Here is a 56,954-nt window from a genome sequence, read left to right on the forward strand (position 1 = left end):
GGCCTGAAGGACGGCAAGGGCGACATCCAGGCACTCAACAAGATCGTCAAGACCGTCGGCGATCGCCTGGTCTACGTGGGTGGCGTACCCACCGCGGAAATCTTCGCCGAGGCGTACCTGTCCATCGGCGTGAACACCTACTCCTCGGCGGTGTTCAACTTCGTGCCGGACATGGCAGTCAAGTTCTACAAGGCGCTGCGCCAGGGCGACTCGGCGACCGTCAAGACGATCACCAACGAGTTCTTCATCCCCTTCGTCAATCTGCGTGACAACAAGAAGGGCTATGCGGTCAGCCTGATCAAGGCCGGCGCCGAGATCATCGGCAAGCCGGCGGGCAGTGTCCGTGCACCGCTGACCATGCCTAGCGAGCAGGAAATCGCCACGCTCAAGCGGCTAGTCGAGAAGGCTGAAACGCTATAACCCCCAGGATTTGCTGACGGAGACTTTCAATGTCCAGCCATGGCACCCCCACCATCACCGATATGCAAGTCATCCCGGTTGCGGGTCGCGACAGTATGCTGCTCAACATCGGCGGGGCGCACTCGCCCTATTTTACCCGCAATCTGGTCCTGCTGACGGACAGCGCAGGCAATACGGGTGTGGGTGAAGCTCCCGGTGGCGAGACGATACAGAAGTCTCTTGAGCAGGCCCGTCAGTTTGTCGTCGGTCAGCCCATCGGCAAGTTGCGTTCGATGGTGGCCTCGCTGCATACCGCCGGCCGTGGAGCCGACTTCGAAGATTTCGGCAAAGGCTCCTGGACCTTTGAGTTGCGAGTCAACGCGGTAGCGGCGCTGGAAGCGGCGCTGCTCGACCTGCTTGGCAAGTTTTTGGATGTACCGGTAGCCGAGTTGCTGGGGGACGGCAAGCAGCGCGATAGCGTCGAGGTGCTGGGCTACCTGTTCTTTATCGGTGATGGCCATGCCACGCCGCTGGATTATCGCCGCGGTACTACCGGTTTCAGCCATGACTGGTATCGCTTGCGTGACGAGGTGGCGATGAACCCTCAGCGCATCGTTGAACTGGCCGAGGCGGCTCAAGATCGCTACGGCTTCAAGGACTTCAAGCTCAAGGGCGGTGCGCTGCCAGGCGAGCAGGAAATCGAAGCCGTCACGGCATTGCACAAAGCCTTCCCCGAGGCCCGCACCACCATCGATCCCAACGGGGCCTGGTCACTCAATGAAGCGATCCGGCTATGCAAGGATCTGCATGGCGTTATTGCTTATGCCGAGGACCCGTGCGGTGCGGAGCAGGGATTCTCCGGTCGAGAGATCCTGGCTGAGTTTCGCCATGCTACCGGTTTGCCTGTTGCTACCAACATGGTCGCAACCAACTGGCGCGAAATGGCTCACGCGCTAATGCTGCGCTCAGTCGACATCCCGCTTGCCGATCCTCACTTCTGGACACTCTCGGGAGCGGTACGGGTATCCCAGCTGTGCCAGGACCACGGCATGACTTGGGGCTCGCACTCCAATAATCACTTCGATATTTCTCTGGCAATGTTTGCCCAGGTCGGGGCGGCGGCAGTTGGTCGTATCACCGCACTGGACACGCATTGGATCTGGCAGGAGGGCGATGCCCGCCTGACCCACAACCCACCGCAGATTATCGATGGCAAGGTTGCTGTTACCGATGCTCCGGGACTGGGTGTCGAGATTGACATGGCGGAGGTCGAAAAAGCCAATGCGCTATACCGCAGCCTGCCCGCCGGTGGGCGCAACGATGCGATGGCAATGCAGCATCTGATCGATGGCTGGACCTTCGATCCGAAGCGCCCGGCACTGGTGCGCTGAACATGCCACGTTTTGGTGGCTGTCTCACTTAAAACGCCTCGCTACGAGGCCTCATTCACTGTTGAAACCACAATAGCGACAAAGGAAACCAACATGAAGATTCGCACGCTGACTCATTCCATTGCACTGGCCTCGACTGCCTTGGTCATGGCCGGTACCGCGCAGGCCCAGGAAGAACTGCGCGTACAGACGTCGTTCAACTCTGGCGATTATGCCTACCAGTACCTGCAGGAAAACTGGGTGCCCAAGGTCGAGGAAATGACGGGGGGAGACGTGACTCTCAACCTGATGCCGATCGGCAGCGTGGTGCCCTACAAGGAAACGATCGAGGCAGTGAGCATGGGCCTTCTGGATGGTGACCTGACGGCACCGGCTTATTTCGCCGGTCGTGATCCTGCCTTTGCATTGATGGGCGACCTGATCGCCGGTTACGACAAGCCTTCTCAGTTCCTCGACTTCTGTCAGAACGGTGGCGGCGAGGAAGTGCTGCAGAAGGCTATCGACAAAGTGGCGCCCAATAAGGTGCATGTCGTCGGTTGTGGTCCGTACAAGCGCGAGGCGCTGGTAGCTGCCGTGCCGATCCGCAGTGTCGAGGACCTGAAAGGGCTCAAGTTCCGTTCGCCGGAAGGCCTGGCTGCCGCAGTTTTCGAACGCGCAGGGGCGACACCGGTCAATATTCCGTTCTCGGAAGTCTACACCTCGCTGCAGCAGGGCGTGGTAGACGCCGCTGATGCTTCAGCCTACGTCAACAACGATGCCTCGGGTCTGCATGACATCGCCAAGTACCCGATCTATCCAGGCATCCATTCCATGTCATCGCAGCAGTTCACGCTCAACCAGAATACCTGGGAGTCGCTGAGCGAAGAGGATCAGAAGGCGCTGAACCAGTGGTTCTATGATGCCTTCAACGATCTGGCGGATGCAGTGCATCAGCAGGATGAGAAGCTGGTAGCGCGTGACAAGGCCAAGGGTGACATCACCGTGATCGATTGGCCCCAGGAGGAGCGCGATCAGTTCCGCGAGATTGCCCGTGGTGCCTGGGAGGATTTTGCCCAGAAAAGCCCCATCGCTCAGGAAGCGCTCAATGCACATCTCGAGTATATGAAGGCACATGGCTTGCTCAAGGGTGATGGTGCCCAATCTCAGGGCGAGGCTTCATCCACACAGGGTTAATCCCCTTCGTGGGCCGCGGCAGTCGGCTGTCGCGGCCTTTTTTTATCCGGAGAGTTACCTATGTCATTCCTCAGCCGTCTTGCGGCCGGCATGGACCGGATCAGTGCTTTCATCGGCTATGCCTGTGCCGTGCTGTTCTTCGCCTGCATCGTGCTGTCCGCCTTCGAGGTGGTCATGCGCTACGTATTCAATGCGCCCACCCAATGGACTTTCGAAACCGTAATGGCCATCTGCGCGACCGGCTGGGTACTGACCAGTGGTTACGTCACCCAGCGCAAGCGTCACATTGCCATCACCATGGTGGAGCTGCTGGTGCCAGCCCATGTCTGGAAGAAGATGGAGCTGGTCTCGCTGTTTGTCGCCATCTTTGCCGTCGGGGCTCTGATCTGGGCCGCCTGGGAGCCGGCCATGATGGCTTTTCATAGCCTGGAACGCAGTGGCAGCTCGTTCAATCCGCCACTACCCGCTTATCTCAAGCCGATACTCGTCGTAGGCGCAGGACTCTACTTGCTGCAACTGCTCGCCAATGTCGTGCACTGGTTCGAAGACCGCGCTCGCGAGCGTGATAGCGGGGCCTCGTCTACCACTCCCGCCGAGAAGGATGCCGACTGATGGGTATCGAAGTCGTAACATTATTGATCGTTCTGGCGCTATTGGCGCTGATGGCGTTCGGCATCCCGCTCGGCGTCACCACGCTTGCCGTGTCGGTATGTACTGCGCTGATTTATTACGGCACCAATGGTCTGTTCCTGGTTGCCTCCAATGTCTATCACGTGCTCGAAAAATATGAGCTCGTCGCCGTTCCTTTCTTCGTGTTCATGGCCAACGTGCTCGAGCGCTCGGGAATCGCCCATGCACTATTCGACAGCATGTCGATCCTGGGTGGCCGGGCTCGCGGCTCGGTGGCCGTGCAAACCTGTGTGGTGGCCGTCATCTTGGCTGCCATGAGTGGCATCATGGGCGGTGAGATAGTCATGCTCGGCTTGATTGCCCTGCCGCAGATGTTGCGCCTGGGCTACGATCGCAATCTGTCGATCGGGATCATTTGTGCGGCAGGCGCCTTGGCCACGCTGATTCCACCGTCCGTGGTCATGATCGTCTATGGCCTGGCCGCCCAGGTATCGATCACTAAACTGTTTGCGGCTGGTGCCGTCCCTGGCATGGTCCTGGCACTCATCTACATCACCTATATCGTCATTCGCTGCAAGCTCAATCCGGCGCTGGCCCCCATCAACGATATTCCCGAGACGGCCTTGCCTTTCCACAAGCGTCTCAAATATCTCAAGGGTGCGATCTTGCCGTTCATTCTGATCGGCTGCGTATTGGGCGCTATCTACACGGGGATTACCACGGTCACCGAAGCTGCAGCGATGGGTGCCGTCGGCGCCATGATCATTGCCGTGATCCTCAAGCAGTTTTCCTATCGCATGATTCGCGATGCCATGCGCCAGACTGCACTGACCGTCGGCTCGATCATCTGGCTGGTGCTGGGGGCGGTGAGCCTGGTCGGTATCTATAACCTGATTGGTGGGGTCAGCTTCCTGACTGGCTTCCTGAAGGGACTCGACATGCACCCTCTGGCGGTCATCGCGGTCATGATGGCCATCGTCATGGTACTGGGGACGTTTCTGGAGTGGATTGCGATCATCTTCATTACCGTGCCGATCTTTGCGCCGGTCGTGGTGGGGCTGGGCTATGACCCGGTCTGGTTCGGGGTGCTGTTCGCCATGAACATTCAGATCTACTACCTGTCTCCGCCGTTCGGCCCGGCCTGCTTCTTCCTCAAGAGCGTTGCGCCCAAGGGCATCGAACTGCAGCACATTTTCAAGGCGGTGCTACCGTTCATCGGGCTACAGGTGATCGGCATGGTACTGGTGCTGTTTTTCCCGCAGCTGGCATTGTGGCTGCCTAACCTGATGTTCAACTAAGTGAGGCGAGGAGGGAAACATGCAACCCGATGACAACCACCTGACACGCCAGGATGACGAGTTGACAGTCAGCGACTCACCGGAAGAAGTCAACGAATTCAAGTTTGGCTATTGGCCGGAGATCGCTGGACTGGCAATGACACTTGCCATCATATGGGTGATTTTCCAGTAGCTCCATGGAGGCAGGAGGATCCGACGCGGGAGCTTCTCCGATAGAAAAATTGCACAAAGCCGTTAAAGGCGACCGAGCCGATATGGAATTTCCATATCGGCTTTTGTATACAGTTAATAAAGGGAAGTGGCTTTAATTAACGCGTTTTTATTTGATGATTACGCTAAAATAATGAATTCCCCTTTTAAAATAATTGGTTGGTTAGTCCTTGGTTGCCCAAGGTTTGTTTTTTGTTGTATTCAGGAAATTTTTTACCAATTCACTAAAAGTTATCCTTCGATATGGGTTCAGTTATTGGGCTTTAGTGTTATCCACCAATGTCGATGTTGTCCATGGAAGGAGTGGGGGCTAGTTTTTACGACATATGATGTATGACAAATTTTACCTTGCGTTTACGCTTCATGGCGGCGTCTGGAACAAGCGCATACTCATTTCGCTGAATAAAAAAGGATAAACAGTGACCTTCACGAGAGCAGATGTTACCCGCGCCATTGGGGATGGCCTGTTGTCATTTCCCATCACCGACTTCGATGCCAGCGGCAACTTCGATACCGACAGCTACCGCCAGCGTCTCGAGTGGTTCATCAGTCACGACATCTCGGCCGTGTTCGTGGCCGGCGGGACCGGTGAGTTCTTCAACCTGACCCTGGACGAGTATCACCAGATCGTTGCTGTGGCCGTCGAGACGGTGGGTGGCAAGCTACCGGTCATCGCCAGCGCCGGGTTGAGCGTGGGCAGCGGCAAGGCCTTTGCCCTGGCGGCCGAAGAGGCCGGCGCCGACGGCATCCTGCTGATGCCGCCATACCTGACCGAATGCCCGCAGGACGGCTTGGTGGACTACGCGCGCCAGATCTGCGATGCCACCAACCTCAACATCATCTACTACAACCGTGGCAACGGCGTGCTCGAGGCCGAGGCTGTGCAGCAGCTTGCCGACGCCTGCCCTAACCTGATCGGCCTGAAGGACGGCAAGGGCGACATCCAGGCGCTCAACAGGATCGTCAAGACCGTCGGTGATCGCCTGGTCTACGTGGGTGGCGTGCCGACCGCGGAAATCTTCGCCGAAGCATACCTGTCCATCGGCGTGAACACCTACTCCTCGGCGGTGTTCAACTTCGTGCCGGACATGGCGGTCACGTTCTACCGGGAACTTCGCAACGGGAATAAGGAGGTCGTCAGGAAAATCACTCAGGAGTTCTTCATTCCCTTCATCGATCTTCGCGACAACTGCAAAGGTTACGCCGTGAGTTTGATCAAGGAGGGCGCCGATATCATCGGTAAACCCGCAGGAAGTGTGCGCTCACCGTTGGTCATGCCAACGCCGGAAGAGCGTCGACAACTCGAGAAGCTCATCGCTATCGCTAACCAACTATAAGCCATACGCCGACTCGTTACTGGAGATACGTCATGAAAAAAACAATGCGCCAGAACCTGACCATCGGGATGAAACTAACCGCCATAGCCAGCGCGCTCACCGTCCTTTCGCTACCAGCTCACGCCGAGCAATGGCGAGGCTGGAACATTCACCCACCGGGATACCCGAATTCCATCGCCCTGGAGAGTTTCGCCGAGGCGGTGGCGGACAAGACGGAAGGGCGCATCGAACCCAAGGTCTACCACAACGCGGTACTCGGTGATCAGCCCGATGCCATCGAACAGACACGTAACGGGGCGCTGGACTTCGCCAACTTCAACATGGGACCGATGGGGCCGATCGTGCCGGCGACCAACGTGCTGTCGCTGCCGTTCATCTTCAAGAGTGTCGATGACATGCACCAGGTCATGGACGGCGAGATCGGGCAGCGTTTCGCCGATGCCTTGGCCGAGAAGAACCTGGTGGCACTGTCCTGGTTCGATTCGGGCGCACGCAGTCTTTACAACACACAGCGTCCCGTGGAAACGCCTGCTGACGTCGAGGGCCTGAAGGTACGGGTCATGAACAATGACCTGTACGTCGAGATGATCGATGCGCTGGGCGGCAATGCCACACCGATGTCCTATGGCGAGGTTTATCAGTCACTCAAGACGGGTGTCCTCGACGGGGCGGAAAATAACTATCCCTCCTATGAATCCAGTAATCACTTCGAGATTGCTCCCTACTACTCGCTGACCGAGCACCTCATTCTCCCCGAGTGCCTGTGTATCGCCAAGTCGAGCTGGGAATCGCTGTCCGAGGAAGATCAGCAGATCGTTAGCCAGGCAGCGGAGGCTGCAGCAGAGGAACAGCGCCAGCTGTGGGCCGAGCGTTCCCAGACCAGCCGCGAGAAGGTGCTTTCCGATGGCGTGAAGATCAACGAGGTCGCGGACAAGTCGGCGTTCCAGGAAAAGATGCAGCCCATCTATGCGGAGTTCATCAAACAGAATCCGCAGTTGGAATCCCTGGTCAACGACATCCAGGCTGCGCAATAACCGCTTGAGAGAAGGGGGCGTCCATCCCCAAGGGATGGACGCTTCGAAAAGGATGCTGCCGTGAGTTCCTATTCCGATCAATTGAGTGACCAGAGCGAAGCGAAGGGCCATGCGCGAACGAAGCTGGACAGCATACTGGATGGGCTGGCCCAGCTTTGTATCGTCGTGTCGGGCGTGTTGCTGGTGTTCTTGATCATTTCCTTCGGCTGGCTCGTCTTCGGGCGTTATGTCCTGAACGATACGCCGACCTGGGTCGAGCAGACATCGTTGGTCATCGTCGTCTATATCACCTGCCTTGGTGCCGCCGCCGGGGTGCGCAACAACAGCCACCTGAGCATCGATTTCGTGCGCGAGGGCTTGCCGGCTCTGCCGCGTGACATCATGCGCTACGTCGCAGACCTGTTCGTCATCGTCTTTGGCGGGTTCATGGCCTGGCAGGGCTGGATCATCATGCTGGACAACCTCGAGCGTCCCATTCCCATGATCGGGCTCTCCGAAAGCTGGCGTGCCGCGCCCTTGGTGGTGTGCGGTGTACTGATCATCCTGTTTTCCAGCGTCAACGTCATCGAACGTGCCCTGGGAACGTCTCGAGGGAGGCCATAACGATGGGTCTGACTATCCTCTTTGGCTTGTTCTTTCTGGGCCTCGTCGTCGGCGCGCCGGTAGCCTTTGCCGTCGGCCTGGCGGCCGTGGGGGCTTTTCTTTATGAAGGGCTGCCCCTGTTCGTCGCCTTTCAGCGCATCCTCTCGGGGATCTCGGTCTTCTCGCTGCTGGCGATTCCGTTCTTCATCTTTGCCGGCGAGCTGATGCTGCATGGCGGGATTTCCGATCGCCTGGTCAAGCTGGCCTCCGCAGCGGTAGGCAAGGTCCGGGGTGGCCTCGGCCTGGTCAATGTCAGTTCGTCAATGCTCTTCGGAGGAATTTCCGGCTCGGCGGTGGCCGATACGTCGGCGCTGGGCTCGATCCTGATTCCCGTGATGAAGGAGAAGGGCTACGACGCCGATTACTCGGTCAATGTGACCGTGACCTCATCCATCGCCGGTGTGGTCATCCCACCGAGCCACAACATGATCCTGTATGCCGTGGCGGCCGGTGGCGGCATCTCGGTGACCAAGTTGTTCATTGCCGGGGTCGTACCAGGCATCCTGATGTGCCTGGCGCTGGCCGTGGCGGCCTATCTGGTGGCGGTCAAGCGCGGTTACCAGGGGGAGTCGTTTCCCGGCTGGCACGCCTTGATCGTCAGCTTTGCGGCGGCGCTGCCAGGCCTGATGACGGCGGTCATCATTGTCGGTGGGGTGCTGTCGGGCATCCTGACCGTCACCGAGTCCGGCGCCTTCGGGGCCATCTATGCCATCGTGGTCACGGCGCTGGTCTATCGCCAACTGCGCTGGGAGCCCTTCAAAAAGGCAGTCTACCAGTCGGTGCGCACCACAGCGCTGGTGATGATCCTGGTGGGCTGCGCCTCGGCGTTTTCCTACCTGCTGGCGCTGTACAGCGTGCCGGAAATGCTGACCGACGCCTTGCTTCAGATCTCCGACAATCCGATTGTCATCCTGCTGCTGCTAAACCTGCTGTTGCTGGGGCTGGGCATGGTGATGGACATGGCGGCGCTGATCCTGATTTGTACGCCGATCTTCTTGCCCATTGCCACGCAGTTCGGCATGGACCCGATCCAGTTCGGCATCATCATGATGATGAACCTGGGGCTTGGCCTGTGCACGCCGCCGGTCGGTGCCTGCCTGTTCGTCGGCAGCGTGATCGGCAAGATCAAGATCGAGCAGGCGGTGCGTACCATCTGGCCGTTCTACCTGGCCCTGTTCGTGGCCTTGATGCTGGTGACGTACGTGCCGGCCATCTCGATGACGCTTCCCAACCTGATTGACTAGGTCGCCATGAAAATCGATACCATCAAGACCCATATCCTCGATCATGCCTTGGAGACCGCCTTCGAAAGCGCCTCGATGCGCTTCGAGCGCCGTCAGCACTGCCTGGTCGAGATCACCTGCGACGATGGCACGGTGGGCTGGGGCGAATGCCTGGGGCCGGCCAGGGCCAACGCCGCCGTCGTCGAGACCTACGCCGCCGGCCTGATTGGCCGCAACCCGCTGGAAACCGAGAAGCTGTGGCTGGAACTCTACAACCGGCTGCGCGACCAGGGGCAGCGGGGCCTGACGGTCACTGCACTGAGCGGCATCGACATTGCGCTGTGGGACATCAAGGGCAAGCACTACGGCGCCTCGGTGTCCGAACTGCTGGGTGGGCGCTTTCGCGACAGCGTGCGCGCCTATGCCACCGGTTCCTTCCGCCGCGAGGGTGTCGATCGTGTCCGGGACATCGCCGAGGAGGTCGCCGGCTATGCTCGCGAGGGCTTCCATGGCGTGAAGATCAAGATCGGTTTCGATGTCGAGGAAGACCTGCGGGTGATCGCTGCCGTACGCGAGGCGATCGGCCCCGAACGGCGCCTGATGATCGATGCCAACCACGGCTATGACCTGCTCGAGGCGCTCGAGGTCGGCAAGCGCGCCCAGGCCTACGGGGTTGACTGGTTCGAGGAGCCGGTCCTGCCCGAGCAGATCGGCACCTACCGCGCCGTGCGCGAGGGCCAGCCATTGCCGGTGGCCAGCGGCGAGAACTGGCATGGGCGCTATGCCATGCTCGAGCCGCTATCGACACGTGCCGTGGATATCGCCCAGCCCGACGTGTGCGGGGTCGGTGGGCTCACCGAGATGCGGCGTGTCGTCGACATGGCGGCGATGTTCGGTATTCGCCTGGTGCCGCACGTGTGGGGGACGGCGGTGTGCATCGCGGCCAGCCTGCAGGTCATGGCGGCGCTGCCGCCCAACCCGCCGCGGCGCGAGCCCATCGAGCCGATCCTGGAGTTCGACCGGACCCATAATCCCTTCCGCCAGGCTGTGGTCACCACACCGCTCGAGCATGCTCAGGGTGTCGTCACCATTCCCGACGGCCCGGGCCTGGGCATCGAGATCAATCGCGACGCGTTGCGTCAGTATGCACTGAAGGAGGCATGAAGGTGACTGAGATCCCCGCCAACACGCGCCCACTCGATGGACCGGCACCGGCATTGAAGACTCCCCCCGGCGCTACCGATTGCCATATCCATATCTACCTGCCGGGATTCGATGCCCAACCCGGCGGACCGGCGATACCCGAGTTGGCCACGGTGGAGGATTACCGCCAGGTCCAGCGGCGCCTGGGTCTTGAGCGGGTCGTCGTCACCCAGCCCAACGCCTACCAGCTCGATAACCGGGCCCTGCTGCAGGCGCTGGATACGTTCGGTACGCAGTCGGCACGCGGCATTGCCGCCGTCACCCCGGATACCTCGCCGCGCGAGCTCGAGGACTGGCATGCGCGGGGCGTGCGTGGGGCACGCATCATGCAACTGCCAGGCGGCGCCGTGAAGATCGATCGCATGCTCGAGGTCGAGCGGGTCATCCGCCCGCTGGGCTGGCACCTGATGGTCCAGTTCAACGGGCGTCACCTCGACGAGTACGTGGACGAGCTTCGCAAGATCGAAGGCGAGTACATCATCGATCACATCGGCAAGTTCATGGATCCGGTGCCGGCCGACGATGCCCGGGTCGACGAGATCCTGCGCCTGCTCGACAAGGGCAATGCCTGGTTCAAGATCTGCGCCGGCTACGAGGCCAGTGTCACGGGCGGACCGCGTTATGAGGACATCGGGGCGATTGCCCGGCGCGTCATTGCGCATGCCCCCGAGCGCATCCTATGGGGCAGCAACTGGCCGCATGTCGGTGTGCCTCGCTCACAATACCCGGACGATGCGGGACAGCTTGATGTGCTGTTGCACTGGGCGTCGCCCGAGGTGCACCAGAAGATTCTCGTCGATAACCCGGCGCGGCTGTATGGCTTCTGATGTTCAGGTCAGTCACGGCTATCCATAACGCTTAAAAAGACGCAAGGAGACAGTCATGTTGAACCGCTTGTTGGTCACCGGCGCAGCCGGTGGCGTCGGTCAGGCCATTCGCCCGCACCTGTCACGGCTGGCCAGGACCGTGCGCCTGTCGGATATCGCCGACCTGGGCGAGGCGGCTCCCCACGAAGAGCTAGTGACATGCGATCTAGCTGATGCCAAGGCCGTGAACGACCTGATCGCTGGCTGCGATGGCATCATTCACCTGGGGGGCGTTTCGGTCGAAAGGCCTTGGAACAGCATCCTGCAGGCCAATATCATCGGCACCTATAATCTATACGAGGCTGCACGCCATCTCGGCAAGCCGCGCATCGTCTTCGCCAGCTCGAACCATACTATTGGCTTCTATGAGCGCACCCAAAGACTCGATACGCTGGTGCCGCGCCGTCCGGACTCCCTGTATGGCGTCTCCAAGTGCTTCGGCGAGGATCTGGCCAGCCTGTATCACGACAAGTTCGGTATCGAGACCCTGAACGTGCGGATCGGCTCGTGCTTTCCCAAGCCCAAGGATCGGCGCATGATGGCAACCTGGCTCAGTGTGGAGGACTTCATGAGCCTGATGCAGCGCGCGTTCGCTGCGCCCAAGCTGGGCTGTACCGTGATCTACGGTGCCTCGGACAACACCGAGAAATGGTGGGACAATGGCGCTTCGTCATTTCTGGGCTGGACTCCCCGAGACAACTCGGAACCGTGGCGTGACGAGGTCGAGGCCGAAGATACCGGGCTGCATCCCGATGACCCGGCGGTCATCTATCAAGGTGGCAAGTTCGTCACGGTTGGTCATCCGGACGACGAGGCATAGAGGGAGTGGGTCATCTTGCAGATGGTCTGCGCTGATTTTGGCATGTGGTGGTAAGGCCACCACGTGCCAGTCGATGAATGTTCTGGGTAGTGGATACGGCTATGGCAGGTAAATCGGAAAGTCCGACAGCAGTGGCACATTTGAACGTACAGAAACTCTCACGGGAGGGAAGCCTGTCATTGCACGTGGCCGATCAACTGGAAACCCTGATCACCAGTGGCGGGATCACGGTCGGCCAGAAATTGCCCACCGAAAATGGACTTTGTGAATCGTTCGGCGTGAGTCGCACGGTCATTCGCGAGGCCATCACCCACCTCAAGTCGCTCGGGTTGGTGGAAACCCGGCGTGGCGTGGGAACGACGGTGATCCGTACTTCGGCGGTCGAAGCCATGCCGGCGGAGCGGATCAGCCCTACCACGGTCGAAGACATCCTTCACGTGCTCGAACTGCGCTTGAATCTCGAGCCTGCGGCGGCCGAGCTGGCGGCCCGCCGTCATGATGAGAACGACCGTCGCATTCTTCAGGAAAAACACGACGCTTTCATCCGGGCGCGCGCCGAGAAAACCCAGGCGCGCACGGAGGATTACGAGTTTCACTACGCCATAGCGGCAGCGACCAAGAACCCGTTCTTCAAGGCGTTCTACGAGCAGTTGAGCCAGAGCGTGATCCCGCGCGCCAAGCTGATGAGTGTCGAGATCAATACCGCCGCGACGGACAAGTACCTGGCTCGGGTCGAGGAAGAGCACACGTACATTCTCGAGGCGATTCTCGCTCGTGACCCGGAAACGGCTCGCGAAATGATGTATCAACACCTCAATCGTGCCCGCAACATGTACGCCAAGTTCCAGGAAGCGTGAATTCTCATGCCGGGCGGTTACGCCCGGCCGAAGGGTTTAGATCAGCCCGCTCAGTGTGAGCAGGAAGACCCCCAGGCTCACCGTGAGCATGCAACTAAACGTGGAAACCACGATGATGTTGGCGGCCAGCTTGGTGTTGGCATTGGCGGCCTTGGCCATGACGAAGCTGACGGCAGCGGTCGGGCTGGCCAGGAACAGGAATAGTGTCCCCAGGGCCGCATCGCGATAGCCCAGCATCAGGGCGCCCGACACGCCCAGGGCCGGCAGCCAGACAGTCTTCCACAGGCTGGCATCGATCGCCAGCCGGCTTCCCGCCTTGACCGACCTGATCGACAGTGTTCCGCCAATGCAGATCAGTGCCAGTGGCAGCGACATGGAGCCAAAGTATTCGCCCGAGGTCATCAGCCAGGATGGCAGCGGCACCTGCCAATACGCGACGGGGATGGCCAGCAGAACGCATAGGATCAATGGGTTCCTGGCCAGGTTGCGCAGTATCGAGCCGATATCCGACTGGATGCTGGGGCTGTAGATGGCCAGCACGATGGCGGACAGGATGTTGTAGATCACGATGATCGCCCCGGCCATGATTCCGCCCAGCGACAGGCCGTAATTGCCATACATGCTGGCGGCAAGCGCCAGACCTACGATGCCGCAATTGCCACGAAAGGCGCCTTGGGTGAAGACGCCGCGCTCCTCGACGGGGCAGCGCCAGAGGGCCCAGCCCCAGGCAAGAAAGAAGCTCAGCGTCGAATATCCCAGGAAATAGCCGATCAGGTCGGGCTGGATCATGTCCAGGTCGGCCTTGATGATGCTCAGGAACAGCAATGTCGGCATGGTGGCCTTGAATACCAGCATCGAGGCCGTGGATATGAAATGCGCATCGATCCAACCGATGCGCTTGAGCGCGATACCCAGAAAGACCATGGCGAACACCGGCAAGGTCACGTCAAGGGTATGCAGGAAGACATCCAGCAGGGCCATGCGCAGTCGTACCTCCTAGCGGACCAGCCAGAAGCCGACGAGGATGGCGACAATCGCCGTCAGGAAGAACAGACCGTTACGCAGGCGGGTGTCGCGGGGAGGACGGGATTTAGACACGCAAGAAACCTTATATCGTCAATGGAACGGAAGATTAATACGGGCGTATGATTGGCGGAGCCGCCCAACCATGGTAAACCCGTTAGCCTGCTAGGCCTAGCGTGACGCCAGGCTGTTCACTGCCGACGAGGAATGCCGAGATGATCACCGCCACTGAAAAGACGCTGGCCGAAGGCCGCCTTGCCGCCTTGAGTTGGGGACGTGACGAAGCGCCGACTTGGCTGGCACTGCATGGCTGGCTGGACAATGCGGCGAGTTTCTCGCGGCTGGCGCCCCTGCTGGTAGAGCGGCTAGGCATTCGTGTCGTGGCCATCGACTTTGCCGGTCACGGCTTGTCGCGACGTCATCCAGACGGTATCGATTATGCTATCTGGGATTATATTCACGATGTGCTCGATGCCCTGACCTCCCTGGGGCTGGAACGTGCCACATTGCTGGGCCACTCGATGGGCGCCGGGGTGTCCTGTCTGGTAGCGGCCGCCTTGCCCGAACGTGTCGAGCAACTGGTGCTCATCGATGGCATCGGCACACTGTTCACGCCGGCCGAAGACACAGCAAGCCAGCTTCGCAAGGGCATTCTGGGTCATCGGCGTCGTGCCTCGCCCGCGCCGCGCTATCCCGATCTCGACACTGCCGTGGCCGCCCGGGTCAGCGGTGGTGTCACGCCGATTGACGCGACCACGGCGGAGCCGCTGGTCAGGCGCAATCTCGACATTGAAATGCATGGCGCATGCCGTTTACGCACAGATGGCCGATTATTGCGGCCATCATTGGTGCGCTTCTGCCCGGAACAGGCCCTGGCCCTGTTGGGTGCCGTCGAAGCGCCGGTGTTGCTGATTGAGGGCGATCGGGGAATCCTGGCCGAGCGCGACTTCGCGCAGCGAGCCCGGTCGACGGTTCGTCACCTGACCCGGCACATCCTGCCCGGTGGTCACCATTTGCATCTTGAACCTTCGGCTGTGGTCGCAGTGGCCGATACTATCAGTGAGCAGGTAGGGACGAGACTGGCAGGGGAGACGTATGGCTAAACGCATCGCGCTGGTGCTGGGGAGTGGCGGCGCTCGCGGCTATGCTCATATCGGTGTCATCGACGAGGTCGTGGCGCGTGGCTACGAGGTGATTGCCATTGCCGGCTGTTCGATGGGCGCTGTCATCGGTGGGGTCTATTCGACCGGCCAACTCGAAAATTATCGCGACTGGGTCTGCCAGCTCGATTACTTCGATGTGCTCAAACTGGTCGATGTCACTTGGAATGCCATGGGCGCGATGCGCGCCGGCAAGGTCATGAGCAAGCTCAAGGATCTGGTCGGCGACGTGCAAATCGAGGACCTGCCGGTTCCCTTGACCACGGTGGCCACCGACCTTACCCGACAGCGCGAAGTGTGGTTCCAGAGTGGGCCGCTGTTGCGGGCCATTCGCGCCTCCATTGCCGTTCCCGGGGTCATCACTCCTCTCAGGATCGGCGACCAGATCCTGGTCGATGGCGGGCTGCTCAATCCGTTGCCGATCGTCCCGACCGTTTCGGCGCACGCCGATCTGATCCTGGCCGTGAATGCGACGGCACAGAGCCATCAGCCTGTAACGCTCGAAGAGTTACTGCCCCCCGATGAAGCCGCCGAAGAGCATGCCCGCGAAGCCGAGCTTGAAGCTCAGGGCAAGGGATTCACGGGGTGGGTCGGAGGCATGCGTAACCGGGCGCAACGCATGTTCACTCCCAACGAAAATGGCCTGGACAGCGAGGCCGAGACGATGAACGGAGAGATGGATCGTCAACGGGCCACTGAGCGTGCCTGGAGCAAGCTCGACATCATGCTGGCCTCGTTCGAGATTACCCAGGCCGCTCTGGCAAAATACAAGATTGCCGGTTATCCCCCGGATGTGCTCGTCGACATTCCCAAGACGGTATGCGGTGCCTATGAATTTCACCGGGCCGAAGGATTGATCCGCCTGGGGCGGCATCTGACCGCACAGGCCCTGGATCGCTACGAAGGGAAAAACGGTGGTGGTCAGACGATCATCAGCGAGCCACCGGTCGGCAAACCGGCCAATTGAGCGAAGAGTCCTTCAGGCTTCACCTCGCCGGCGCAGCAGGACATACACGGCGCCGGTCCCTCCATCGACATCGCGAGCCGAGCAGAAGGCTAATACCGTCGGCCATTCGCGCAGCCAGGCATTGACGTGGCTCTTGATCACCGGATGATCGGCCATGCCCGTCCAGGCCTTGCCGTGCACGACCAGTACACAGCGCATCCGGCTGTCGCGAGCTTCGCGCAGAAACGCTTCCAGTTCATGTCGGGCTTCATCGAGCGTGTAGCCGTGCAGGTCGAGGCCGGCCTCCCAGTCGATCTGGCCGCGCTTCAGGGCGCTGCGGGTGCGGTAGGGGAGGTCGGGCACCGCGAAATCCAGGGCCTCGCTGGGCCGGACAGGCTCGACCCGGCCATCGCTGGTGCGACTTGAGGAGGCGTCGGGGGGGGCGGCGGTGGCCGCATTGCGGCGCTGGGTGAGGCGGTCAGTGTCCCGGCGGGGCCTGCCGGGATCGGCGCGATCGCTGGTCAGTCGCTTGACGCCAGCATCTTCCAGCGCCTGGCGGAACAGGGAGATATCCTCCTCGTCAGGCGCGTGACGGCGGCGTCGGCTCATGGCGATTCTCTCGGTCGGGTCGGGTTGAACAAGGCTCCCGGCAGGGAGCGCCCAGTATAGCGGCTTGGCCGTGACTGTGAACCGTCGCGCTCGGCGGGTACAATCAGCCTTCCATTGTCATTGCCATCAAACAGGACGTCGCGTGACCGCACCCCGACTCGCCGCCGTATCCACGCTCAGCCTCGACGACACGCAGCTCGCCGAGGAGCTGTTGTCCCTGCGCGATTGCCTGCGCTGGGCCACCAGCGAATTTCATACCCATCGCCTGCATTTCGGGCATGGCACGGCGAGTGCCTGGGACGAAGCCGTGGCGCTGGTGCTCGGCGCATTGCACCTGCCTTGGGATGTCGACCCTGCCGTCCTCGATGCGCGCCTGCTGGGCATCGAGCGCCGGCGCATCGTGGCGCTGGTGCGCGAGCGCATCGAGACACGCCGGCCGCTGCCCTACCTGCTCGGTGAGGCTTTCTTCGCTGGCTACCCCTTCGACGTGGATGAACGCGTACTGATCCCGCGCTCGCCGATCGCCGAGCTGATCGAGCATGATTTCGCCGCCTGGTTCCCCGAGTTACCGCCGGGTCGTGTACTCGACATGTGCACCGGTTCGGGGTGCATCGGCATTGCCACGGCGCTGCACATGCCGACGACGGAAGTCGACCTGGTGGACATCAGCGCCGAGGCGCTGGACGTTGCCAAGGCCAACATTACCCGTCATGACGTCGGGGCACGCGTAAGAGCGGTGCTGTCGAACCTGTTCGATGGTGTGGCGGGGCAGCGCTACGATCTGATCGTCGTCAACCCGCCCTATGTCGATGCTCGGGACCTGGCCACCATGCCGGCGGAGTTCCGCCACGAGCCTGATCTGGCGCTGGGCGCCGGCAAGGATGGCCTGGACATCGTACGCCGTCTGTTGCGCGAAGCACGCGGGCATCTCAATGATGATGGCGTGCTGATCGTCGAGGTCGGCAATTCGGACCGTCACCTCGAGGCCGCCTTCCCCGAGGTGCCTTTCCTGTGGCTGGAGTTCGAGCGAGGCGGCCATGGCGTCTTCGCCCTGACCGCACGTGAGCTCGACGAGTACGCCCCTTATTTCACTTCGCCTGAGTCTCATTGAGGATCGCTGCATGTCCGGCAACACCTTCGGCAAGCTGTTCACCGTCACCACCTTCGGCGAAAGCCATGGTCCTGCCCTGGGCGCGATCGTCGATGGATGCCCCCCTGGACTGCCGCTGACCGAGGCCGACCTGCAGCGCGACCTGGATCGGCGTCGTCCGGGGTCGTCGCGCTACACCACGCAGCGTCGCGAACCGGACCAGGTCCGTATCCTTTCGGGGGTTTTCGAGGGCGTCACGACAGGCACGCCGATTGGCCTGTTGATCGAGAACACCGACCAGCGCTCCAAGGATTATTCCAACATCAAGGATCGCTTCCGTCCGGCTCACGCCGACTACACCTACCATCACAAATATGGCCTGCGCGATTATCGAGGAGGGGGCCGCTCCAGCGCCCGCGAGACGGCGATGCGCGTCGCCGCCGGGGCGATTGCCAAGAAATACCTGGCCATGCAGGGCATCCAGGTGCGTGGCTACATGAGCCAGCTCGGTCCCATTGCCATCGACTTCAAGTCCTGGGACGGTGTCGACGACAATCCCTTCTTCTGTCCCGACCCCGACAGGATTGCCGAGCTGGAAACCTACATGGAGCAGCTGCGCCGCGACCAGGACTCGGTCGGGGCGAAGATCACCGTCGTGGCCGACGGCGTGCCGGTGGGATTGGGCGAGCCGATCTTCGATCGGCTGGATGCCGAATTGGCCCATGGGTTAATGAGCATCAATGCGGTCAAGGGCGTGGAGATCGGCGATGGCTTTGCCTGCATCGCCCAGCGCGGCAGCGAGCACCGTGACGAGATGACGCCGGATGGCTTTCTATCCAACCATGCCGGTGGCGTGCTGGGTGGCATCAGCTCCGGCCAACCGCTGATTGCTCATCTGGCACTCAAGCCGACATCCAGCATTACCCAGTCCGGCCGTTCCATCGATGTCGACGGTAACCCGGTCGAGGTGATCACCAAGGGACGCCACGACCCGTGCGTCGGCATTCGCGCCACGCCCATCGCCGAGGCGATGATGGCACTGACCCTGATGGATCACCTGCTGCGCCATCGTGCCCAGAATGCCGATGTCTCCGTGGCTACGCCACGCCTGAGCTGACCCTGGCGATCGGCCGGCGGGTATTACTGCCCCCGGCCCTCGGCATGCTGCCGTTCTTGGCGAGTGATCTTCTCGATATCTACCTGCGGATGGTGGCGGTGGATGAGACTCACGACCTCATCTTCCTGACTTTCGGGTATGTCGACCATCATGAGAACGGCACCACGACGGATATCGCCGCGAAATTTCTTGACCTTGGCGTCGGGCACGGAGACGCCAATCAACGTGCTCGCCCATAGCCCGAAAAGCCCGCCGAAGATGCCCATGCCGACGATCACGCCGGCCATGCCCATGGGTCCGGGAACGGCCAGTATCCACGCGGCTATCGACCCGACGACCAGTCCCAGGGGGGCGCCGATCATGACACCGCGCCTGGCGGCATCCGCAGTGTCTGTCGTTTGCAGCAGGGTCGCCTTTTTCAGCCCTGTCTCTTGCCATGCCCGAGGGTTGCTGGAAGCCACATGGATGTGAGCTTGCGTGAGCCCCAGGCTGTTCAACTCCTCGGTGATGTTGGCGGTCGTCTGTGTGTCTGGCGTCAGAAAATAGAGCCGTTGCATGGTGATCTTCCTTGGTCGTTGTTGTTGGAAAGTGCCTCGTACACGCTCTGAGTCCCAGTGTAGATCGGCCTCGTTCAACGGTTGTCGTGCACCGTAACGAAACACATAGCTGCTACACTCAAGACACGTTCACTGATCGAGCCTAGCCATGAAGATTCACGTCGAGTTCGACCTGACTCCCACCGAATTTCGCCAGGCCATGGGCCTGCCCGATGTCGAGTCCTTCCAGCGCGAGTTGATGTCGCGTATTCAGCAGCAGATGGAAGCTGGTGTGGAAGGCTATGACCCGTGGAGTCTGATGCAACCTTTCATGCAACAAGGCTTGACCCAGGGCATGGCCAGCTTCGGCAATTACCAGCAAATGATGCTGGACATGATGCGCAAGGCCGGCACCGGCCATCGTTCGGAGACGAGCGAGGAAAACGGTGCCAAGGAAACGAACGACAAGCGCCGTTCAAGTGCCTCGGCGACATCGCGCCAGGCGAGAAAGTCCTGAGCGAAGGGGCCGGGAACGCTGAAGTTGGGCTGATCGTTGCGAGGGTGGGTGGGGCGAATCGCGCTATTGCAACTGTCAGCGAGTGACAGTACTCTTTTTGCAGTGCAGCAAAATGCGTATTGTCCAAATCGTGCTTGATCCTCCGGGAGGGATTCGTCATGCAACAGGATCAGTTTTTCAATGCATTCACCGAGCAGACTCGCAACTTCTTCGAGCCCATGCGCAAGCTGAATGGCTTGATGCTGGACAACATGGAGAAGATGACCCAGTTCCAGCTGGAGTCAATGAAGCGTTACAGCCAGATGGGCACCGAGCGCCTGCGGTCTGCCTCCGATATCAAGAGCGCCGATGACATGCGCGATTTTGCCACACGCCAGAGCGAGCTCATGAGCGAGCTGTCCCAGCAGATGATGGACGATGCCCGCGCCATGACCGAGCTCAGCCTCGCATTCCGCGAGGAACTGGAAAAGGCATTTTCCGACGTCGGCCGGCAAGCGATGGAGCAAGCCAATGCGGCGACCGAGCAGGCCGGGAGTACCGCTAGGTCTGCCGCTGCGTCATCGTCCGGCTCCAGCAAGTCTTCCAGTTCGTCCAACAGCTCGCGTAGCAACAAGAACAATAGCTGATTCACAAGACCTGCAAGGCCGGCAATGCCGGCCTTGCCTCGTTACGTGGGTATGTCCTGCGTCAGTGGCAGGATATCAGGAGGGGATATGCAGTCAGGTTCGCAGTTCGATGTCGGTCCATGGATCAACGAGGAATGGACCGCCAAGCTGGAAATGATCGGGCAGGAATATCAGGCCTTGATGCAGGAGCTCTTGACACGAGCGCTGCCCGGTGAAGCTGGCTCGACGATCTACGAGGACATGCGCGAGAGCCTGCGCGCAGGTGCCCAGGCGCTGGCCTTCAAGCCCTACGCGATCTACGGGGCGCACATGCGTCTTGCCCAGGATCAGGCTCGGCTCTGGCAGCAGACACTGCGCGAAGTCGCTGGGGATGGGGAGCCGGATGACCCGATCATCGGACCGGAACCATCGGATCGGCGGTTCAAGGACGAGGCCTGGCACAAGGATCCTTATTACCGTTACATCATGCAGCACTACCTGCTGCTGGTGAGACTGGTGAACGAGCTCGTCGAGAGCGTCGACAGCCTGCCGGACCAGCAGAAGCGCAGTCTGTCGTTCTATGTTCGCCAGTACGTCAATGCCATGGCACCGACCAACTTCGTTACCTCCAATCCCGAAGTGATGCGTCGGACCCTGGAAACCAACGGGCAGAACCTGATCGACGGGTTGAAGCGGCTTCGTGAGGACCTGTCCAACTCCGCTGGTGGGCTCAACGTGGCGATGACCGACCGGGAAGCGTTTCGTATCGGCGATAACATTGCCGTCACGCCGGGCGCCGTGGTCTATGAGAACGAATTGATACAGCTGATCCAGTATCAGCCAACCACCGAGCAGGTATTCAAGACGCCGCTACTGGTCGTCCCGCCGTGGATCAACAAGTACTACATCCTTGATCTACGCCAGGACAACTCGATGATGAAGTGGCTGGTCGACCAGGGCCACACCGTTTTCCTGATTTCATGGCGCAATCCGGGTGTCGAGCAGCGCGACATCACTTGGGCCGATTACATGCAGATGGGGCCGATTGCCGCCATGGAGGCGATCGAGCAGGCGTGCGGCGAGAAGTCGGTCAACCTGCTCAGCTACTGTGTTGGCGGCACGCTTGCCGCCTCGACAGTGGCCTACCTGACCAGCACCCGGCGTGCCCGCAAGGTGCGCTCGGTCACCTACATGGCCACGTTGCAGGATTTTCGCGATCCTGGCGAGATCGGGGTGTTCCTCAGCGAGCCGGTCCTGCAGGGGCTCGAGCGGCAGTTGGAGGCCGATGGCTACCTGGATGGACGCGTCATGGCGTTTTCCTTCAACTTGCTGCGTGAGAACGACCTGTTCTGGTCGTTCTACATCAACAACTATCTCAAGGGCGAAACCCCGGCCGCCTTCGATCTGCTGTACTGGAATACCGATGGCACCAACCTGCCGGCAGCCACGCATGGCTGGTATCTGCGCAACATGTACCTCGAGAACCGGCTGGTCGAGCCCGGCGGCATCGAACTCGATGGGGTCAAGATTGACCTGCGCAAGATTTCTACGCCCAGCTACTTCATCTCCACTCGCGAGGACCACATCGCCAAGTGGCAGTCCACGTATTACGGCACTCAACTGCCCAAGGGGCCGGTGACTTTCGTGCTGGGCGGCTCGGGACACATTGCCGGCATCGTCAATCCGCCGACACGCACCAAGTACGGCTATTGGACCAATGACGAGCTTCCCGATACGCATGAGGCATGGCTGGAGGGCGCGACACAGCACGAAGGTTCGTGGTGGCCACACTGGCAGTCTTGGATGACCGACAATGGCTATGTCGACACCGACAAGCAGGTGCCGGCACGCCAGCCCGGCGACGGTGAGTTGAAGATCATCGAGCCGGCTCCTGGGCGCTATGTCAAGCAGACCATTCCGGAAGTGCTGGGACTGCTCGAGCGAGCGGCCGAGCATGCCGAGACAGCCGCAGGCGGCGAGGCCGAGGTGGCTGAATCATCCGGGCAGGAGCTTAGTCAGGAAAAATAGTGATCGCTCTTCACTGAACGGACCCGCACCCAGGTGCGGGTTTTTTCTGGGCAAGCGATTACCGTTCGATGGCGTGGTCCAGCATGTCCAGCATCGACCGGGCGGCATTGGACAGCGTCCGGCTCTTGTGGACCAGATAACCCAGCGGGCGTTCGATAGGGCGATGGTCGATGGGCAACGCATGAATGTCGTCATCGATCAGCGACTCCGGAAGCACGCTCCAGCCCAGCCCGATAGCCACCATCATCTTCAATGTTTCCAGATAATTGGTCGATAGGGCCACATTGACCTTCAACCCGTCGCGGGCAAAGGTATCGACGACGATGCCGCGGGTGAACGTAAGGTGACCCGGCAGTACGGCATCGTAGGCCGATAGCGCCGACAACGGGAGGTCGCCGCGTCCGGCCAGGGGATGGTCCTTGCCACAGACGAAGCGCAGACGGTCGGTCCATACCGGGACGACCAGCAATTGTGGATCGGGCACCGGTGCCAGGGTGACCACGGCGATTTCCAGTTCGCCATCCAGCACGCCTTGGTAGGCCTGCTCGGAATCCAAAAAGCGCATGTCCATCCGAACCTCGGGGTGCGCCTGGGTATAGGCTTTCAGGATGGGCGGCAGACGGTGCAAGCCGATGTGATGGCTGGTCGCCATGGTCAAGCTGCCGCCGATACTGCCGGACAGGTTGGCCAGGGCGCGGCGGCTATCGTCCACCATCACCAGGATTTCCCGGGCGCGCGGCAGCAGTACTCGGCCGGCTTCGGTCAAGCTGACCCGACGGCCAATGCGATCGAACAGGCGGGCACCAATCTGGTCCTCCAGCGTGGCGATGCGTTTACTGACGGCGGGCTGGGTCAGGTACAGCTGCTCGGCAGCCAGCGAGAAGGACCCGTGATCGGCAACGGCCAGAAACGCTTGAAGACTTTGTGTATCCATTGGGTTTTCCAGACTATGGCAATACTATTATTCCACTTTGGAATTCAAAGGATAAAGAACATGAATTGCTTTTATGCGAGGGGCTCCGTAGTCTTTTTCATGTGACGGCGACCGAGAGCGCCGCAATTACCGGACATGACCGAGCTCAGCCGAGCACGCTGGAGGAAACCCATGGCAGGCCAGACGCTTTACGACAAGTTGTGGTCGCAACATTTGGTCAAGGAGCGCGACGACGGCAGCGCATTGATCTACATCGATCGTCAACTGCTCCACGAGGTGACATCACCTCAGGCCTTCGAGGGACTGCGTCTGGCAGGGCGCAAGCCGTGGCGCCTGGATGCCAACCTGGCCACGCCCGACCACAACGTGCCGACCACCGTGAAGGAGCGTGCCGCCGGCAATGCCGGGATTGTCGATCCTGTGTCGCTGATACAGGTCCAGACCCTGGACGACAACTGCGAATCGTTCGGCATTGAGGAGTTTCGTATCAACGATGCCCGCCAAGGGATCGTCCATGTCGTCAGTCCCGAGCAGGGTGCGACTCTGCCGGGCATGACCGTGGTCTGTGGTGATTCGCATACTGCCACGCACGGAGCCTTCGCGGCGTTGGCTCACGGCATCGGCACGTCCGAGGTCGAACACGTGTTGGCCACCCAGTGTCTGATTGCCCAGAAAATGAAGAACATGCGCGTGCGTGTCGAGGGCAAGCTTGGCCTCGGCGTCACGGCCAAGGACATCGTGCTGGCCATCATCGGGCGTATCGGCACGGCCGGCGGCACCGGCTATGCCATCGAGTTCGCCGGTAGCGCGATACGCGACCTGTCGATGGAAGGCCGCATGACCATCTGCAACATGGCCATCGAAGCTGGGGCGCGGGTCGGCCTGGTCGGTGTCGACGATACCACTATCGATTACCTGCGCGAGCGTCCGTACGCACCCTCCGCCGAGCAATGGGATGCGGCAGTGAACGCCTGGCGCAATCTGGTTTCTGATGATGATGCGGTATTCGACAAGGAGGTAGTGCTCGACGCCGCCGAGATCGCGCCGCAGGTCACCTGGGGCACCAGCCCCGAAATGGTCGCCTCGGTCGAGGACCTGGTGCCCGACCCGGCCAGCCTCAATGATGACACCGCCAAGCGTGGCGTGGCCCGGGCGCTGGAATACATGGGGCTCTCGCCCAACCAGAAGATCACCGACATTCGCCTCGACAAGGTGTTCATCGGTTCGTGTACCAATTCGCGCATCGAGGACCTGCGCGAGGCGGCTAAGGTCGCCAAGGGCAAGAAGGTTGCCGACTCGATCAAGCTGGCGATGGTGGTGCCGGGCTCCGGCCTGGTCAAGCGCCAGGCCGAGGCCGAGGGGCTCGACAAGGTCTTCATCGAGGCGGGCTTCGAGTGGCGCGAGCCGGGCTGTTCCATGTGTCTGGCGATGAATGCCGACAAGCTCGGTGCCGGCGAGCACTGCGCCTCGACCTCCAACCGCAACTTCGAAGGGCGTCAGGGCTATGGCGGGCGGACCCATCTGGTCAGCCCGGCCATGGCCGCGGCCGCGGCGATCGCCGGCCACTTCGTCGACGTGCGTCAGTTCACCCAGCAGCCCCAGGAGGCCTGAGCCATGCAGAAGTTCACCCAGCACCGGGGTCTGGTGGCGCCGCTCGATCGGGCCAACGTCGACACCGACCTGATCATTCCCAAGCAGTTTCTGAAGTCGATCAAGCGCACCGGGTTCGGGCCCAACCTGTTCGACGAGTTGCGCTACCTCGACGAGGGATATCCGGGACAGGATGCCTCGAAGCGCCCGCTGAATCCCGATTTCGTGCTCAACCAGTCGCGTTATCAGGGCGCCAGCGTGCTGCTGGCAAGGCGCAACTTCGGCTGCGGCAGTTCGCGTGAACATGCGCCCTGGGCGCTCGAGGATTTCGGCTTCCGCGCGGTCATCGCCCCGAGCTTTGCCGATATCTTTTACAACAACGCGTTCAAGAACGGCATCCTGCTGATTACCTTGGACGAGGCAACGGTCGATAGGCTGTTTCAGGAAACCGAAGCCAACGAAGGCTATCGTCTCGCCATTGATCTCGAAGCACAGACGGTCACTACGCCCTCCGGCGAGATCATCCGTTTCGAGATCGACGGCTTCCGCAAGCACTGCCTGCTCAACGGCCTCGACGACATCGGCCTGACGCTGCAGGAAGAGGGCGCCATTCGCGAGTTCGAACAGCGCCATCGCCAGGCACAGCCGTGGCTGTTCCGTTGACTGAATAACCACAACGCTGGACGCAAACCAGGGACGCTTCTTCGAAGCCTGCGCAAGGACAGCGCTCCATTCAATACGACCGGGCAGGTGATGCAACCTGCCGGGTCCTGGCCAGAGTAAGCACATGAGCCGCAAGATTCTCGTTCTGCCGGGTGACGGTATTGGCCCGGAAATCACCGCTGAGGCGGTCAAGATCCTGAATGCCTGCCGGGATGCCGGCCTGGATATCACGCTCGAGGAAGGGCTCGTGGGCGGTGCCGGTTTCGAGGCCTTCGGCGAGCCGCTGCCGGCCGAGACGCTGGACAAGGCCAAGGCCGCCGATGCCATCCTGCTCGGCGCTGTCGGGGGCCCCCAGTGGGACAAGCTGGAAGACATCAGCAAGCGTCCCGAGAAGGGGCTGCTGGGGCTTCGCAAGAACCTCAACCTGTTCGGCAATCTGCGTCCGGCGCTGCTCTATCCGCAGCTGGCCGAGGCCTCCAGTCTCAAGCCCGAGGTCGTGTCGGGGCTCGACATCATGATCGTGCGCGAGCTGACGGGAGGTATCTACTTCGGCCAGCCGCGCGGCATCGAGGAGCGCGAGGGACAGCGCGTCGGTTTCAATACCTACGTATATTCGGAGTCGGAAATCGAGCGTATCGGGCGTGTTGCCTTCGAGATGGCACGCAAGCGCAATGGCAGGCTGTGCTCGGTCGACAAGGCCAACGTGCTCGAGGTCACCATGCTGTGGCGCGAGGTCATGGAGCGCCTGGCCGCCGACTATCCGGATGTCGAGCTTTCGCATATGTACGTCGACAATGCTGCCATGCAGCTGGTGCGGGCACCCAAGCAGTTCGACGTCATCGTCACCGGCAACATGTTCGGTGATATCCTGTCGGATGCAGCGGCCATGTTGACAGGCTCGATCGGCATGCTGCCGTCGGCGTCGCTCAACGAAAGCGGCCAGGGCATGTACGAGCCCTGTCATGGCAGCGCGCCGGACATCGCCGGCCAGGGATTGGCGAATCCGCTGGCGACGATTCTTTCCGTGGCGATGATGCTGCGCTATACCCTCAACGAGACTGCGCTGGCCGAACGCATCGAGCGGGCGGTCGGCAGCGTGCTCGATCAAGGCCTGCGTACGGCGGACATTGCTTACGAGGGAACACGCAAGGTAACCACTGCCGAGATGGGCGACGCCGTACTCGAGGCTTTCCGCGCACAGCGCTGAGGCCGCCCAGGCTCGGCTCGATCGCGCCCGTGGCACCCGCGGGCGCACACCGGTAGGCTGACTGCCGGTGACACTTGGAATTCAGGAGGACTTCACATGTTGAAAGTCGGTTTTGTCGGTTGGCGTGGCATGGTGGGCTCGGTGCTGATGCATCGCATGCGCTCGGAGAATGATTTCGCCGGCATCGAGCCGGTGTTCTTCACCACCTCGCAGGTCGGCCAGCCGGGGCCCGACATCGGTGTGGACGTGCCCCCGCTCAAAGACGCCTACGACCAGAACGAGCTCAAGGCGCTGGATGTCATCGTGACCTGCCAGGGCGGCGGCTACACCGAGGAGGTGTACAAGCCGCTGCGCGAAGCGGGCTGGAAGGGCTACTGGCTGGATGCCGCGAGCACCCTGCGCATGGCCGATGAGGCGACCATCGTCCTCGATCCGGTCAACCGCCACGTGATCGATGACCAGTTGGCCAAGGGCGCCAAGACCTTCGTCGGCGGCAACTGTACGGTCAGCCTGATGCTGATGGGCCTGGGCGGCCTGTTCGAGGCCGACCTGGTGGAGTGGATGACCTCCATGACCTACCAGGCCGCTTCCGGCTCTGGCGCCAAGCACATGCGCGAGCTGCTGACCCAGATGGGTACGCTGCGTGATTGTGTTCAGCAGGAACTGGACGATCCGGCCAGCGCTATACTCGATATCGATCGCAAAGTGACCGAATCGATGCGCGGCGACCGCTTCCCCATCGAGAATTTTGGTGCGCCGCTGGCCGGTGGCCTGTTGCCGTGGATCGACAAGCCGATGGACAACGGCCAGACCCGCGAAGAGTGGAAGGGCGGCGTCGAGACCAACAAGATTCTCGGCCACGGCGCCAACCCGATCCCCATCGATGGGCTCTGCGTGCGTATCGGCGCAATGCGCTCCCACAGCCAGGCCTTCACCATCAAGCTCAAGAAAGATGTGCCGCTCGACGAGATCGAAGATCGTCTGGCCAAGCACAACGAATGGGTCAAGGTCGTGCCCAACGAAAAGGAAGCGACCCTGCGCGATCTCACGCCGGCTGCCGTGTCAGGTACCATGAGCGTGCCGGTGGGCCGGCTGCGCAAACTGGCGATGGGCGGCGAGTACCTCACCGCCTTTACCGTTGGCGACCAGCTGTTGTGGGGGGCTGCCGAGCCGCTCAAGCGTATGCTGCAGATCCTGCGCGAGCAGTAATTGACACACGGCCATCACAGCGCCGAATCGACGCCTCCCTTCCGGGAGGCGTTTTTTATGGTGCAAATGATGGGTGTTTACTCGGCTTTTCGTTTAATGATTCCGCGCCGTTTTATGGTACTTATGTCGGCAATTGACTAATACAAGGTCGTCACAGGCAGCCTGATGACGGCGATCACGGCAGGGGACATGATGAGACGCACTGTATCGCTGGCCGCGCTGGTCACGTTGGCGACGGCGAGTCCTGGCTTGCAGGCGCTGGGCCTGGCGGAACCCGAGGTGACGTCCAGCCTGAGCGAGCCGTTGCAGGCACGCATGGCGCTTTCCGATCTGCAAGGGCTGGATCCCAGTCACCTTATCGTAAGGCTGGCCGATGCCGAGGCGTTCGCCCAGGCCGGTCTGCCTCGCAGTGCACTGGCCGAAAGCGTGCAAATGGCGCTTTCCCGGGAGGACGGGCAACTGTCGGTCACGCTGAGTACCGACAAGCCGGTCAACGAGCCGTATCTCGACCTGCTGCTCGCGCTGGAATGGCCAAACGGCACGATGCGCCGGCAGGTGACGCTGCTGCTCGATCCGCCGGGTTATGCCAGTACGGCAGCCTTGATCGGCAACGAACAGCCACGGTCTGCAGGCACGCCGCGCATGGCCCAGGCGTCCCCGCTGGCATCGGCCTCACCGATACAAGGCTCGGAAAGCCAGGCTGCCTCTCCGGTGGTGCAATCCCGCCGCATCGAGGTCAGGCCCGGCGACACCCTGTGGGGTATCGCTGCGAGACTCGAACGGCCTGATGGCGTCGGTGTCGAGCAGGCAATGATGGCCTTGTTCCGTGCCAATCCGGCGGCGTTTTCTGGCGGCAATATCAATAGCCTGCGTGCTGGTGCCATGCTCGATAAGCCCTCGGCGCAGCAGTTGCTGGCTGATTCTTCCAGCGAAGCACGACATCAGGTAAGCCAGCAGAACCAAGCCTGGCGATTGCCGGAGCACGACGCACCGCTGCCCGAGCCGGAAGCGCCCCGCCTGACATTGCTCAGCGATGCCGAACTGGCCGCTGAAGTCCTCGCAGCCAGTGACGATCCAGCTTCGCAGCGATTGGCTGACCCGGTTGCGTCCGGTGGTGTGGCAGCTCCTGGTGCCGATGAGCCAAGCCTCGATGCAGCGACGCGTCTGGCGGCGCTGGAAGCCAATTGGCAAGCCAGTCGCGAGGCGTTGGCCGAAGTGCGAGACGAGCGTGATCGCTTGCAGGACGAAATGCTCTCCTTGCGTGAGGACATGGCAGCGCTGCGCGAGTTGCTCAGCCAGTCGCTGGCGGCTGTGCCTGAAGATCAGGCAACAGCCTCCGTGCAGCCCTCTTTTGCCACTGACGCGCAGGCATCGACACCTCAGGTACTGCCGACGCAGGGGCAAGCGGGCAAGACTGGTCTATGGCAGGGAGTCTGGCAAGGCATTGCCGATCAGGCCGGCCTCATCGGTGGCAGTGCCATTGCATTGTTGCTGCTGGCCTGGGCAGTCGTACGCCGGCGTAGCCAGCGCGCGCCCGAAGAGGCACTGGACTATGGGTTTCCGCAGGCAATCAGTGAAAGCGGGGTGCCCGATTTTGTCGAGAAAGTGCCGGCGACGGTGCCTCAGGCTGCGGCAGCGCCCGCGGAAGCCACACCACAGGCGGAAACCATCAACGAGGCCGATATCTTCATTGCCTATGGGCGTTATGAGCAGGCGCGTGACCTGCTCGAGAAGAGCCTGGAGAGCGAACCCGAGCGCCATGACCTGCGACTCAAGCTCCTCTTCACCTATACCGAGCTGGGCATGCGTGATGCGGCAGAAGGGGAGTCGGCAAGGCTTCTCGAGCACGCCGGGGATAGCTACCGGGCAGAGGTCGAGCAACTCATGGCACGCTTCGCTGATGACTCCGAGCCGGCATCAGTCGAGCCTTCGCGAGCCTCGGCCGAGCGCGACGACGACCTGGCGCCAGCGTTGGATGATGTCGCGGAGCAGCTTCAGGACGAGGCGAGTCATGTCGAGGAAGCCGTGGCCTCGGTGGCTGCCGATGTCGAACGAATCATCGATTACGAGCCGCCCAGCCTCGAGTCCGATCATCCGCCGCGACGTGACGAGCTACAGCAGCCCGGTATCGACTTCCCCGAGTTTCCCGATGCGGGTAATGGGGCATCCTTGCTGGATGACAGGGGCTCGTCGCCGTCCGAGGTCATGTCCACTGAAGACCAGTGGGATATCGAAGAAGTGGCGTTCGAGCCGTTGAATCTGGATAATGTTCAGCCCGCTACCGACACCGCGAGAATCAAGCCGGAACGCTGATCGGGCATTGCCCCGGTAGGGTCGCCAGATACTGGCGACTAGGCGAGGGTGTCGGTCCATCGATTGACTGCGACTGAGCCGATGCCCCTGTTCGAGCCCCTGGATGACATTTCCCGCCTGACTGGACGCCTGGCGCTGAGCGTGGAGTACGACGGCAGTGCCTATTGCGGCTGGCAGCGCCTCAAGCATGCTCCCTCTGTACAAGCCTCGCTGGAGGCTGCGCTTGCCAAGGTGGCAGCTACCGATGTGCGTGTGCTCTGCAGCGGACGCACCGATACCGGTGTGCACGCCACGCGCCAGATCGTTCACTTCGATGCCCCGGTGGCGCGCACCCAGAAGGCCTGGGTCTTCGGCACCAACGCCAACCTCCCGCGCGATATTGCCGTGCACTGGGTGGTTCCCGTGGCCGACGATTTTCATGCCCGCTTCAAGGCGCTGGCCCGGCGTTATCGTTACGTCATACTCAACCAGCCCAGCCGTCCGGTGCTGGAGCGTGCCAACGCCACCTGGTGTCGTGAGCCGCTCGATGCTGAACGCATGCATGCGGCGGCCCAGGCCCTGGTCGGCGAACACGACTTTTCCAGCTTTCGCGCCGCAGGCTGCCAGTCCAAGACGCCATGGCGCCATTTGCACTTCATCACGGTCAATCGCTATGGTCCGCTGATCGTCATCGACGTGCAGGCTAACGCCTTTCTGCACCATATGATCCGCAACATCGCCGGCGCCCTGGTCGCGGTGGGCAAGGGCGAGCAGGGAGCGGACTACATGGCACGACTTCTTGCACTTCGCGACCGTAGCCTGGCCAACGTCACGGCACCGGGATGCGGGTTGCACTTCGTCGATTCGGTCTATGATGAGCGCTTCGGCTTGCCTCGCGAACCGCTCGGGCCCAACCTGCTGGCTTTCCTGGGGGAGTGGACTGGCGAGCGCTCGCTGCCGGATTGCCCCATGGTGCGTTTCCGCCGCGGCCAGCCGATAGCTGAACTGGAGAGCAGCCAGGCAGGCGGGGCTGCACACGAGGCACGACAGGTGCATTCATCGAGCCAGGAGGTTCGCGAATGAGCCCGGTTTCTTCCTATCGTACCCGCGTCAAGATTTGCGGCCTGACCCGCGCCGAGGATATCGATGCCGCCGTGGCTGCGGGGGCCGATGCCCTGGGTTTCGTGATGTGGCCGGGCAGCCCCCGAGCGCTCGACCTCGAACGCCTGGCTGCGTTGACTGCGCGGGTACCGGCCTTCGTGACTCGTGTCGGCTTGTTCGTCGATCAGTCACCGGCTTTCATACGGGCCTGTGAGGCACACCTCGATCTGGTGCAGTTTCACGGAGATGAAGCGCCTGCCGAGTGCTGCGAGGCCACACGGCCCTGGGTCAAGGCGCTACGTATGCGTGACGATATCGACCTGGCAAGGGCGGCACATGACTATGCCGCTGCGCGCGGGCTGTTGCTCGACGCCTACAAGCCGGGCGTGCCGGGGGGCACAGGCGAGACCTTCGACTGGGGGCGAATCCCCGCAAGTCTGGAAAAACCTGTTATTCTCGCGGGAGGCCTCGACGCATCCAACGTTGGCGAGGCCGTCCGCATGGTCCATCCCTATGCCGTCGACGTCTCGGGGGGAGTCGAACAGGCCAAGGGCATCAAGGACCCCGACAAGATCCGCGCCTTCGTGCGCCAAGTATTCCTCGCTCAAGAATGAGCCCCAGTGACCCGATGAGGTGTCTTTCGTGACCAAGTTCAGCGACCTGACCCGTCTGCCCGACGACCGCGGCCATTTCGGCCCTTACGGCGGCCGGTTCGTTTCGGAGACCCTGAGCTTCGCGCTGGAAGAGCTGGAGAAGACCTACCTGAGTCTTCGCGATGACCCGGACTTCCAGGCGAAATTCGACTATGACCTGGCCCACTACGTTGGCCGCCCGTCTCCGCTGTATCACGCTGAACGATGGTCCAGCCACCTCGGCGGCGCACAGATCTGGCTCAAGCGCGAAGACCTCAACCATACCGGCGCCCATAAGGTGAACAACACTATCGGTCAGGCGCTGCTGGCCAAGAAGGGCGGCAAGCCTCGCGTCATCGCCGAGACCGGCGCCGGCCAGCACGGTGTTGCCACGGCTACGGTCGCGGCCCGGCTGGGCCTGAAGTGCGACATCTACATGGGCGCCGAGGATGTCGAGCGCCAGAAGCTCAACGTCTACCGCATGCACCTGCTGGGTGCCAACGTGATTCCCGTGGAGTCCGGCTCGCGTACGCTCAAGGACGCCATGAACGAGGCCCTGCGCGACTGGGTGACCAACGTCGACGATACCTTTTACATCATCGGTACCGTGGCCGGGCCGCATCCCTATCCGATGCTGGTACGCGATTTCAATGCCGTGGTCGGCCGCGAGGCCCGCCGCCAGTCGCTGGAGCAGATCGGGCGCCTGCCCGATGCGCTGGTCGCCTGTGTGGGCGGGGGGTCCAACGCCATGGGCCTGTTCTATCCCTTCGTCGAGGACGAGGACGTTCGCATGTACGGTGTCGAGGCCGGCGGAGACGGCGTCGAGACCGGTCGTCACGCGGCACCACTGACCGCCAATGCACCGCGCGGTGTATTGCACGGCAACCGTACCTACCTGATGTCCGATGAGGGCGGCCAGATCACCGATACCCACTCCATTTCCGCGGGACTCGATTATCCTGGGGTAGGGCCGGAACACGCCTTGTGGAAGGACGTCGGCCGCGTCGAGTACGTGGCAGCCAACGACGACAAGGTGCTCGAGGCGTTCCGTGAGCTGACCCGGATGGAAGGCATCATGCCGGCGCTCGAGTCTGCGCACGCCCTGGCGCATGCCAAGGTGCTGGCCCCAACCATGCGTCCGGACCAGCATATCGTCGTCAACCTCTCCGGACGGGGCGACAAGGACATCCTTACCGTGGCCAAGATCGACGGCGTCAACTTCTGAGAGGGCAAGAATGAACCGAATCGACCAACGCTTCGCCGCCCTCAAGGAGCAGGGCCGCACCGCGCTGATTCCCTATATCACCGCCGGCGATCCATCGCCCGACTACACGGTGTCCTACATGCATGCGCTGGTCGAGGCTGGCGCCGACGTCATTGAGCTGGGCATCCCGTTCTCGGACCCCATGGCCGACGGGCCGGTGATCCAGAAGGCCTGTGAGCGGGCGCTCAAGCACAACACGCGGCTGTCGCATGTCTTCGCCATGGTAAGCGAGTTCCGTCGCCAGGACAGCGATACACCCGTGGTGCTGATGGGCTATCTCAACCCCATCGAGCGTCTCGGCTACCCGACCTTTGCCAAGCAGGCTGCCGAGGCGGGCGTGGATGGCGTACTCATCGTCGACATGCCGCCCGAGGAAGCGGACGAGATTGCCCCGCTGCTCAAAGAGCATCACCTGCAATCGATCTTCCTGGTCGCCCCTACCACTTCCGAGGCGCGGGCCGCTACAATATGCGCCCATGGAGAAGGGTACCTGTATTACGTTTCGCTCAAGGGCGTGACCGGCGCGGCGAGCCTGGATGTCGCAGCCGTCGACCGGCAGCTGGATGTGCTGCGCAAGCTGACCGGGCTGCCGCTGTGCGTGGGGTTCGGTATTCGCGATGGGGCATCGGCTGCGGCCGTCGGCAAGGTGGCCGATGGCGTCATCGTCGGCAGCGCCCTGGTCTCGCGCATCGCGGAAGGTTGCGAGCGTCCCGAGAGTGTCACCGCGGAACTCAAGACGGTACTCGGCGAGATGCGTCAAGCGCTCGATGCCTGACGGTACTCGTCAACCTAGACATTGTACCCGAGGCACTGGGCCTCGGGTTTCCTGACAGCAGCAGAACGGAAATCCTCTGACCATGAGCTGGCTAGACAAGATCGTCCCGTCCATGGGCCGCACCCAGCGCCAGGATCGTCGTACCAGCATCCCCGACGGCCTGTGGCGCAAGTGTCCGAAATGCGACGCGGTGCTCTATCTTCCCGAGCTGGAAAAGCACCACAACGTCTGTCCCAAGTGTGATCATCATCTGCGCCTGACGGCGCGCAAACGCCTCGACTGGTTTCTCGATGCCGAAGGGCGCGAGGAACTCGCAGCCGATCTGCAGCCGGCCGATCGGCTCAAGTTCCGCGACTCCAAGAAGTACAAGGACCGTCTGGCCGCGGCCCAGAAGGAAACCGACGAGAACGACGCGCTGATCGCCATGCGTGGCACGCTCGATGGCATGCCCGTGGTTGCCGTGGCCTTCGAGTTCACGTTCATGGGTGGCTCGATGGGGGCCGTGGTCGGCGAGAAGTTCGTCCGTGCTGCCACCCTGGCTCTTGAAGAGAACATTCCCCTGGTCTGCTTTGCTGCCTCGGGCGGGGCACGCATGCAGGAAGCGCTGTTCTCGTTGATGCAAATGGCCAAGACCTCGGCGGCACTGGAGCGCCTCAAACAGGCCGGAATTCCCTACATTTCGGTGCTGACCGATCCGGTGTTCGGGGGGGTCTCTGCATCGTTGGCCATGCTTGGTGACCTCAACGTGGCCGAGCCCAATGCGCTGATTGGTTTCGCCGGGCCGCGTGTCATCGAGCAGACGGTACGCGAAAAGCTGCCCGAAGGTTTCCAGCGCAGCGAGTTTCTCCTCGAGCACGGTACCGTGGACATGATCATTCACCGTAGCGAGATGCGCGAGCGGGTGGGCGGCGTGCTGCGCAAGCTGACTGACTGGACGCCGGACGCCGAACCGGAAGTCGAGCCCGAGGCAGCGCCTGACGAAACGACGGATGAAGCGCTCGTCGACGACGAGCTGCGCGATATCGAACGACGCTGAATGAGCGACCCTGCTTCCCTGACCGATTGGCTGACGCGCCTCGAGCGTCAGCACCCCGTGAGCATCGACCTTGGCCTCGAGCGTGTGGCCGAGGTCGCGCGCCGTATGGGCCTGATGGATACCCCCCTCACCAAGCGGGTCATCACCGTGGCCGGCACCAATGGCAAGGGTTCCACCGTGGCCATGCTCGAATCATTGGCGCGCGCCCATGGTCTGAGCACGGCAACGTACACGTCTCCCCATCTGCTGCGCTACAACGAGCGCCTGCGTCTCGATGGTGTCGAGGCCGAGGATGATCTGCTGGTAACCGGCTTCGAGCATGTCGAGGCCGCACGCCTCGCTCCCGAGCCGATCAGTCTGACGTATTTCGAGGCTGGAACGCTGGGTGCATTCTGGGCCATCGTCCAGCGTTGTCCTGACCTGGCGATCCTTGAAGTCGGGCTCGGCGGGCGACTCGACGCGGTCAACGTCATCGACCCCGACGTGGCGGTGATTACTACCATCGCCCAGGATCATGCCGCCTTTCTGGGCAACGATCTCGAGCAGATCGGACGTGAGAAGGCTGGCATCATGCGTCGTATGCGCCCCGTGGTACTGGGTAGCGAGCACTTGCCGGCCAGCGTTCGCCAGGTGGCGTGGACCGTGGGGGCCGGCCTGCATGCACTGGGTGACGACTTTCGTCATGGCGACGAGGCGGGGCCGGAAACGACCTGGACCTGGCAGGGGCGGGATGGTCATGGCACCCCGACGACCCTCGCGCAGCTACCCGATCCCGGGCTGCCGCGCGACAATGCGGCCAGTGCCTTGCAGGCACTCTTTCTGTCCGGTTTGACACTCGATGCCGAGGCCTGCCGGCGTGGCTTTGCCGATGTGCAGTTACCCGGCCGGATGCAGTGGCTGGGCAACTGGTGTCTCGATGTGGCGCATAACCCGCATGCCGCCCTTTATCTGGCGTCTCGCTTCGCCCAACGGGTGCGTCCAGCGCGGCGCATCGGGCTGCTCGGCATGCTGGGTGACAAGGATGCCACCGGCGTTGTGGCGGGGCTGGCGTCACAAGTGGACGGCTGGGTCACCGTGAGTCTCGAGGGCGAACGGGCACGCAACGCCTCCGAACTGGCCGACTTGCTCAAGAGCCAGGCACAGACGGTGCTGCATTGCGCCGAATCGCCAGCGGCCGGTGCCGAGTGGCTGGCTGGTCACCTGGGAGAGCAGGACGAGGTCCTGGTATGTGGCTCCTTCTTTACCGTTGCCGGGGTTCTCGAGTGGTTTAGTTTGCGCGGCGTGGATGCGATACGACAGCCATCATCCGCCGCGAGGAGAAATGCATGAAATACGGAATGCGTGAACGCATCAGCGGTGCGGTGATCCTCGTCGCGCTGGGCGTGATCTTCATCCCGATGCTGTTTGACGACCCACCCTCCCGCGAGGAGCAGCCCGAACCGGTGTTGACCATTCAGCAGCCGGTCGACGTCGAGCGCGTGCCGGTGGCCGAACCCGAGAAGCCTTCCAGCCTGGGCCAGATTCAGATGCCCAGCTCTCAGGGAGGCACTCGGGAAACCGCTCCCGCTTCCCCGGCCAATACGCAGCCCGAGCCGGCACCGACTGCCGCGGCGCCCGAGCCTGAGCCCGCGGAACCGGAGCAGCCGGCCGAGAAGCCGGTGGCCAAACCTGCCACCCGATCAGACCCGATTGCCGACCTGGCGCGGCAGTCCGAGCAACGCCAGAGCGAGTCTCAATCCCAGGCGGGCACCAGCACCGTGAGTGAAGGGGATTGGGCAGTCCAGGTAGGTAGCTTCGGCGAGCCGGGCAACGCGCAGCGCTTGGAAGACAAGCTCGATGGGCAGGGCTTCAATGCCTTTCGTCAGCCGCGCAGCAATAACCTGACCACAGTCTATGTGGGGCCATTTGCCAGTTCGGAAGACGGCGAGAAAGCGCGCACGCAGCTAAAGGAAAAGGCCAATATTCAAGGCCTGCTCGTGCGTATGAAGGAGGGTGAATGACCCTGACCTGGCTGGACTGGGCATTTCTGGCGGTCCTGGCCATGTCGATGCTGGCAGGTTTCATGCGTGGGCTGGTGCGCGAGGCGCTTGGCCTTGGGGCCTGGATCGCAGCCCTGCTGGCATCACGCTTGTTTGCCCAGCCGGTGGCGGACATGCTGACGGGGTATATCGAACACCCCGATATCCGGCTGGTACTGGCGTTCATCCTGGTGATCTTCGTGGTCGTGATGCTGTGCGGCATCGTGATTCGCGTGATGCACGCTGCCATCGAGTGGGTGGGCATGGGCTTTTTCAACCGGCTCGCCGGGGCCGGTTTCGGTATACTCCGCGGCGGTGCCATCCTGGTTCTGGCCACAGTGGTCATTTCCCTGACGCCTCTCGTGCAGTTGCAGGCCTGGCAGCAGGCACAGTTACGCCCGAGTTTCGAGGACCTGCGCGACTGGACGGTTAGCCGTATCGCCGACTGGGAGCAGCGTGATCCCGAGACTGCGGAAACCCTTCGTTCGCTCTCTTTGCCCGTCGAGATTTCCACTAGCGGCGGGACGAACAGTACACCCTGACATTTCCAGCGCATCGAGCCAGTCTCGATGCCGGTTTCATCGCAAGCGAGGTAAGGCGGAATGTGCGGTATCGTAGGCCTCATGGCCAATCAGCCGGTCAATCAGGCGCTCTATGATGCGCTGACGGTGCTCCAGCACCGGGGGCAGGATGCCGCCGGGATGATGACCTGGCATGAGGGACGCTTCCTGCTGCGCAAGAGCAATGGACTGGTGCGCGATGTCTTTCACACACGCCACATGACGCGTCTCAAGGGCAACCTGGGTATCGGCCATGTGCGTTATCCCACGGCGGGCTCCTCGAGCGAGGCGGAATCCCAGCCGTTCTATGTCAACTCGCCCTATGGCCTGGCGCTGGCCCACAACGGCAACCTGACCAACTCCGACCAGCTCAAGCAGGAGCTCTACACCAGCGACCTGCGTCATATCAATACCAGCTCGGATTCCGAGGTACTGCTCAACGTCTTCGCTCATGAGCTGGGCAAGCAAGGGCATCACCTGACGCCCGAGGATATCTTCGATGCCGTGCGTCGCGTGCATCGTCGCTGCCGGGGTGGCTATGCCGCCGTGGCCATGATCAACGGTTTCGGCATGGTCGCATTCCGCGACCCTCAGGGCATTCGCCCGGTGGTCTTCGGCACGCGCAATACCGAAGACGGGCAGGACGTGATGATCGCCTCCGAGTCGGTGGCACTGGATGTCGGCGGCTTCGAACTGGCTCGCGACCTGGCGCCCGGCGAGGCGATCTTCGTCGACATGCGTGGCGAGATCCACACCCAGCAGTGCGCCGACCGGCCGATTCTGGCACCGTGCATCTTCGAGCATGTCTACCTGGCGCGTCCGGATTCGATCCTGGATGGGGCCTATGTCTACGGTACGCGCATGCAGATGGGGCGCAAGCTCGGTGACCGGATCCTGCGTGAATGGCCCGAGCAAGACATCGATGTGGTCATTCCCATTCCGGATACCTCGCGCACCTCGGCGCTCGAGCTCGCCCAGCATCTCGGTGTGACCTTCCGCGAAGGGTTCATGAAGAACCGCTATATCGGGCGGACGTTCATCATGCCCGGCCAGACTCAGCGCAAGAAGTCGGTGCGTCAGAAGCTCAACGCCATCGATATCGAGTTTGCCGGCAAGAATGTGCTGCTGGTCGATGACTCCATCGTGCGTGGCACCACTTGCAAGCAGATTATCCAGATGGCTCGCGAGGCCGGCGCCAACAAGGTCTATTTCGCTTCCGCAGCGCCGCCGGTGCGTTATCCTAACGTCTACGGCATCGATATGCCGGTGGCCAAGGAACTGATTGCGCATGGGCGCAGCGAAGCCGAAGTCGGCGAGTTGATCGGTGCCGACCGGATCTTCTATCAGGACCTTGAGGATCTCAAGGCCGCCTGCCGTGAAGTCAATCCGCAACTGGAACAGTTCGACTGTTCGGTATTCGACGGCGAGTACATTACCGGCGATATCGACGACAATTACCTCAATGCCCTCGAGGCGTCGCGCAGCGATGCCGTCAAGCAGAAGTCAGGCTCGGCACACTCCGTGGTCGACCTGCACAACGATGTCGAGGATCACGACTAGGCAAGATCGGCGGCCCGCCAAGTCGGGCCGTCATTCTGTTAGGAGCGAGGCATGCAGCACGACGATTTTTCCGCGGACCCGCTCGCCGGGCTGGCACTGGACACGCTGGCGGTGCGCGCCGGCCATGAGCGAACCGCCGAGCAGGAGCACGGCGAACCCATCTTCACCACGTCCAGCTTCGTCTACGGTAGCGCTGCCGAAGCCGCACGCAAGTTCAGTGGCGAGGAACCGGGCAACATCTATTCGCGCTTCACCAACCCCACCGTTCGCATCTTCGAAAAGCGCCTGGCAGCGTTGGAAGGTGGCGAACGTTGCGTTGCGACCAGTTCGGGCATGGCAGCCATTCTCTCCACGGTACTGGCCCTGCTGGAGGCCGGGGACGAGATCGTTGCCTCGCGCTCGCTGTTTGGCTCGACCGTCAGCCTGTTCAACAAGTATTTGGGCAAGTTCGGCATCACGACGCGCTATGTCGAGTTGGGCAACCTCGAGGCATGGGAAGCAGCCATGACGCCCAATACCAAGCTGCTGTTTGCCGAGACACCATCCAATCCATTATCCGAGGTGGTGGATATCGAGCAGTTGGCAACCCTGGCCAAGCGCCACGGTGCCTGGCTGGCTATCGACAACTGTTTCCTGACACCGGCGCTGCAGCGCCCTCTGGATCTTGGTGCCGACCTGGTCATCCATTCGGCGACCAAGTACCTCGACGGCCAGGGCCGGGCCATCGGCGGGGCGATTGTCGGGCGCGACAAGGAGCTTGAGGAGCTGTTCGGCGTGGTGCGGACCTGCGGTCCCTGCATGAGTCCGTTCAATGCCTGGATCTTCCTCAAAGGGCTCGAAACCTTGGGACTTCGCATGAAGGCACACTGCGACAATGCGCTGCGCCTGGCCCAGTGGCTCGAGGCACATCCGGCCGTCGAGCGCGTGCACTACAATGGGCTCGAGAGCCATCCTCAGCATGCCCTGGCCAAGCGTCAGCAGCGCGGTTTCGGAGCGGTGCTGGGCGTGGAGATCAAAGGCGGTCGTGAAGGAGCCTGGTCGGTCATCGATGCCACGCGGCTGATGTCGATCACTGGCAACCTGGGCGACGTCAAGACCACGATCACCCATCCAGGGACGACGACTCACGGACGCCTCAACGATGAGCAGAAAACTGCCGCCGGGATTCGTGAAGGATTGATTCGCATAGCGGTGGGGCTCGAGGACATCGAGGATCTCAAGGCCGACCTGGCTCGGGGGCTGAATCTGTTGTGACTCTCGCCGACAGGCTTGTTGTCGGTCAATACCGGACCAGCAGGAAATAATAAGCAACTTGTTGCCTGCAATTATTTCCATAAAGTGAAAGTTGTGTTTACCGTTTGCGGGCTGTGCTGTACGCGCAGTGCCTTTATGCTGTCGTCACGACATTGCGGCTCATAGTCTCGCCGCGATACACGCCTGACGAGGAGAACGGACATGTGGCGCAACTCGCCCCGCGGCTGGGGACTGACCAGCATCACGCTGCACTGGCTGAGTGCCATCGCGGTGATTGGCTTGTTCGCGCTGGGCTGGTGGATGACCGGACTCGATTATTATGATGCCTGGTATCATCGTGCGCCCTGGTGGCACAAGTCGGTGGGCATGGTGTTGCTGGGACTGACCCTGGCCAGGGTCGTGTGGCGGCTCGTGCAGCCCACCCCTGACCTCGATGGGTCGCGTACCGAACGCATGGCTGCCTATCTTGGCCACCTTCTGATCTATCTCGTGCTATTCGTCGTTCTGATCAGCGGCTACATGATCTCCACGGCGGAAGGCCGAGGAATCGAGGTGTTCGACTGGTTTACCGTTCCCGCGCTGGTTTCCGGCCTGCCCGATCAGGCCACGGTGGCCGGCGAGGTTCACTGGTACGCTGCCTGGGCGTTGATCATTCTTGCCGTTGGCCATGTACTGGCATCCTTCAAGCACATGCTGGTCGACCGCAATGAGGTCATGCGTCGCATGATCGATCCCCGATTGTCTCGTCGGTCACCCCATTAACCCTGTCAACGCCTGACGCCGCGGCGTCGGCGCTTGCCTGCAATCCGAGAAAGGAGACCCCGATGTTCAAGAAGACCGCAATCGCTGCCGCCCTGGGTGCATCCGCCCTGGTAACGCTGTCCCAGGCCCAGGCCCAGGCTGCCGAGTACGTCATCGACACCGAAGGCCAGCACGCCTTCGTCCAGTTCAAGATCAGCCATCTGGGCTACTCTTATATTCTGGGCGATTTCGAGGAGTTCTCGGGCGGTTTCAGTTACGACCCGGAGAACGTGACCGATTCCAGCGTCAACATGACCGTCGACGTCTCCAGCCTGGATACCAACCACGCCGAGCGTGACAAGCATATTCTCAGCGGCGATTTTCTCGATGCTTCCCAGTATCCCGAAGCGACCTTCGAGTCTACCGGCTTCGAGTCTACCGGCGAAGGCCAGGGCAAGCTGACCGGGAACCTTACCCTGCATGGTGTGACCAATGAAATCACCATGGACGTGAAGCATATCGGGGGCGGTGAAGATCCGTGGGGGAACTATCGTCAAGGCTTCGAGGGTTCGACCATGCTCGACCTGTCGAACTACGACATCGACATGAGCAAGTTCCCGCCGGTGATGCATGAACTCGAGCTGTACGTAGTATTCGAAGGCATCCGCCAGTAAGGCGGCCGGAATCCAGTCGAGGCGCCCTGCGGGGCGCCTTTTTTGTCACAGTCTGACTGTCGCGCTAGCAAATTCCCCTCCCAGCCTCAGCCTGCATGTTCAACGTTTATTATCCCTTTAAACGGTTGTGGTTAGCGCCTTGGAACAACTAAGTTCGAAAGGGCAGTAACCAAAAAAAACAATTAGGGCTGCCCGGTAACGTAAAAACAACATAATCACGGTTACGTCCAGGAACCATGCATGACTGCTACCGCTGAAGCTGAGCCTGATACGCAGCAAGACTCTACAAGTACGAACACGTGCTTTGCCCGTTTCATCAATGTCCAGAAAAGCTACGACGGCGAGCAGCTCGTGGTCAAAGGGTTCGACTTGGACATTCGAAAGGGCGAGTTCGTCACGTTGCTGGGGCCGTCAGGTTCAGGCAAGACCACCTGCCTGATGATGATGGCGGGCTTTGAAACGCCTACCCACGGCGACATCCTACTCAAGGGTGCACCCATCAATGGCTTGCCTCCCCATAAGCGCGGCATTGGCATGGTCTTTCAGAACTATGCTCTGTTTCCGCACATGACGGTGGCCGAGAACCTGGCGTTTCCTCTGGAGGTTCGTCATCTATCCAAGGCGGAGATACAGCGCAAGGTGGAGAGGGCGCTGGCAATGGTCCGCCTGGAGGGCTTTGGCGACCGTCGTCCGGCCCAGCTCTCCGGGGGGCAGCAACAGCGCGTTGCACTGGCGAGGGCCTTGGTGTTCGAGCCTGAGCTGGTGTTGATGGACGAGCCGTTGGGGGCACTCGACAAGAACCTGCGCGAAGAAATGCAGTACGAGATCAAGCGCATCCATGCCGATCTCGGCGTAACCATGCTGTATGTCACCCATGACCAGACCGAAGCTCTGACCATGTCGGATCGCATCGCCGTCTTCAATGATGGGGTCGTCCAGCAACTGGCCTCTCCGGAAACGCTTTACGAAGCGCCTGAAAATGCCTTTGTCGCTTACTTCATCGGCGAGAACAACCGGCTCCAGGGCATCGTTACCGAGTACAGCGAGACTGTCTGCCAAGTTCAACTCGACAATGGCGACCGTGTGCTGGCCAAGCCTGTTGCCGTGTCAGGGGTGGGCGAGCGTACCACCTTGTCCCTGCGCCCCGAGCGGGTCGCCATCATTCGCGGCGAGTCGACCGGATTCGATAACCGTTTTTCCGCCGAAGTGCGTGAGGTCACCTACCTCGGCGACCACCTGCGTACGCGCTTGTCCGTCTGTGGTAGCGACGAGTTCGTGATCAAGACACCCAACGCGGCGGATCATGCAGCACTGCGCGCCGGGGATGTCATCGATATCGGCTGGACGATGCAGGATTGTCGGGCCCTTGATGCCTGACCCGATAGACGCGCAGATATTCCTTTCTTTTTGTCAGGCTCGACCAGCCGTTTCACCGGCTTGGTCATTGAATCACAACAACAACTGGAGACTTCCATGTCCAAGTCATCTTTCATCAAGGGAACGGGTATCACCGTGGTCACCATGTCGGCGCTGGCAGTGGCCGTCAGCGCTCAGGCACAGACCCTGAACATCGTGTCATGGGGCGGAGCTTACAGCGAAAGCCAGCAGAAAGCCTATCACGAGCCGTGGATGAAGAAATCCGGTGACGAAATCGTCAATATCGACCGAAGCTCCAACGCGCTGGCAGGACTGCGCGCACAGACCCAGGCGGGCAACGTGACGTGGGATCTGGTCGACATGTTGCCGGCCGATGCATTGATTGCCTGTGCCGAAGGACTTATCGAGCCAATCGACCACGATGCCCTGCTGGCCAAGTCGCCCGACGGAACACCACCCAGCGAGGATTTCATCGAGGGCTCGCTGGATGAATGTTTCATTCCCCAGATCGTGTATTCCAATATCGTGGCCTTCAATACCGAGATGTTCCCCGAAGACAAGCAACCCAGCACGATCGCTGATGTCTTCGACGTGGAGAACTTCCCGGGCAAGCGCACACTGATGCGCAAGCCCATCAACAACCTCGAATGGGCACTGGTGGCGGATGGCGTGGCACCAGAAGATGTCTACGACGTGCTGGAGACCGAAGAGGGGATACAGCGTGCCTTTGCCAAGCTGGATACCATCAAGGATCAGGTCATCTGGTGGGAAGAAGGAGCTCAGCCGCCCCAACTGCTGGCCGATCAGGAAGTGGCCTTCGGCTCGGCATACAACGGCCGCATCTTCAATGCCATGGTCAACGAGGATCAACCGTTCGAGATCATCTGGGATGGCCAGGTCTTTGAACTGGACGGCTGGGTCGTGCCGGCCGGCAAGCTCGACAAGGTCGAGGACTACCTGTACTACGCTACCGACACGCAGCGCCTGGCCGACCAGGCCAAGTACATTTCCTACGGGCCGGCGCGGAAGTCCTCGGCGGAAATGGTGTCGACCCATGCTGAAACCGGCATCGCCATGAAGCCGCACATGCCGACCTACGGTCCCAACTTCGAGACGGCCATTCCCAAGAACAACGAGTTCTGGGCCGATCACAATGACGAGCTGACCCAGCGATTCGACGCATGGCTGGCACAGTGAGGACGTAGCTGAAGAATGCCGCGTCGGGTTCCGGGGCGGCATTCTCCGGGTTCGCTCCATGTCAGCCGAGGTTCGCCTGCCGAGTCGCCCTGACTCGGGACGACGAGCTCATCTTGAAGAATGGTCGTAGAGAGGCATACGTGTGTCCGATTCCCCTTCCACTCCCCTGACTACCGCGGACGGCGTGCCGCTGAAAGTCAGCCTGCGACGTGCAGTGAGACAATCGAAGCTCAAGGCGCTGCTGTTGGTCGCGCCGTTGCTGCTTTTCCTGATCGTCGCCTTCCTGATGCCCATCGGCGAAATGCTATGGCGCAGCATCGACAATCCCGAGGTGTCCTCCTCGTTGCCGCGTACCGTCGTGGCACTGGAACAATGGGATGGCGAGTCGTTGCCGGGAGAGCCGGTTTACGCCGCGCTGGCAGAAGACCTCAAGGCCGGGCAGAAGGCACGTAGTCTGGGACTGCTGTCGAGTCGGCTCAACTACGAGATGTCGGGAATGCGCTCGGCGGTGATGGGGACGGCGCGGCGCATCGAACTGATCGAGCCGCCATATCGAGAGGCGCTGATCGACATCAACGATGCCTGGGGCGAAATCGATACCTGGCGGGTCATCCAGCGCGAGTCATCGCCATATACGCTGTCGTATTACCTGGCCGCCGTAGATCACCAGTATTCGCCGAGTGGCGATATCGTCGCGGTACCCGATTACCTGCAAATCCACGGTACGCTGTTTTGGCGGACGTTCTGGATGAGTGGCGTCATTACCTTCCTGACGCTGCTGCTGGGATACCCGGTCGCGTTCCTGCTTGCCAACCTGCCGCTGCGGCACTCCAACCTGTTGATGATCCTTGTGCTGTTGCCATTCTGGACATCGCTGTTGGTGCGTACCACGACCTGGATTGCCATCCTGCAGTCCCAGGGCGTGCTCAACGACATGATGGTGGCGCTGGGCGTGATCGCGGACGAGGCCCGCTGGCAGATGATCCATAACAAGACCGGCACCATCATCGCCATGACCCACATCCTTCTGCCGTTCATGATTTTGCCGCTGTATTCGGTCATGAAGACCATTCCGCCGAGCTACATGCGTGCGGCTCGCTCTCTGGGCGGGCGCGCCTTCCTGAGTTTCCGGCGGGTATATTTTCCGCTGACCCTTCCCGGCATCGCTGCGGGCGGCATCCTGGTATTCATCCTCTCGATCGGCTACTACATCACTCCTGCCCTGGTAGGGGGGCAATCGGGACGTTTCATCACCAATTATATCGCCTACCACATGCAGACCTCGCTCAACTGGGGACTAGCAGCCGCCATCGCGTCGATCCTGCTGTTCGTCGTGATCGTGTTCTATCTGGTCTTCAATCGCCTGGTCGGTGTCGACAAAGTCAAGCTGGGGTAACACGCCATGGCCTTACCTTCCTATGCCACGCGCGGCGAGCGCATCTGGCACTACCTGTTCCTGTCGCTATGTGCGTTGATCTTCCTGTTCCTGATCGGGCCGCTGCTGGTCATCATTCCGCTGTCGTTCAATGCCGAACCCTACTTCACGTTCTCCAAGGCCATGTTGCAGTTGGACCCTGCAGGATATTCGTTGCGCTGGTACGAGGAGTTCTTCACGTCGCCGGAATGGCTCAATTCGATCAAGAACAGCTTCATCGTCGGCATTGCCTCGACACTGCTCGCGACCGTTCTGGGCACGATTGCCGCTCTTGGCCTGTCCAGTCGGCACATGCCAGCCCGTGGTGCCATCATGGCGCTGCTGATTTCACCAATGATCGTACCTTTGATCATCTCGGCGGCTGCCATGTTCTTCTTCTTCTCGAAGATCAATCTGGCCCAGACCTACATTGGTGTCGTGCTGGCTCATACTGCGCTGGGCATACCCTTCGTGGTGATCACCGTGACGGCGACCCTGTCCAGTTTCGACACGACGCTGATCCGAGCCGCACACAGTCTCGGCGCCAATCCGACGCGTACCTTCTTCAAGGTAATCCTGCCTTTGGTGACCCCCGGCGTGGTCTCGGGCGCCTTGTTCGCGTTCATTACCTCGTTCGATGAAGTTGTGGTGGTACTGTTCATCGCAGGCCCGGAACAGCGCACCATGCCCATTCAAATGTGGTCGGGCATACGCGAGCAGATCAGCCCGACCATTCTGGCGGTGGCCACGCTACTGGTCGTGTTGTCGATATTGCTACTGACCACACTGGAACTGCTGCGCCGACGCAACGAAAGGCTGCGCGGCGTGACGCCAGGCTAGATAGCGTTTCCAGTCAACGTCCAGCCCGGCCAGGCGTATCCCATTGCAGTGTTCGAAAACGTCATGCCTGGCGGTACTGCTTCATGAAACCATGATCCAGGCGCCGCTTGGCCATCAGCGAAAGGCGACCCGCCCACCATAAAGTGCCGCGCATGGCCAGGCCGCGCCCGTCGCCGAGATTGAGGATCGACAGGGCATGACGCTGGGGATGGTACGACTCGTAAGGCGATTCCTGGATGCGTGCCAGCAGATTGTGGAGCAGCACCGGGGCCTGACGAACGCCATAGACGCCCAGCTTGGGGTAGGGTGATTCCTTGAGCCAGGCACAGTCGCCCACGGCAAAGACACGGTCATCGTAGGGCGTGTGCAGCGCCGGCGTGATGGCCAGGCCATGATGCGGGTGGTGCTCCAGTCCCAGTTCGCTGACCAGGGTTGGTGCGGCAAGGCCAGTGGCGACAATGACCTGGTCGGCAGCCAGGTGTGTACCGTCATCGAGCCGTAGTTTGCCCTGGCGATAGGCCAGGGCATTGACGAGAAGCTCGAGCTTGAGGCCGCGGCGTATCAGCCGCCGTGTGAGCCAGCGGCTGGCACCCGAGGGAGCCTGAGGCAGCAGGCGCTTGTCCGCACTGATCAGGCTGATGTCGAAGGCACGCCCGTAGCGCTCGCTGAGGCCAAGCAGGTTACAGGCCAACTCGACACCGGTCGGGCCGCCACCGAGGATGGCCAAGCGCGGCAAGATTGCAGAGTCGGCGAGGTCGGACTCGAGTCGCTGACGAAGTTTCCAGAGCGTCTCTATGGGTTTGGCGGGCCAGACTTCAGCCGCATCCTCGAGCCCGGCGACAGGGGGCATGTCGACACGGCTACCCAGGTTGAGCGACAGCAGGTCATAGGGCAGGGTGTCGCCGCTGGCCAGGTGTAGTTGGCGCTCGACACGATCGATGGCGACGACCCGATCCTTTACGAAGTGCCCGCCGGATTTTTCGATCAGCGAGCGAGGATCCAGGCGGTCCTCGCTGTCTCGATAGTCCCCTCCCAGCATGCCGGTGGCCATGCCGGAATACCAGAAATCGCCAGGCGAGATCAGGGTAACGCTGGCTCCCGCCCGTATCAGGATATCGGCTTTCGCGGCGACATGCAGGTGGCTATGCCCGGCACCGACCAGCACGAGATTGACGATATCGGCCATCCTTGCGGTTCCATTGATAGCGGGTAAATAGTCTAGCATGAGGCGGGTATCACGCGACCGGCCATCCTGGCCGTTCGCGACTATGCTGAAACGGGCATCCAACCGGGCGTCTGCCGGCCGGGCAGCAAAGCCTCCGACCGGACAAGCCGGCACGCCGACAGCCAACGATTCAAGGAGCTTTGTTCATGGCACGAACCGATATCTTGCCGAGAATGGGACTGGGAACCTTCCGTCTGAAGGGGCAGGACGCATTCGACTCGGTGACGTCGGCACTGAAGCTGGGCTATCGGCTCATTGATACTGCCCAGATGTATGGCAACGAGGAGGACGTCGGCAGGGCGATTCGCGAGAGCGGTATCCCGCGTGACGATATTTTCGTGACCACCAAGGTATGGTGGGATCGCCTTCGGCATGACGACTTGATTGCCTCGCTCGAGGAAAGCAATCGCAAGCTCGGGCTCGAACAGGTCGATCTGGCCCTGATTCATTGGCCTTCGCCCAACGACGAAATTCCCATGGCGGAATACATCGGGGCCCTGAACGAGGCGCGGGGCAAGGGACTGGCCACGCGCATCGGCGTATCGAATTTCACCATTGCGCAGGTTGACGAGGCATTGGCTGCTCCCGGAGGCGACCAGCTCGTGACCAACCAGATCGAAGTACACCCCTTCCTGGCCAATCACAAGGTGGTCAAGCATTGCCAGGCGCAGGGATTGCAGGTCACCGGGTACATGCCTCTGGCCGTCGGCAAGGTCATGAACGAGCCGGTACTCAACCAGATCGCTGCCGATCATGACGCTACCCCGGCGCAGATCGCCCTGGCCTGGGTATTGTCTCGTGACATCGTGGTCATTCCTTCATCGACGAAGCCAAGTCATCAGGAAGCCAACCTCGAGGCTCTGGATATCACGCTGAGTGGTGAGGAGATCGAGCGGATCGGCAAGCTCGATGTCGGCGAAAGGATCGCCAATCCCGACTTTGCACCGGCCTGGGACGAGTAGAGCGTCCACTGGCCTGGCCCGTTGCAGCCGTCGTCGCTGCGCGGGCCCCATTATCACAAACGGCGTCCGCTTCTGTATCCTTGCTCGACCACCTGACTCGTTGGCAACGGAGACGCCTTGAACCGGACGCATCCTTCTTTACAACGTCAGCTCTGGCAACAGACCTGGCCCATGGCACTCGGCGTATTTTCCCTGCTGGGATTCCAGCTCGTCGACAGTGCGTTCATTGCCCGGCTAGGGACCGCGCCCCTGGCAGCGCAATCGTTTACCTTTCCCATGGCGTTTTTGATCATCGGTGTCCAGGTCGGCATCGGTATCGCCATCGCCGCATTGATCTCCCGTGCCCTGGGCGCAGGTGAAGAAGCCCGGGCGCGGCGTCTGGGCAGCTTGGTGCTGGTGGGTGGAAGCCTGTTAATCGCTGCGTTGTGTATCGCGCTATGGCTTTGGCAAATGCCCATCTTTCGCCAGCTTGGCGCGGACGACTCCCTCCTGCCACTGATCCGCCGTTACTGGGGGCCGCAGTTGCTGGCTGCCTGGGTAGGTGCCGTACTCTACTTCGGTTACAGCCTGTTCCGGGCCCACGGCGATACGCGCCTGCCAGGCAAGTTGATGGTGTTGACCAGTCTGATCAATCTGGCGCTTGATCCACTGTTGATTTTCGGCCTCGGCGATTGGTCCGGGTTGGGTCTGCCTGGAGCAGCCTGGGCCACAGCCTTGGCGTTTACCCTAGGGCTGGGTGTCCTGGCCTGGCGGCTACGCCAGACCGACTGGCTGGCAACCGTCGGGCTCATCGACGAGGCCCGTACCTCGACCCGACCGTTCATGGGCATCGCGGGTCCGGCCATGATCAGTCAGTTGATGCCGCCTCTTGCCGCCATGCTGGCCACGGCCATCGTCGCTGATCTGGGAGAAACGGCGGTTGCGGCCTGGGGGTTGGCCAGTCGGCTCGAGACCGTATCATTGATGGTGGTGCTGGCGCTGACCATGTCATTGCCGCCGTGGCTGGGGCGTTGTTATGGCGGGGGTGACTGGCAACAAATTCGTCGTCTCATGACGCTGGCGACCAAGGTGGTGGTCATCTGGCAGTTGGGGCTTGGTGTGGTGCTGGCACTGCTGGCACCTTGGGTGGCCAGCTTACTGGCGGGCAATCCAGACGTTCGCGTCGAACTTGCCATGCTTATTTGTGGGCTACTGCCCAGTTATGCGTTGCTGGGCGTCTGCATGCTCGTGGTTTCTGCCTCCAATGCGCTGGGGTGGCCGCTGCGTGCCATGGTCATGTCCTGCGTACGGCTATTCGTTTGCTATTTGCCCTGTCTCTGGTTGGGAGCGCAGTGGGGTGGGGTGCTGGGAATCGCCATTGGGGCAGCGGTCGGCAATGCTCTGGCAGGCGCCCTGGCCTGGGGACTGTATAGCCGTTCGCTGGGTAATGCAGGAAAGGTAGAAGCAAACACTGTTTGCATAAGTAAATAGGGGTAAATAATCCAAACAGTCGTGGCCTCGGCCGGTTGCTCGCAGATCTGAGGTGGGCCGCGAGCCGGCCCATTGACCTGAGCGGACTGGATATTCGCCATGAACAAGGGTAAAGCGCTTGATAAGGACTGCAGCAGGCGGACTTCTGTCGGCCTGCTGCGTTTGGAATTAGCGCTCGGCGACACGCGCTATGCGCGTCCTGAGCAGGCTGGCGACCGTGGTAACGACCAGCGTACCGATGATGATCGTCAATGACAGCCAGATGGGAATCTCCGGAGCCCAGTGAATCGGCTCGCCACCATTGATAAACGCGATACTATTGGTGTGCAGGGCTTCAAGAACCAGCTTGACGCCGATAAAACCGAGGATTACCGACAGACCCAGGCCCAGATAGACCAGGCGATCCAGCAGACCACCCAGCAGGAAGTAGAGCTGTAGCAGGCCGAGCAAGGCGAAGGCATTGGTGGTGAAGACGATATAGGGTTCCTTGGTCAGGCCGTAGATGGCGGGAATCGAGTCCAGCGCGAACAGCAGATCTGTGAAACCCAGTGCAACTACGACGAAGAACAGCGGCGTAGCCAGGCGCTTGCCGTCGACACGGGCGAATAACTGGTTGCCATGGTAATCAGTGGTGGCAGGAAACCAGCGATGTGCCCAGCGCTCGATGCGGGTCGGCTGGCTGGGTTCGTCGACGTCATGCTTGCCACGAAAATGATCTCTGGCCAAATGTACGGCGGTATACAGCAGGAAGGCACCGAATACGTAGAAGACCCAACTAAATTGGGCGATGGCGGCAGCACCTAGGGCGATGAAGATACCGCGCATGATCAAGGCAATCGCAATACCGATCAGCAGCACCTTCTGCTGATAGATTCGGGGCACCGCAAAGCGGGCCATGATAATCACGAACACGAACAGGTTATCGACCGACAGACTCTTTTCGGTGATGAATCCTGCAAAGTACTCGGAGCCGTGCTGAGGCCCCCAGACCAGCCACAGGCCTACCCCGAACAGCATGGCCAGGGTGATGAAGAACGCGGACCAGCAGGCCGCTTCCTTCATGGTCGGCTCGTGCGGCTTGCGTGCGTGAAAGGCGAAGTCGAAAATAAACAAGGCAGTAATGGCGGCGATGGTTGCCAGCCACACCCAGACAGGTACGCTCATGGAAGTTCTCCGGTAGACGTGATGTTACCGAAAGTCTCTTCCGCATCGACCAGGCGATACCGCTGTCACCGGGACTGTCGTCCGTGCTGACGATGACAGCATTGGCTGGATGCTCAAGTCGGCTCCAACCGAGGAATACTCCCTTTCAAGCCTTTGCATTGTGCGGCGTTGCCGATCTGGACGCAACGGGCGTTTTTCCCATTCTGGTACGCTTTTCTGATGAAAATGGCGGCAATGGCTTACACGTAAATTTAACATAGGTGGGCTTACAAGAATGTAAGGTTGTGCGATATTGGGATTGCTGAGTCAGGAGGGCTCTTCAGGGAGTACGAGCAGGGACGCTCGCCCAGGGATGGGACTTCTCCAACCTCTGATTTTCCTTGCCCTATCGCATTGCACCGCTCGCTGGCGTACTGGCCATACGAAGGCCTATGCTAGGAATATTACCAATCGCTCAAGGAGTTGTAGGGATGCGGGGGAGCCGGCCGCACCGATGGATTACTCATGCACTGCAGGCATGTCTCGTCGTCGAGGCGCTGCTCGCCCTGATGAATCGGCAATGGTATTTGGCTTTCGTCAGTCTATTGGTCGTTCTTATTACCTTCTTTCCTCTCCTGTTCGAACGCCAGTTTCGAATTCGCACACCTCCTCCATTACAGCTTCTTACCTTCGGTTTCGTGATTGCTGCACTCTTGCTGGGCGAGGGCAGGGGGTTCTATTCACGTTTCTGGTGGTGGGACATCGCCTTGCATACCGTGGCCGGGGGATTGTTCAGTGCCGTGGGGTTTCTGCTGGCCTATGGTGGCAACGGAATGCGGCGAGTCGAGGACTCAATCATCAAGCCGGGCTTCATTGCACTGTTTGCGTTGATGTTCTCGCTTGGCATGGGGGTATTCTGGGAGATCTTCGAATTCAGCATGGATAGCCTGTTCGGCACCCGCATGCAGCGCGCCACGCAGGGCAATTCTTCTGGCCTGACAGATACCATGTGGGATCTGGTCATGAATACTCTGGGAGCCTTGGTCGTTTCTGCCCTGGGTTGGCGATGCCTGAAGTATGCCGAACAAGGCATCTTTCTGAAGGATTGGATTGATACATTCATCGAGCGCAATCCTCGCTTGTTCAGAAAGCCGCACTAGCTCGCCCAAAGGCATGGGTTGGTGATACTCGTCGAGGCCAATAGGCACGGGCCATGTCGTTGTGCTTTAGTGGTGACATTCTTACATCAATGCAGTGAGGCACCATGTCCGACCCGGTCAAGCCATCCCTTTCCGAAAAATCGACACAGAGCAGGCTGGAGCGTCGTTGGGAACGCTTTTTATGGAATTCCCGTCTCCTGGTCATGGCGGCAGTCATTCCCAGCCTGATTGGCGCCCTGGTGCTGTTCATCATCGGTACGCTCGATATCTTTGGCATCGTCATCGATGCCATTGCGTACTATCTGCTGGGTAGCGAGCAAGATATTCACGAAACGGTCGTGCCCAGCATTGTCATGGCCGTGGACATCTATCTCATCGCCATTGTGTTGCTGATCTTCGGGCTCGGCGTCTATCGTCTTTTCGTTTCGCCCATCGAGCAGGCCGAGGATTACGCGCCACGGCATCCTTTCAACGTCGAATCGTTCGACCAACTGAAAGACAAGATTGCCCGTGTGGTCATCCTGGCCGTGATCATTGAGTTCTTTCGAGCCGTGGTGGATATCCGGTTTCAGACGCCTCTCGATGCGATCTACCTCGCCCTGTCGGTGCTTGCTCTGGCCGTTGCGATCTATCTGATGAGCCTGACCCACAAAGGCGAATGATTTCGAGGCCAAGCTTATTCGTTAACCCCTATGGCCGGTTATTTTCGTGGGGCTCGGCGCTTGGCTTGCAGGACAGTATCGAGGTGCGCCACGGAGCCTGCCCATGAGCCGGCTCTTTTGTATAAAAAAACCCGGCGATACGCCGGGAGAGGAACGAGAACGAGACTGCTTGGGACATCAACATAAGCATGGGCATTACTGAGGTAAAAACATGCATGATTAAAATCTAGCGGAACCAGCAAGAAGCGAATCGATTTTTTCGTAATTTAAGGTGGTTTTTTGTTATTTTATTTCTTCCGATGCGGTCGATAAAGATTTGAGTAACGCGTGGTTCTGGCTCACTCCTGCCGCGCATATGGCTTGGCCCAGCTCACCGAGACGGGCCAATCGCAGCGACACTCAGCCGAAGAACTGGCCGGCATCAAGCTATAGTTTCGAGCATTGAGATGCCAGATCCCCTTCGGTTAAAAAAGCATGACATAACATGCCTTTTATTGAACCGAGTTGTGATCTACCTTGTCACGGTGTTTCATACGACGTCTTGTCGTCTCGGTCTGTTTCTGGCGCCGTACCTTCCCTCGCCAAGCCCGACCAGGGATGGGCTCTCGCTCCGACAACTCGTATCTCCTAGGCTGGCCGACGCAGCCCTGACTCATGCTTACGCATCTTGTCAGTTATCTCTTATAAGCTTAACTATCACAGGTTAAATAATCTGTGCTCCAAAGCAGGCATAGTGACTTACGTAGACACGGAGTTGTCGCAATGGAACCCGGGCAAGGAAGCCTGATGAACCAAGGATGCATGAGCAGGATCGCTCATGGGTGGGCAGCAGGAAGCATAGCGCCACGCAAAGCCCGGCCTTCACAGGCCGGGCTTTATTAATTGGAATTCCGGAAATAATTAATGCTCATGCGAGACGGTCTTAGGGAGAGCTGGCTTGCAACCTATTGATTCGTAAGCATTAAGTTGGTGCGGATGGGGAGACTCGAACTCCCACGCCGTGAGGCACTGGAACCTAAATCCAGCGTGTCTACCAATTCCACCACATCCGCATCAGGGGGCAGGAACCGCCGTATTGTACGGACCGCTTCGCCCAAGTCAATCGCTACTTAAAGACCGCTCAAATACTCGGCTGCCTGTGCGGCCTTGGCCTGCAACTCCGACAGGTTCGAAGACTCTGCTGATGTGTCACCCAACCAAGGTATCGCGCCCAGAAAAGGGGCGTCCAGGCAGCGATGTAGTGTTTCCAGGTTAGCCTCGTATTCGCGCATGTTTGGGTCGATCTGGTTCGCGACCCAGCCCGTGACACGTAACCCCTCGGCACGGATAGCCTCCAAGGTCAGCCGGGCGTGACTGATACATCCCAGGCGCATGCCGACAACCAGTATCACCGGCAACTCGAGCCGAACCGCCAAGCCACTGAGGTCCTCCTCTGCGTTGAGGGGGACGCGCCACCCTCCGGCGCCTTCGATGAGGATGGTGTCCTCGGGCCTCGCATCCAAGATTCTCTGAAGCATGCGCTCGAGATCGTCGAGACATACCTGCACCCCTGCGCGCTGCGCGGCGAGGTGGGGGGCAATGGCGGGCTCGAGTGCCACCGGATTCACCGTGGCGTAATCGACCGGGGGAAAAGACTGCGCCTGGAGTAGCAGGGCATCGATGTTGCGCAGCATGCCACCAACGCGCTCGCAACCCGCGGCGACTGGCTTGAGGCCTAGGGTGGTGCGGCCCTGACGACGTGCGCTGGCCAGAAGAGCGGCGCTGACGAATGTCTTGCCGGCATCGGTGTCAGTGCCTGTCACGAAATAGCGGCTCATGGCTTATCCGGGCTTGTTGAGTTCGAGGGTCAGGCGTTGGTAGGTGACGGGCAGGCCGGCGGGTTGGCGCAGTGCTTCGTAGCGTTGCCGGGCATGGGCCACATCGCGGCGTGTCAATACGGGACCGCCGTGGGAGACCTGGGCGCCGATGCCCTTGATCGAGGCCATGACGGCGCTGAGATCCGGATAGTAGAAACTTTCGGCGGCTTGCTCCAGGCGAATCTCGAAGCCGGCCTGGCGAGCGGCCAGATAGACCTGTCGGGAACTGGCGAAGCGCTCCACGGCAGCAGGCTTGTCTGGATGTGACCAGGCTTGGATAACCTCCGCCAGGGTCCCCGGAGCCAGAGTATTGATCAAGGCACAACCGCCTGGAGCGAGCACACGATGCAGCTCATCGAAAACCCCTTGCAGGTCACGGCACCACTGGATTGCCAGGTTGGAAAACACCAGGTCGAGGCTTTGGCTGGTCAGCGGCATTGTCAAGGCGTCTCCACATAGCCATCGGCCCTGTCCAGCGTGACGGCGGCGGGCTTCTCCGAGCATGCCGAGTGCCAGGTCGAGCCCGATAGCTTGTACCCGGTAGTGATCGGAAAGCCGGGCCGTCCAGTGCCCGGGGCCACAGCCCAGGTCGAGTACTGTGGTGGCTCGCTCGGGCAGGCGCTGCCAGAGCGCCAGGCCCATGGCATGCTGGGCCTGGGCGCGACTTGTATAGGCGGTGGCGGCCCGACTGAAGGCGTGGCTGACGCGACGTCGCCAGGCATGATCATGATGGGCGGGTAGAACCCGTGTACCTTCAACTTGCATGGATGGCTTCCGCCGTGGACCGGCCCACCCCGAAGGCATCCACAAGGCGAGCGAGCTTGCGGGCCAACTCTGCCGGGGCCGAAAGCTGGGGACAATGTCCGCAGTCAGGCAGGGCGATGGCGGGGTGATAACGTGCCATGGCCGGGACCAGTGGGTCGCTGGCACCATGCAGGTAGATGACGGGGCAAGTGGCCCGGTCCAGCGTGTCATGCAGGTCGAGACGGGCAAGCTGCTCCAGGCCGCCGGCCAGCGTGGCGGTATCGGCCGGCAATCTATCGCCAAGCAGCGCATCGAGGCAGTGGCGAGCATGGCGTGGCGAAGGTTCGCCACTGGCTTGCCAGCGTAAGAAGTGCTGCCACGTTCGCTGCGGGTCCCGTGAGAAGGCCCGGCGGAACGTGGCGATTTCCTGAGAACTAACGCCGCCACGATCGTCGTTCACGAAACGCGGTACGGCACCAAGCATGATTAGGGCTCGCGGGGCGGGCAGGTGGTCCAATAGCGCGCCGGCCAGCATGCCGCCCAATGACCAGCCGACCCAGATCGCGTCGGCAGGCAGGCTGTCACGCATCGCCTGGGCCAGAGCGTCGAGATCGGTTGGGTTGGCGAGCCCAGGACGCTGCCCGTAGCCGGGCCAGTCCGGGTGGGAAACGCTCAGGTGG

55 protein-coding genes and 1 tRNA gene (1 of these 56 running past the window's edge) are annotated in these 56,954 nt (G+C 61.0%); 46 read left to right on the forward strand and 10 right to left on the reverse strand.

From position 1 onward, the window contains the following. The 14 genes from BM194_RS09335 to BM194_RS09395 all read left to right on the forward strand — a co-directional run. On the forward strand, nt 1-420 hold a 420-nt coding region (locus BM194_RS09335; protein WP_177223377.1), incomplete at its 5' end, for a dihydrodipicolinate synthase family protein. A gap of 29 nt (nt 421-449) precedes the next feature. Then, entirely contained in the window at nt 450-1,790 is a 1,341-nt protein-coding gene (locus BM194_RS09340) for an enolase C-terminal domain-like protein (RefSeq protein WP_092846040.1), read from the forward strand. 93 nt (nt 1,791-1,883) lie between these two features. Then, nucleotides 1,884-2,963, forward strand: a complete 1,080-nt coding sequence (locus tag BM194_RS09345) for a TRAP transporter substrate-binding protein (protein WP_092846042.1) — start codon at nt 1,884-1,886, stop codon at nt 2,961-2,963. A 60-nt stretch (nt 2,964-3,023) separates the two neighbouring features. Beyond that, on the forward strand, nt 3,024-3,575 hold the full coding sequence (locus BM194_RS09350) for a TRAP transporter small permease subunit (protein WP_092846044.1): 552 nt from the start codon (nt 3,024-3,026) through the stop codon (nt 3,573-3,575). Then, a complete protein-coding gene (locus BM194_RS09355) occupies nt 3,575-4,891 on the forward strand; it encodes a TRAP transporter large permease (RefSeq protein WP_092846046.1) in 1,317 nt (438 codons plus the stop codon). The genes BM194_RS09350 and BM194_RS09355 overlap by 1 nt, the downstream gene beginning before the upstream one ends. Nucleotides 4,892-4,910: 19 nt before the next feature. Continuing rightward, nucleotides 4,911-5,063: a hypothetical protein gene (locus tag BM194_RS20640; protein ID WP_166671029.1), complete on the forward strand. Its 153-nt coding sequence runs from the start codon at nt 4,911-4,913 to the stop codon at nt 5,061-5,063. A gap of 457 nt (nt 5,064-5,520) precedes the next feature. Then, nucleotides 5,521-6,438, forward strand: coding sequence for a 5-dehydro-4-deoxyglucarate dehydratase (kdgD, locus tag BM194_RS09360; RefSeq protein ID WP_092846048.1), 918 nt, complete (start codon nt 5,521-5,523; stop codon nt 6,436-6,438). A 32-nt stretch (nt 6,439-6,470) separates the two neighbouring features. Further along, on the forward strand, nt 6,471-7,472 hold the full coding sequence (locus tag BM194_RS09365) for a TRAP transporter substrate-binding protein (protein ID WP_422730650.1): 1,002 nt from the start codon (nt 6,471-6,473) through the stop codon (nt 7,470-7,472). A 60-nt stretch (nt 7,473-7,532) separates the two neighbouring features. Then, nucleotides 7,533-8,075 (forward strand): TRAP transporter small permease, encoded by a 543-nt coding sequence (locus BM194_RS09370; RefSeq protein WP_177223378.1) that lies wholly within the window; start codon nt 7,533-7,535, stop codon nt 8,073-8,075. A 2-nt stretch (nt 8,076-8,077) separates the two neighbouring features. After that, nucleotides 8,078-9,358: a TRAP transporter large permease gene (locus BM194_RS09375; protein ID WP_092846052.1), complete on the forward strand. Its 1,281-nt coding sequence runs from the start codon at nt 8,078-8,080 to the stop codon at nt 9,356-9,358. Nucleotides 9,359-9,364: 6 nt separating this feature from the next. Continuing rightward, nucleotides 9,365-10,501: a mandelate racemase/muconate lactonizing enzyme family protein gene (locus tag BM194_RS09380; protein ID WP_092846054.1), complete on the forward strand. Its 1,137-nt coding sequence runs from the start codon at nt 9,365-9,367 to the stop codon at nt 10,499-10,501. Further along, nucleotides 10,498-11,367, forward strand: coding sequence for an amidohydrolase family protein (locus BM194_RS09385; protein WP_092846056.1), 870 nt, complete (start codon nt 10,498-10,500; stop codon nt 11,365-11,367). The genes BM194_RS09380 and BM194_RS09385 overlap by 4 nt, the downstream gene beginning before the upstream one ends. Before the next feature lie 55 nt (nt 11,368-11,422). Next, a complete protein-coding gene (locus BM194_RS09390) occupies nt 11,423-12,226 on the forward strand; it encodes an NAD-dependent epimerase/dehydratase family protein (protein WP_092846058.1) in 804 nt (267 codons plus the stop codon). A 101-nt stretch (nt 12,227-12,327) separates the two neighbouring features. Continuing rightward, nucleotides 12,328-13,083, forward strand: a complete 756-nt coding sequence (locus BM194_RS09395) for a FadR/GntR family transcriptional regulator (protein ID WP_092846060.1) — start codon at nt 12,328-12,330, stop codon at nt 13,081-13,083. 36 nt (nt 13,084-13,119) lie between these two features. Here BM194_RS09395 and BM194_RS09400 read toward each other — a convergent pair whose 3' ends face one another. After that, on the reverse strand, nt 13,120-14,064 hold the full coding sequence (locus BM194_RS09400; protein WP_177223380.1) for an AEC family transporter: 945 nt from the start codon (nt 14,062-14,064) through the stop codon (nt 13,120-13,122). A 257-nt stretch (nt 14,065-14,321) separates the two neighbouring features. Between BM194_RS09400 and BM194_RS09405 the strand changes: the two genes are divergently transcribed. Together BM194_RS09405 and BM194_RS09410 are read left to right on the forward strand one after the other, a co-directional pair. After that, nucleotides 14,322-15,209 carry an alpha/beta fold hydrolase gene (locus tag BM194_RS09405; protein WP_092846062.1) on the forward strand — a complete coding sequence of 296 codons (888 nt, stop codon included), beginning with the start codon at nt 14,322-14,324 and terminating at the stop codon, nt 15,207-15,209. Continuing rightward, nucleotides 15,202-16,233 carry a patatin-like phospholipase family protein gene (locus tag BM194_RS09410; protein ID WP_092846064.1) on the forward strand — a complete coding sequence of 344 codons (1,032 nt, stop codon included), beginning with the start codon at nt 15,202-15,204 and terminating at the stop codon, nt 16,231-16,233. Before BM194_RS09405 ends, BM194_RS09410 begins: the two co-directional genes overlap by 8 nt. A gap of 12 nt (nt 16,234-16,245) precedes the next feature. On the opposite strand, the gene BM194_RS09415 is transcribed toward BM194_RS09410, so the two are convergent. Then, a complete protein-coding gene (locus BM194_RS09415) occupies nt 16,246-16,821 on the reverse strand; it encodes a Smr/MutS family protein (RefSeq protein ID WP_092846066.1) in 576 nt (191 codons plus the stop codon). 142 nt (nt 16,822-16,963) lie between these two features. Between BM194_RS09415 and prmB the strand changes: the two genes are divergently transcribed. Both prmB and aroC read left to right on the forward strand, forming a co-directional pair. Beyond that, nucleotides 16,964-17,932, forward strand: a complete 969-nt coding sequence (gene prmB / locus BM194_RS09420) for a 50S ribosomal protein L3 N(5)-glutamine methyltransferase (protein ID WP_092846068.1) — start codon at nt 16,964-16,966, stop codon at nt 17,930-17,932. A gap of 10 nt (nt 17,933-17,942) precedes the next feature. Then, a complete protein-coding gene (gene aroC, locus BM194_RS09425) occupies nt 17,943-19,028 on the forward strand; it encodes a chorismate synthase (protein WP_092846070.1) in 1,086 nt (361 codons plus the stop codon). A gap of 23 nt (nt 19,029-19,051) precedes the next feature. On the opposite strand, the gene BM194_RS09430 is transcribed toward aroC, so the two are convergent. Then, nucleotides 19,052-19,585 (reverse strand): DUF1269 domain-containing protein, encoded by a 534-nt coding sequence (locus tag BM194_RS09430; RefSeq protein ID WP_092846072.1) that lies wholly within the window; start codon nt 19,583-19,585, stop codon nt 19,052-19,054. Nucleotides 19,586-19,733: 148 nt separating this feature from the next. Between BM194_RS09430 and BM194_RS09435 the strand changes: the two genes are divergently transcribed. The 3 genes from BM194_RS09435 (at nt 19,734) to phaC (ending at nt 22,714) form a co-directional block, all read left to right on the forward strand. Beyond that, entirely contained in the window at nt 19,734-20,081 is a 348-nt protein-coding gene (locus tag BM194_RS09435; RefSeq protein ID WP_092846074.1) for a DUF6489 family protein, read from the forward strand. A gap of 158 nt (nt 20,082-20,239) precedes the next feature. Next, nucleotides 20,240-20,707, forward strand: a complete 468-nt coding sequence (locus BM194_RS09440) for a phasin family protein (RefSeq protein ID WP_092846076.1) — start codon at nt 20,240-20,242, stop codon at nt 20,705-20,707. Between the two features lie 87 nt (nt 20,708-20,794). Then, nucleotides 20,795-22,714, forward strand: a complete 1,920-nt coding sequence (phaC, locus tag BM194_RS09445) for a class I poly(R)-hydroxyalkanoic acid synthase (protein WP_092846078.1) — start codon at nt 20,795-20,797, stop codon at nt 22,712-22,714. A gap of 58 nt (nt 22,715-22,772) precedes the next feature. Here phaC and BM194_RS09450 read toward each other — a convergent pair whose 3' ends face one another. Further along, entirely contained in the window at nt 22,773-23,648 is an 876-nt protein-coding gene (locus tag BM194_RS09450; protein WP_092846080.1) for a LysR family transcriptional regulator, read from the reverse strand. Nucleotides 23,649-23,819: 171 nt separating this feature from the next. Between BM194_RS09450 and leuC the strand changes: the two genes are divergently transcribed. From leuC to BM194_RS09555, 21 genes are all read left to right on the forward strand, one after another. After that, nucleotides 23,820-25,259, forward strand: coding sequence for a 3-isopropylmalate dehydratase large subunit (leuC, locus tag BM194_RS09455; protein ID WP_092846082.1), 1,440 nt, complete (start codon nt 23,820-23,822; stop codon nt 25,257-25,259). Nucleotides 25,260-25,262: 3 nt separating this feature from the next. Next, on the forward strand, nt 25,263-25,901 hold the full coding sequence (leuD, locus tag BM194_RS09460; RefSeq protein WP_092846084.1) for a 3-isopropylmalate dehydratase small subunit: 639 nt from the start codon (nt 25,263-25,265) through the stop codon (nt 25,899-25,901). A 124-nt stretch (nt 25,902-26,025) separates the two neighbouring features. Then, nucleotides 26,026-27,108 carry a 3-isopropylmalate dehydrogenase gene (gene leuB / locus BM194_RS09465; RefSeq protein WP_092846086.1) on the forward strand — a complete coding sequence of 361 codons (1,083 nt, stop codon included), beginning with the start codon at nt 26,026-26,028 and terminating at the stop codon, nt 27,106-27,108. Nucleotides 27,109-27,204: 96 nt separating this feature from the next. Next, a complete protein-coding gene (asd, locus tag BM194_RS09470; RefSeq protein WP_092846088.1) occupies nt 27,205-28,317 on the forward strand; it encodes an aspartate-semialdehyde dehydrogenase in 1,113 nt (370 codons plus the stop codon). A gap of 189 nt (nt 28,318-28,506) precedes the next feature. Beyond that, nucleotides 28,507-30,630, forward strand: coding sequence for a type IV pilus assembly protein FimV (locus tag BM194_RS09475; RefSeq protein ID WP_177223381.1), 2,124 nt, complete (start codon nt 28,507-28,509; stop codon nt 30,628-30,630). 81 nt (nt 30,631-30,711) lie between these two features. Continuing rightward, nucleotides 30,712-31,692, forward strand: a complete 981-nt coding sequence (truA, locus tag BM194_RS09480; RefSeq protein ID WP_244890924.1) for a tRNA pseudouridine(38-40) synthase TruA — start codon at nt 30,712-30,714, stop codon at nt 31,690-31,692. Then, the gene (locus tag BM194_RS09485) at nt 31,689-32,324 is read left to right on the forward strand and encodes a phosphoribosylanthranilate isomerase (protein WP_092846092.1); all 636 of its coding nucleotides are present in this window, start codon (nt 31,689-31,691) and stop codon (nt 32,322-32,324) included. Before truA ends, BM194_RS09485 begins: the two co-directional genes overlap by 4 nt. 28 nt (nt 32,325-32,352) lie before the next feature. Continuing rightward, entirely contained in the window at nt 32,353-33,567 is a 1,215-nt protein-coding gene (trpB, locus tag BM194_RS09490; protein ID WP_092846521.1) for a tryptophan synthase subunit beta, read from the forward strand. Nucleotides 33,568-33,577: 10 nt separating this feature from the next. Beyond that, nucleotides 33,578-34,381, forward strand: coding sequence for a tryptophan synthase subunit alpha (trpA, locus tag BM194_RS09495; RefSeq protein ID WP_092846094.1), 804 nt, complete (start codon nt 33,578-33,580; stop codon nt 34,379-34,381). An 82-nt stretch (nt 34,382-34,463) separates the two neighbouring features. Continuing rightward, nucleotides 34,464-35,417, forward strand: a complete 954-nt coding sequence (gene accD / locus BM194_RS09500) for an acetyl-CoA carboxylase, carboxyltransferase subunit beta (RefSeq protein WP_092846096.1) — start codon at nt 34,464-34,466, stop codon at nt 35,415-35,417. Next, on the forward strand, nt 35,418-36,746 hold the full coding sequence (gene folC, locus BM194_RS09505; RefSeq protein ID WP_092846098.1) for a bifunctional tetrahydrofolate synthase/dihydrofolate synthase: 1,329 nt from the start codon (nt 35,418-35,420) through the stop codon (nt 36,744-36,746). It begins immediately after the preceding gene. Then, nucleotides 36,743-37,417, forward strand: coding sequence for an SPOR domain-containing protein (locus tag BM194_RS09510; RefSeq protein ID WP_092846100.1), 675 nt, complete (start codon nt 36,743-36,745; stop codon nt 37,415-37,417). Before folC ends, BM194_RS09510 begins: the two co-directional genes overlap by 4 nt. After that, nucleotides 37,414-37,977: a CvpA family protein gene (locus tag BM194_RS09515; RefSeq protein ID WP_092846102.1), complete on the forward strand. Its 564-nt coding sequence runs from the start codon at nt 37,414-37,416 to the stop codon at nt 37,975-37,977. The genes BM194_RS09510 and BM194_RS09515 overlap by 4 nt, the downstream gene beginning before the upstream one ends. Nucleotides 37,978-38,037: 60 nt before the next feature. Next, complete coding sequence (gene purF / locus BM194_RS09520) at nt 38,038-39,555, forward strand: amidophosphoribosyltransferase (protein WP_092846104.1); 1,518 nt, start codon at nt 38,038-38,040, stop codon at nt 39,553-39,555. Between the two features lie 51 nt (nt 39,556-39,606). Continuing rightward, nucleotides 39,607-40,809 carry an O-succinylhomoserine sulfhydrylase gene (locus tag BM194_RS09525; protein WP_092846106.1) on the forward strand — a complete coding sequence of 401 codons (1,203 nt, stop codon included), beginning with the start codon at nt 39,607-39,609 and terminating at the stop codon, nt 40,807-40,809. Between the two features lie 201 nt (nt 40,810-41,010). Continuing rightward, nucleotides 41,011-41,571: a cytochrome b gene (locus tag BM194_RS09530; protein WP_092846108.1), complete on the forward strand. Its 561-nt coding sequence runs from the start codon at nt 41,011-41,013 to the stop codon at nt 41,569-41,571. A gap of 62 nt (nt 41,572-41,633) precedes the next feature. Then, the gene (locus tag BM194_RS09535; protein WP_092846110.1) at nt 41,634-42,224 is read left to right on the forward strand and encodes a YceI family protein; all 591 of its coding nucleotides are present in this window, start codon (nt 41,634-41,636) and stop codon (nt 42,222-42,224) included. A 240-nt stretch (nt 42,225-42,464) separates the two neighbouring features. Continuing rightward, nucleotides 42,465-43,601 carry an ABC transporter ATP-binding protein gene (locus BM194_RS09540; protein ID WP_092846112.1) on the forward strand — a complete coding sequence of 379 codons (1,137 nt, stop codon included), beginning with the start codon at nt 42,465-42,467 and terminating at the stop codon, nt 43,599-43,601. Nucleotides 43,602-43,697: 96 nt separating this feature from the next. Further along, nucleotides 43,698-44,798 carry an ABC transporter substrate-binding protein gene (locus BM194_RS09545; RefSeq protein WP_218155386.1) on the forward strand — a complete coding sequence of 367 codons (1,101 nt, stop codon included), beginning with the start codon at nt 43,698-43,700 and terminating at the stop codon, nt 44,796-44,798. 142 nt (nt 44,799-44,940) lie between these two features. After that, nucleotides 44,941-46,194: an ABC transporter permease gene (locus BM194_RS09550; RefSeq protein ID WP_092846114.1), complete on the forward strand. Its 1,254-nt coding sequence runs from the start codon at nt 44,941-44,943 to the stop codon at nt 46,192-46,194. A 6-nt stretch (nt 46,195-46,200) separates the two neighbouring features. After that, a complete protein-coding gene (locus tag BM194_RS09555; protein ID WP_092846116.1) occupies nt 46,201-47,052 on the forward strand; it encodes an ABC transporter permease in 852 nt (283 codons plus the stop codon). Between the two features lie 61 nt (nt 47,053-47,113). Here the strand turns inward: BM194_RS09555 and BM194_RS09560 are convergent, their stop codons facing one another. Then, nucleotides 47,114-48,238: an NAD(P)/FAD-dependent oxidoreductase gene (locus BM194_RS09560; protein ID WP_177223382.1), complete on the reverse strand. Its 1,125-nt coding sequence runs from the start codon at nt 48,236-48,238 to the stop codon at nt 47,114-47,116. A 185-nt stretch (nt 48,239-48,423) separates the two neighbouring features. Between BM194_RS09560 and dkgB the strand changes: the two genes are divergently transcribed. Then, complete coding sequence (gene dkgB, locus BM194_RS09565) at nt 48,424-49,239, forward strand: 2,5-didehydrogluconate reductase DkgB (RefSeq protein WP_092846120.1); 816 nt, start codon at nt 48,424-48,426, stop codon at nt 49,237-49,239. Between the two features lie 171 nt (nt 49,240-49,410). Further along, nucleotides 49,411-50,709, forward strand: a complete 1,299-nt coding sequence (locus BM194_RS09570; RefSeq protein WP_092846122.1) for an MATE family efflux transporter — start codon at nt 49,411-49,413, stop codon at nt 50,707-50,709. Nucleotides 50,710-50,877: 168 nt separating this feature from the next. Here the strand turns inward: BM194_RS09570 and BM194_RS09575 are convergent, their stop codons facing one another. Further along, on the reverse strand, nt 50,878-51,873 hold the full coding sequence (locus tag BM194_RS09575) for a TerC family protein (RefSeq protein WP_092846124.1): 996 nt from the start codon (nt 51,871-51,873) through the stop codon (nt 50,878-50,880). 470 nt (nt 51,874-52,343) lie between these two features. On the opposite strand from BM194_RS09575, the gene BM194_RS09580 reads away from it, so the two are divergent. Beyond that, a complete protein-coding gene (locus tag BM194_RS09580; protein ID WP_092846126.1) occupies nt 52,344-53,012 on the forward strand; it encodes a DUF2238 domain-containing protein in 669 nt (222 codons plus the stop codon). Between the two features lie 104 nt (nt 53,013-53,116). After that, complete coding sequence (locus BM194_RS09585; RefSeq protein ID WP_092846128.1) at nt 53,117-53,674, forward strand: YqhA family protein; 558 nt, start codon at nt 53,117-53,119, stop codon at nt 53,672-53,674. A gap of 967 nt (nt 53,675-54,641) precedes the next feature. Here BM194_RS09585 and BM194_RS09590 read toward each other — a convergent pair. The 4 genes from BM194_RS09590 to BM194_RS09605 form a co-directional block, all read right to left on the reverse strand. Next, a tRNA-Leu gene (locus BM194_RS09590) sits at nt 54,642-54,726 on the reverse strand. A 57-nt stretch (nt 54,727-54,783) separates the two neighbouring features. Further along, nucleotides 54,784-55,491 carry a dethiobiotin synthase gene (gene bioD, locus BM194_RS09595; protein WP_092846130.1) on the reverse strand — a complete coding sequence of 236 codons (708 nt, stop codon included), beginning with the start codon at nt 55,489-55,491 and terminating at the stop codon, nt 54,784-54,786. 3 nt (nt 55,492-55,494) lie between these two features. Then, nucleotides 55,495-56,295, reverse strand: a complete 801-nt coding sequence (locus tag BM194_RS09600) for a methyltransferase domain-containing protein (protein WP_092846132.1) — start codon at nt 56,293-56,295, stop codon at nt 55,495-55,497. After that, nucleotides 56,285-56,954, reverse strand: the 3' portion of a protein-coding gene (locus BM194_RS09605; RefSeq protein WP_092846134.1) for an alpha/beta fold hydrolase. Its footprint extends 77 nt past the window's final position; the window shows 670 of its 747 coding nt (coding positions 78-747); its start codon lies off the right edge, out of view; the stop codon is at nt 56,285-56,287. Before BM194_RS09605 ends, BM194_RS09600 begins: the two co-directional genes overlap by 11 nt.

This window comes from Modicisalibacter xianhensis (genome assembly GCF_900113605.1).
Lineage (GTDB): Bacteria > Pseudomonadota > Gammaproteobacteria > Pseudomonadales > Halomonadaceae > Modicisalibacter > Modicisalibacter xianhensis.

Excerpts from the sequence above, each read along its gene's own strand:
- bioD (WP_092846130.1), bottom strand. The coding sequence starts at position 55,491 with ATGAGCCGCTATTTCGTGACAGGCACTGACACCGATGCCGGCAAGACA.
- BM194_RS09450 (WP_092846080.1), bottom strand. The coding sequence starts at position 23,648 with ATGGATACACAAAGTCTTCAAGCGTTTCTGGCCGTTGCCGATCACGGG.
- BM194_RS09380 (WP_092846054.1), top strand. The coding sequence starts at position 9,365 with ATGAAAATCGATACCATCAAGACCCATATCCTCGATCATGCCTTGGAG.
- BM194_RS09350 (WP_092846044.1), top strand. The coding sequence starts at position 3,024 with ATGTCATTCCTCAGCCGTCTTGCGGCCGGCATGGACCGGATCAGTGCT.
- BM194_RS09375 (WP_092846052.1), top strand. The coding sequence starts at position 8,078 with ATGGGTCTGACTATCCTCTTTGGCTTGTTCTTTCTGGGCCTCGTCGTC.
- BM194_RS09535 (WP_092846110.1), top strand. The coding sequence starts at position 41,634 with ATGTTCAAGAAGACCGCAATCGCTGCCGCCCTGGGTGCATCCGCCCTG.
- BM194_RS09340 (WP_092846040.1), top strand. The coding sequence starts at position 450 with ATGTCCAGCCATGGCACCCCCACCATCACCGATATGCAAGTCATCCCG.
- BM194_RS09365 (WP_422730650.1), top strand. The coding sequence starts at position 6,471 with ATGAAAAAAACAATGCGCCAGAACCTGACCATCGGGATGAAACTAACC.
- phaC (WP_092846078.1), top strand. The coding sequence starts at position 20,795 with ATGCAGTCAGGTTCGCAGTTCGATGTCGGTCCATGGATCAACGAGGAA.
- trpA (WP_092846094.1), top strand. The coding sequence starts at position 33,578 with ATGAACCGAATCGACCAACGCTTCGCCGCCCTCAAGGAGCAGGGCCGC.
- leuC (WP_092846082.1), top strand. The coding sequence starts at position 23,820 with ATGGCAGGCCAGACGCTTTACGACAAGTTGTGGTCGCAACATTTGGTC.
- BM194_RS09355 (WP_092846046.1), top strand. The coding sequence starts at position 3,575 with ATGGGTATCGAAGTCGTAACATTATTGATCGTTCTGGCGCTATTGGCG.
- BM194_RS09400 (WP_177223380.1), bottom strand. The coding sequence starts at position 14,064 with ATGGCCCTGCTGGATGTCTTCCTGCATACCCTTGACGTGACCTTGCCG.
- BM194_RS09555 (WP_092846116.1), top strand. The coding sequence starts at position 46,201 with ATGGCCTTACCTTCCTATGCCACGCGCGGCGAGCGCATCTGGCACTAC.
- BM194_RS09560 (WP_177223382.1), bottom strand. The coding sequence starts at position 48,238 with ATGGCCGATATCGTCAATCTCGTGCTGGTCGGTGCCGGGCATAGCCAC.
- BM194_RS09405 (WP_092846062.1), top strand. The coding sequence starts at position 14,322 with ATGATCACCGCCACTGAAAAGACGCTGGCCGAAGGCCGCCTTGCCGCC.
- BM194_RS09485 (WP_092846092.1), top strand. The coding sequence starts at position 31,689 with ATGAGCCCGGTTTCTTCCTATCGTACCCGCGTCAAGATTTGCGGCCTG.
- BM194_RS09440 (WP_092846076.1), top strand. The coding sequence starts at position 20,240 with ATGCAACAGGATCAGTTTTTCAATGCATTCACCGAGCAGACTCGCAAC.
- BM194_RS09575 (WP_092846124.1), bottom strand. The coding sequence starts at position 51,873 with ATGAGCGTACCTGTCTGGGTGTGGCTGGCAACCATCGCCGCCATTACT.
- BM194_RS09395 (WP_092846060.1), top strand. The coding sequence starts at position 12,328 with ATGGCAGGTAAATCGGAAAGTCCGACAGCAGTGGCACATTTGAACGTA.
- BM194_RS09545 (WP_218155386.1), top strand. The coding sequence starts at position 43,698 with ATGTCCAAGTCATCTTTCATCAAGGGAACGGGTATCACCGTGGTCACC.
- BM194_RS09430 (WP_092846072.1), bottom strand. The coding sequence starts at position 19,585 with ATGCAACGGCTCTATTTTCTGACGCCAGACACACAGACGACCGCCAAC.
- BM194_RS09385 (WP_092846056.1), top strand. The coding sequence starts at position 10,498 with ATGAAGGTGACTGAGATCCCCGCCAACACGCGCCCACTCGATGGACCG.
- leuD (WP_092846084.1), top strand. The coding sequence starts at position 25,263 with ATGCAGAAGTTCACCCAGCACCGGGGTCTGGTGGCGCCGCTCGATCGG.
- leuB (WP_092846086.1), top strand. The coding sequence starts at position 26,026 with ATGAGCCGCAAGATTCTCGTTCTGCCGGGTGACGGTATTGGCCCGGAA.
- BM194_RS09525 (WP_092846106.1), top strand. The coding sequence starts at position 39,607 with ATGCAGCACGACGATTTTTCCGCGGACCCGCTCGCCGGGCTGGCACTG.
- accD (WP_092846096.1), top strand. The coding sequence starts at position 34,464 with ATGAGCTGGCTAGACAAGATCGTCCCGTCCATGGGCCGCACCCAGCGC.
- BM194_RS09570 (WP_092846122.1), top strand. The coding sequence starts at position 49,411 with ATGGCACTCGGCGTATTTTCCCTGCTGGGATTCCAGCTCGTCGACAGT.
- BM194_RS20640 (WP_166671029.1), top strand. The coding sequence starts at position 4,911 with ATGCAACCCGATGACAACCACCTGACACGCCAGGATGACGAGTTGACA.
- BM194_RS09580 (WP_092846126.1), top strand. The coding sequence starts at position 52,344 with ATGCGGGGGAGCCGGCCGCACCGATGGATTACTCATGCACTGCAGGCA.
- BM194_RS09585 (WP_092846128.1), top strand. The coding sequence starts at position 53,117 with ATGTCCGACCCGGTCAAGCCATCCCTTTCCGAAAAATCGACACAGAGC.
- BM194_RS09415 (WP_092846066.1), bottom strand. The coding sequence starts at position 16,821 with ATGAGCCGACGCCGCCGTCACGCGCCTGACGAGGAGGATATCTCCCTG.
- purF (WP_092846104.1), top strand. The coding sequence starts at position 38,038 with ATGTGCGGTATCGTAGGCCTCATGGCCAATCAGCCGGTCAATCAGGCG.
- BM194_RS09510 (WP_092846100.1), top strand. The coding sequence starts at position 36,743 with ATGAAATACGGAATGCGTGAACGCATCAGCGGTGCGGTGATCCTCGTC.
- BM194_RS09475 (WP_177223381.1), top strand. The coding sequence starts at position 28,507 with ATGATGAGACGCACTGTATCGCTGGCCGCGCTGGTCACGTTGGCGACG.
- truA (WP_244890924.1), top strand. The coding sequence starts at position 30,712 with ATGCCCCTGTTCGAGCCCCTGGATGACATTTCCCGCCTGACTGGACGC.
- folC (WP_092846098.1), top strand. The coding sequence starts at position 35,418 with ATGAGCGACCCTGCTTCCCTGACCGATTGGCTGACGCGCCTCGAGCGT.
- BM194_RS09390 (WP_092846058.1), top strand. The coding sequence starts at position 11,423 with ATGTTGAACCGCTTGTTGGTCACCGGCGCAGCCGGTGGCGTCGGTCAG.
- BM194_RS09515 (WP_092846102.1), top strand. The coding sequence starts at position 37,414 with ATGACCCTGACCTGGCTGGACTGGGCATTTCTGGCGGTCCTGGCCATG.
- BM194_RS09345 (WP_092846042.1), top strand. The coding sequence starts at position 1,884 with ATGAAGATTCGCACGCTGACTCATTCCATTGCACTGGCCTCGACTGCC.
- dkgB (WP_092846120.1), top strand. The coding sequence starts at position 48,424 with ATGGCACGAACCGATATCTTGCCGAGAATGGGACTGGGAACCTTCCGT.
- aroC (WP_092846070.1), top strand. The coding sequence starts at position 17,943 with ATGTCCGGCAACACCTTCGGCAAGCTGTTCACCGTCACCACCTTCGGC.
- BM194_RS09435 (WP_092846074.1), top strand. The coding sequence starts at position 19,734 with ATGAAGATTCACGTCGAGTTCGACCTGACTCCCACCGAATTTCGCCAG.
- BM194_RS09600 (WP_092846132.1), bottom strand. The coding sequence starts at position 56,295 with ATGCAAGTTGAAGGTACACGGGTTCTACCCGCCCATCATGATCATGCC.
- asd (WP_092846088.1), top strand. The coding sequence starts at position 27,205 with ATGTTGAAAGTCGGTTTTGTCGGTTGGCGTGGCATGGTGGGCTCGGTG.
- BM194_RS09410 (WP_092846064.1), top strand. The coding sequence starts at position 15,202 with ATGGCTAAACGCATCGCGCTGGTGCTGGGGAGTGGCGGCGCTCGCGGC.
- BM194_RS09530 (WP_092846108.1), top strand. The coding sequence starts at position 41,011 with ATGTGGCGCAACTCGCCCCGCGGCTGGGGACTGACCAGCATCACGCTG.
- BM194_RS09540 (WP_092846112.1), top strand. The coding sequence starts at position 42,465 with ATGACTGCTACCGCTGAAGCTGAGCCTGATACGCAGCAAGACTCTACA.